Raw genomic sequence first — 51,750 nt, 5'->3', positions numbered from 1 at the left:
TTTTTTTTAACCCCCCCGGGGGGGGGGCGGGGGCGCCCCCCCCCCCGCGGCCGGGGGGCGCCCCCCCCCCCCCCCGGGGGGGGCCCCCCCCCCCCGGGGGGGGGGGGCCCCCCCCCCGCCGAGCGGGACCGGGCGGGTGGCCCGCACGAGCGGGACCGGACGAGCGTGGCCGGGGCGGGCGGCCCGGCCGAACAGCCGGATTCATTACGATCCGGTCTCGGGACACCCTCAGCCTCTTGCTTTCTCCCTGTGGAATCGATTCCAATCCTCCGTGTAATCGATTCCACAAGGAGGTGGACCGACGATGGCGGCCATCAAGGACGTCGCGGCGCGGGCGGGTGTCTCCGCCGCCACGGTGTCCCGCGTACTCAACGACCATCCGTCGGTCAGCCCGGACTCCCGCGCCCGGGTGCTCGCCGCCGTCGCCGCGCTGGGGTACCGGCCCAACGCGGTGGCCCGCTCGCTGCGGACCGACGAGACCCGCACCCTCGGCCTGGTCATCAGCGATGTGCTCAACCCGTACTTCACCTCCCTGGCCCGGGCCGTCGAGGAGGAGGCGCGGGCCCTCGGCTACAGCGTGATCATCGGGAACGCCGACGAACGGCCCGAGCTCCAGGACCACCACATCCGTACGCTGCTGGACCGCCGGATCGACGGACTGCTCCTGTCCCCCACCGACCGTGGGGCGAAGCTGATACTCGACGCGGTGCGCGCCGACACGCCCGTCGTCTTCGTGGACCGGTGGATCCCGGGGGTTGACGTGCCGGTCGTCCGGGCGGACGGGCGCGCCGCCGTACGGGATCTGGTCGGCCACCTGCTGGCGCTCGGCCACCGCAGGCCGGCGATCATCGCGGGCCCGGCGGCCACCACCACCGGCAGCGAGCGTGTCGACGCGTTCCGCGCGGCGCTCGGTGAGCACGGGGTGACACTGCCGGACGCGTACATCGGCCAGGGCGACTTCCAGGCCGAGAGCGGACGCCGGGCCGCCGAGCGCTTCCTCGACCTGCCGGAGCCGCCGGACGCGGTGTTCGCCGCGGACAACCTGATGGCGCTCGGCGCGCTCGACGCGTTCCGCGCCCGGGGGCTGCGGGTCCCCGAGGACATCGCGCTCGCCGCCTTCGACGACATCCCCTGGTTCGTGCACACGGACCCGCCGATCACCGCCATCGCCCAGCCCACGGACGAGCTGGGGCGGGCCGCCGTCCGGGCGCTGGCGGAACGTATCGCCGGCCGCGAGCCGCCGTCCCTGACCCTGCCCGCCCGGCTGGTCGTACGCCGCTCGTGCGGCGCGGCCCTCCCTCCGGACCGTACGGCCCTCGCACCGGACCGCGCCGGCCTCCCTCCGGGGCCACCGGATCCCGTCCCGTCGGAACGAAACCCATCAGCACGATCACAGAGGAGCGACCCGTGAGCCACCCCGACGAGTTGCTGCGTGTCGAAGGGATACGCAAGACCTTCCCCGGCGTGGTGGCGCTCGACAGCGTCGACTTCGATCTGCGCCGCGGCGAGGTGCACGTCCTCCTCGGTGAGAACGGCGCCGGCAAGAGCACACTGATCAAGATGCTCTCCGGGGCGTACCGGCCCGACAGCGGACGGGTCCTCGTCGACGGGGAGGAGGTGCGGATCCACGGCGCGCAGGACGCGGAACGGCTCGGCATCGCCACCATCTACCAGGAGTTCAACCTCGTCCCCGATCTGACGGTGGCCGAGAACATCTTCCTGGGGCGCCAGCCGCGCCGCTTCGGCCTCGTCGACCGCAAGAGGATGGAGGCCGACGCCGCCGCCCTGCTGGAGCGCGTCGGTGTCACCACTCCGCCCCACACCAAGGTCCGTGAACTGGGCATCGCCCGGCTCCAGATGGTCGAGATCGCCAAGGCGCTCAGCCTCGACGCACGGGTGCTGGTGATGGACGAACCGACCGCCGTGCTGACCTCCGAGGAGGTGGAGAAGCTCTTCCGGATCGTGCGCACCCTGCGCGAGGAGGGGGTGGGCATCGTCTTCATCACCCACCACCTGGAGGAGATCGCGGCGCTCGGCGACCGGGTCACCGTGCTGCGGGACGGCCGCAGTGTCGGCCAGGTGCCCGCGTCGACCCCGGAGGACGAACTCGTCCGCCTGATGGTGGGCCGCTCCATCGAGCAGCAGTACCCGCGCCGCCGTGCGGAGGCCGGGACCGCCCTGCTCAGTGTGAGCGGGCTGACCCGGCGGGGCGTCTTCCACGACGTGGGGTTCGAGGTCCGGGCCGGCGAGGTCGTCGGCATCGCGGGGCTGGTGGGCGCGGGCCGCACCGAGGTCGTACGGGCGGTCTTCGGCGCCGATCACTACGACAGCGGCACGGTACGGGTCGGCGGAACTCCCCTGCCCCGGTACGACGTCGGCGCGGCGATGGCCGCCGGGATCGGCCTCGTACCAGAGGACCGCAAGGGCCAGGGCCTGTTGCTCGACGCCTCCGTGGCGGAGAACCTCGGCCTGGTCACCCTGCGCTCCGCGACCCGTGGCGGGCTGGTGGACCGCAAGGCCCAGCACACCGCCGCCGCCCGGATGGCCGGACAACTCAGCGTACGGATGGCGGGACTTGAACAGCGGGTGGGCACCCTGTCGGGTGGCAACCAGCAGAAGGTCGTCATCGGCAAGTGGCTGCTGGCCGATGTCCGGGTGCTGATCCTGGACGAGCCGACGCGCGGCATCGATGTCGGCGCGAAGGTCGAGATCTACCAGCTCATCAACGAACTCACGGCCGCGGGCCACGCCGTACTGATGATCTCCAGCGACCTGCCGGAGGTGCTCGGCATGAGCGACCGGGTGCTGGTCATGGCGCAGGGCCGGATCGCCGGTGAACTCACCGCCGACGAGGCCACCCAGGACGCGGTGATGGCGCTCGCCGTGAGCACCGGGCCGCCCGCGGCCGGCGTCGCGACCACCATCACAGACACAGCCGCTGACACCACTGCTACCGCTACCCGCACAACCAACACCACAGTCGACGAAGAAGGAGTGGAGGGCTCCCGTGGCCACTGACACGCTCAAGAGCGAGAAGAGCACAACAGGCGGCGGTGGCGCCCCGGGGCTCCGCCGTCTCCTCCTCGACAACGGCGCCCTGAGCGCCCTGGTGGTCCTGGTGGTGGCGATGTCGCTGCTGTCAGGTGACTTCCTGACCACCCAGAACCTGCTGAACGTCGGTGTGCAGGCGGCCGTCACCGCGATCCTGGCGTTCGGTGTCACCTTCGTCATCGTCACGGCGGGCATCGACCTGTCGGTCGGCTCGGTGGCCGCGCTCTCCGCGACCGTCCTGGCCTGGTCGGCGACGTCCGAGGGGGTGCCGGTGTGGCTGGCCGTCATCCTCGCCGTCGCCACCGGCATCGCGTGCGGGTTCGTCAACGGCGCGCTCGTCTCGTACGGCAAACTCCCGCCGTTCATCGCCACGTTGGCGATGCTCTCGGTGGGCCGCGGCCTCTCCCTGGTGATCTCGCAGGGCAGCCCGATCCCCTTCCCCTCCTCGGTCTCGCGGCTGGGTGACACCCTCGGCGGCCGGCTGCCCGTGCCGGTCCTCGTCATGATCGTGATGGGTCTGATCACCGCCGTGGTCCTGGGCCGCACGTACCTCGGCCGCTCGATGTACGCGATCGGCGGCAACGAGGAGGCGGCGCGCCTCTCCGGGCTGCGTGTCAAGCGCCAGAAGGTCGCCGTCTACGCCCTGTCCGGGCTGTTCGCCGCCGTCGCGGGCATCGTCCTCGCCTCCCGGCTCTCCTCGGCGCAGCCGCAGGCCGCGCAGGGGTACGAGCTCGACGCGATCGCCGCCGTCGTCATCGGCGGGGCCAGCCTGTCGGGCGGGGTCGGCAAGGCGTCCGGCACCCTGATCGGCGCGCTGATCCTCGCGGTGCTGCGCAACGGTCTCAACCTGCTGTCCGTGTCGGCGTTCTGGCAGCAGGTCGTCATCGGTGTCGTCATCGCGCTCGCGGTACTGCTCGACACGGTGCGCCGGCGCGCCGGATCCACTCCCGTGACGGGCGGCGCGGGCGGCGCGGCCGGTGCGGGCGGGCCCGGGGGGAAGAAAGCGCAGGCCGCGAAGTACACGATCGCCGCGGTCCTGGTGGCCGCCGTCATCGGCGGTGTCTCCTTCTGGAACAACGGCTCCTCCGGCGGCGCGACCAAGCTGGGTATGTCCGTCTCCACCCTCAACAACCCGTTCTTCGTACAGTTGAAGGCGGGCGCCCAGGCCGAGGCGGAGGCGAAAGGCGTCGACCTGACCGTCACCGACGCGCAGAACGATGCCTCCCAACAGGCCAACCAGATACAGAACTTCACCAGCGAGGGCATGTCCTCGGTGATCGTGAACCCGGTCGACTCGGACGCGGCGGGCCCCTCGGTGCGCGCCGCCAACCAGGCGGACATCCCGGTGATCGCCGCCGACCGCGGTGTCAACGCGGCGGACGTCGCGACCCTCGTCGCCTCCGACAACGTCGCGGGCGGCGAGCAGGCGGCGCGGACCCTGGCCGACAAGCTCGGCGGGAAGGGCCGCATCGTGATCCTCCAGGGCACGGCGGGCACCTCGGCGAGCCGGGAGCGCGGCGCGGGCTTCGCGGATGGCATCAAGGCGTACCCGGGCATCGAGGTCGTCGCGAAGCAGCCCGCGGACTTCGACCGCGCCAAGGGCCTCGATGTGATGACGAACCTGCTCCAGGCCAACGGTGACGTGAACGGTGTGTTCGCCGAGAACGACGAGATGGCGCTCGGCGCGATCAAGGCGCTGGGGGCGAAGGCCGGCACGTCGATCCCGGTGGTCGGCTTCGACGGCACGCCCGACGGGCTGAAGGCGGTCGAGGCGGGCACCTTGTACGCGTCGGTGGCCCAGCAGCCCGCCGAGTTGGGCAGACTGGCCGTGCGCAACGCGATCGAGGCCGCCGCGGGCAAGAAGATCGACGCGACGGTGAAGGTGCCGGTGAAGGTGGTCACGGCGGAGAACGTGGCCGACTTCTCCTGACGGCCGCGTGGTTCCCGTCCCCCTGAAGGCCCAGCACCCCGAGGAAACGGAGAGAGACAGCGATGTACGACTACGACCTGCTGGTCGTGGGGTCGGCCAACGCCGACCTGGTGATCGGCGTCGAGCGGCGCCCCGGCCCCGGCGAGACCGTTCTCGGCTCGGACCTGTCGGTCCATCCGGGCGGCAAGGGCGCCAACCAGGCCGTTGCCGCCGCCCGCCTCGGCGCCCGTACGGCGCTGCTGGCGCGGGTCGGTGACGACGCGCACGGCCGGCTGCTGCTCGACTCGCAGCGCACGGCCGGTGTCGACACGACGGGGGTACGGGCGGGCGGGGCGCCCACCGGGGTCGCGCTGATCACCGTCGACCCGTCCGGGGACAACAGCATCGTGGTGTCCCCGGGTGCCAATGCCCGGCTCTCCCCCGAGGACGTCCGTGCCGCGGCGGAGCTGCTGGCGGCGTCGCACGTGGTCTCCACCCAGTTGGAGATCCCGTTGGAAACGGTCGCCGAGGTGGTACGGGGACTGGCGCCGGACAGCCGATTCGTCCTGAACCCCTCGCCTCCGGTGGAGCTGCCCGCCGAGATCCTGGCGGCGTGCGATCCGCTGATCGTCAACGAGCACGAGGCGCGCGTCGTACTCGGCGCGACCGCGGACGACGCGGGGCACGAACCAGCCGACTGGGCACGGGCGTTGCTCGCGCTGGGGCCCCGCTCGGTGGTCATCACCCTGGGCGAGCGCGGCGCGCTGGTCGCGGACGCCCGGACGACGACGCTCGTACCGTCCGTACGGGTGCGCGCCGTGGACACCACGGGCGCCGGTGACGCGTTCACCGCGGCGCTGGCCTGGCGGCTCGGCGCCGGCGAGGATCTGACGGCGGCCGCGGCGTACGCCGCGCGGGTGGGCGCCGTGGCGGTCACCCGGGCGGGCGCGCAGGCGTCGTTCCCGACGGCGGCCGAGGTGGATTCGCTGTCGGACGGAGAGCCGTCGGGGGCGTCGGATTCGTCGGTGTCATCGGCACAGGGGGCGCCCCGGTGAAGAAGTCAGGGATCCTGAACCGTCATCTCGCGGGCGCGACAGCCGAGTTGGGCCATGGGGACGGCGTTCTGATCTGCGATGCGGGAATGCCGGTCCCGGCCGGTCCCCGCGTGGTGGACCTGGCGTTCGTGGCCGGGGTGCCGTCCTTCGCCCAGGTGCTGGACGGGCTGCTGGGCGAGCTGGTCGTGGAGGGCGCGACCGCCGCCCACGAGGTACGGGAGGCGAACCCGGAAGCGGCGCGGCTGCTGGCGCGGCTCCCGGATCTCGGCTTCGTCCCGCACGAGGAGCTGAAGGCTCTGTCGGCGGGCGCGCGGCTGATCGTACGGACCGGTGAGGCGCGCCCGTACGCGAACGTTCTGCTGCGGTGCGGCGTCTTCTTCTGACCCGGCCCCGGCCTTGAGCGGGCCACCTCCCGGCGGCTCATCCCAGGCCGGTCACGATCCCCCGGAGCAGCAGCCCGCAGCCCAGGGCGAGAACGACGACGGCCGAGGCGAACGGGGCCGCCCGGTGGGCCAGGGCCAGGAAGCGGCCCCGGGGGCGGGCGGCCAGTCTGCGGGTGGTGGTCTCGCGCAGCCGTACCACCGCGAGCCCGGCCCCGGCGAGCGTGACGGCGAGTCCGGCCCCGTACGCGATCACCAGCAGGAACCCGAACCACGCCTGCCCGAGGGCCGCCGCGCCGACCAGCACCACGACGGCGGACGGGCTCGGGACCAGTCCGCCCGCGAAGCCGAGGAGGATGATCCCGCGGAGTCCGGGGGCGGGCGGGAGGTGGCTGCGGGCGTGGGCGAGCGCGTGGGCGTGGGCGTCGTCCTGACCGTGGCCGTGTCCGTGGTCGTGCGTGTGTCCGTGATCGTGTGCGTGTGCGTGGTCGTGTGCGTGGTCCGTGCGCTCCGCCGTGAGCGTGGCCACCCCGCCCCTGTCCGGTGTCCGGTCGTGTGTGTGGCCGGGCGCGTGCCCGTGGCGGTGTGCCGACGCGCGCGGCGGGTGGGGGTGGGAGTGCCCGTGGGGGTGTGGGTGGGAGTGGCCGTGCGGGTGTTCGTGCGCGTGCCCCCGCGGGCCGCGCCGGTGCCGCCACGCCCTGCGCAGCAGCAGCGTCCCCGCGATCGCGACCAGCGCCCCGCTCGCGAGGGAGAGCCAGAACACCACCGTGGGCGCGGCCGCCGAACCCGCCACGATCAGCGCGCCGAGGGCGAAGACACCGAGCGTGTGCGTCATGGTCACCGAGAACCCGAGGGCCAGCACATCGCGCAGGGAGCCGCGTCCGCCCGCCGTCGCCGCGGCGGCCATCATCGTCTTGCCGTGCCCCGGGGCCAGTGCGTGCATGGCGCCCAGCAGCAGGGACACACCGAGCGCGAACGCCGCGAAGCCGAGGGTCAGTTCGTGCCGGGCCACCAGCCCGGTGAGGGCCTGCGCCCAGCGGTCGGCCCCGCGCGGCAGCACGCCGGCCACCGGGGAACCGCTCCTGTCGTCCTCGCCCCCGGAGAGCGCGGGGCCGCCGGCGCGGGCCGTGAACACGGCCGACCTGTGATCGGGGGGTGAGGAGAGCAGATCGCCGGGGTACGAGGTCAGCCGCCGCGAGACGGAGTCACGCGGCAGGTCCCCCGCCTCCGTGAGTGTCGTCCGGTCGCCCCGCGCGGTGATCTCCCGCCAGCCGGCACCGGTCGCGACGCCCGCCGGGTGGTAGGTGATCCGCTGCGGCGTGTCGTCCGGCAGCGGCGCCGTCAGCGCGCAGGTCACACGGAGCGTCCGCAGTCCGGCCTGTCCCGGGTGCTCCCGTGCCCGCGCGGCGCCCGCCGTGACGGGGACGGCCGCGCCGCCGCCCTCCCCCACCGTCAGCCGGGCGCCGGAGGCGGCCGTGGCACACCGCTCCGCGGCCCACGCGGTGAGTTCGGCGGCGTCCAGCTCGTCGTTCCCGTCGGCGTCGACGCGCCCGCGTTGCTGCGCGGCCGGGATCTCCGCCAGGTCCTCCACATGGTCCACGCGCAGGGTGCCCGGGGCGACGACCAGCCCGTCGTACTGGCTGACGGTGAAGTTCCCGAGCGGGTGCGCCTGCGCGGCCTGGGCGGGCAGCAGCGCGAGCGCCGCCCCCGCCGCGAGGGTGGCGAGCGCGGTGGCGGTGGTACGCCGTACCGGCCGGCCGGTCGTACGCCGTACCGTCATGAGTCCTCCCGGGGTCCGGATCCGGTGAGCGCGGACAGCGCGGCGGTGGCCTCGCGCGCGCCGGTGGGCGAGAAGCCCGGGTTCAGGTCGAGCGCGGCGGTCAGGGAGCGGCGCGCGGCCTTGTCGTCGCCGAGAGCCCGCTCGATCATGCCGCGGTGGTGGAGGAACGAGGCGTTGCGGTAGCCGGGCGACGCGGCGGTCGCCTTCTTCGCGTACGTGAGCGCCTCGCGGTCCTTGCCGTCCGCGTGGAGCGCCCAGGCGAGCGCGTCCGCGGTGTGGACGCTCTCGCGGCGGGACCACTCGGCGCGCGCCGCTTCGAGGGCCTGTCCGGCGTCGCCGTGGTCGGCCTCGACGAGCGCGGACTCCAGGTCGGTGGCGACCCCGTTGGCGCGGGCCAACGTGGTCCAGACACCGATGAGTTCGTACTGTTCCTCGGCCTGTTCGCGCTGCCCGGACGCCTCGTACAGCTCGCCGAGCGCGGCGAGCTGACCGGGCAGGGGGTAGCGGCGTACGACCTCTTCGAGATCGTTCAGCGCCTCCTCGGTCCTGCCCTGCGCGGCGTGGGTCCGTCCGCGCCCCTCCAGCGCGGGCACGTACCGCGGGTCGGCGCGCAGCGCGGTCGCGTAGTGGTCGAGCGCGTCGGCGTACTGCCCCTGGCTCCAGGCGAGTTGGCCGAGCGTGGTGGCGACGTACGCGACATCGGCGGTGCTGGAGGCGGATTTCAGCGCCCGCAGCAGCACCTCGCGGGCGCCCTTGACGTCGCCGCGCAGCTCCCGTACGTACGCGTACCGGGTGAAGACGGGGAGGCCGGGGCGACGGCCGTCGGCGAGTTCGACGGCCTTCGACGCCTCGTCGTAGCGGCCGAGTTCGACCAGCGCGTCGACCCGGGTGGAGAGCGCGCGTTCGCTGTACGGGTTGACGCTCAACGCCCGGTCCGCCTGGTTCAGCGCGGCGGGGAAGTCGTGCCGGGCGGCGGCCAGCGCCGAACGCCCGGCGAGGGCGGCGTCGTTCTCGTCGGCGGGGCGCAGCGCGAGGGAGCGCCCGAACGCCTTCTCCGCCTGCGGGTAGCGCGTGGGATCGCCGCTGGTCCTGGCCTGCTCGACATAGGCCGCGCCGAGGGTCGCCCAGCCGGTGGCGTCCTTGGGCTGCTCCTTGAGGTGTTTCTGAAGGGATTCGATGCCCTGGGCGAGGTCCCCCGAGGTGAGCCGCTCGACGGGGGCGCTCGCCGTGAGCGCGGGCGCGCTCCGTACGCTCGGGTCCTCCTCGCCGACCGCGCCGAACGCCACCGAGGTCGCGGTGAGCACGAGAGCGGCGGCCGTGACGGTGAGGACGTGGCGCCGGCGTCCCGTGTCCGCGGCCGTCCGCTCCCCCTCGCCCTCGTGCGCACGCCGTCGCGCGAACTGCGGCTTCCGTACGAGCATCGCTCTCGCCTTCCTCGGATTCTCTCGGTGGGTGGGTGGGTGGGGTGGTGGGTGGGTCGCGGGTGGTGGTGGGCCCGGCGGCGCCCGTGGGGGACGGATGACGCCGCCGGGCCGTTCAGGGGGCCGGTCGAGGCCCCGCTCCGCGTACCGGAGCCGGTGTCAGCCGACCCAGGACGGGCGTGAGCGGCGGGCGCGTATCCAGGTCGCGCCGAGGCCGATCAGCAGGGCGACGACGGCGCCCGCTCCTGCGGAGACGAGCATCACCGTGGTGGTGGACCACGACGCGGTGAGCGAGGACATGCCGCCCGTCAGTCCGGTCGCGGCGCCCTTGGTCGCCACGTCGGAGGCGTCGACGTCGGAACCGGCAGTGGGCAGCCCCACGTACGGGAAGTTCTTGCCGAACTCCTTGTCGTTGGCGTCGACCGCGTCACCCAAGTCGTTCTTGGACCCGACGAGTTCGCCCTCGACGACCTGGAGCGCGATGTCCAGTACGTCGTCCGTCAGCCGGCGCCCGTTCGGGAAGCCCGCGTTGTCACCGTCCAGCACGCCCAGCCGCTTCGGCTTCGCGACCGGCTCGACGGAGGTGTTGAGGCGCAGCATCTCCGACGGTGTGACCTTCGGCGGCTGGTTGAGGTCCTTCACACCGGTCAGGAAGACCGAGACGAGGTCGTCGCGCGGCTCGGCCGGTGCCTTGATGTCGTAGATCGCCTCGATGAGCTTCGGCAGCTCCGGCTCCGTGACGTTCTTCAGGAAGTCGGCGTCGTTCTCCGGCGAGGAGGCGTTGAACTTGTCCTTGTCCTTGACCGGGTTGACGACCTCGTTGACCAGCGGCATGCCGAGCCGCGACACCCGGGTCCACTCCCCCGAGGCGTTCTGGCGCTCGGTGGTGGAGTAGATGCCGACGATCGGCTGCTCCTCCGACTCCCGGAGGTAGGAGTTCGGGACCTGGAGGGCGATCGAGTTGACGTTGTAGCCCCTGAGGGTGTCGTTGCCGACCTCCGACAGATCGCCGCCGTACAGCAGGTCGAAGACCCGCAGATCGGCGAAGAACGGATCGTCGGCCTGACCGGCGAAGGCCTTGATCCCGCCGGCGACCTTCGTCACCGCCTGGTCGCGGAGCTTCTGGTAGTCGGGCATCGACGCCTTGCCGACGTTCGACGGCGCGACCGGCAGGTTCTCCGCGACCTTGTGGTGGGAGACGACCTTCTTGTGCTCCAGCCGCAGCAGTTCGATGTCATAGGTCTGGGTGAAGTTGAGCTCCGGGGAGTCCAGGCTCTCCACGACACCGGTGTTGTAGAGGAAGGTGTTCTCGTTCTTGCGGTGGTCCTTGAACGTGAACCGGTAGAGGAGGTCGTCCTGGGCGTCCCCGTTGTTGTCGATGTGGATCTCGTAGCGGGCGTCGGTGGCGAACGTGAAGAAGTTCGGTCCGCCGGCCGGCTCCTGGAACGGAAGTACGTTCGCGACGAGGGTCGTTGTGTCCGGGTGGTCCGGGCTGACGAACGCGTAGAGGTCCGTGTTGTCGAACTGGGGCTGCCCCGAGATCAGAGGCGCTTCGCGGTGGCTGGAGGCGTGTGCGGTCTGTGGCACCAGCGCGGCCACGCCGGTGGCGGTGACCCCGCCTGCGGCCAGCGCGCCACAGGCGAGCAGCGCGACGCTCCCGCGCCCTCGCCACATACGCCCGCTTCTGGTGATTGCGGTCATCGAGTCCGTCCTTCGTCCGTCATCAGGGCCGTTCCGGCTTGCTGTACGTGCATTACGTGCGCGATCCCGGTCTTGTTCGGTCTCGTTCACGGCACGTCGGGGTGGCGGAGGCCCGCCGGGAGCAAGAACCCGTGGCAGGGCTGGGTCGTAGCCGGATCTGGCCTCTTCAAAATAAATTTCGACCGGACCAATCCATCAGGGGCCGTGCAACGAAGAAGAGAAGACAGGGATTGTTTCCGCACGTCAGAGCGGTCGCGGCGAGCATTCCCGGGCCTCGGGCCCCGCACTGTTCGCCGCGTCGCCGGTCTCTGCGGACGCCGTCGGCGTGGTGAAGGACCGGGCTCTCACGGTCCACGTGGCGGCGACGGCGGTAGGACTCACCCGTACGCGGTGGCGGTGGGAGGGGAAGTGACAGGATGAACACCGACCGAGCCACGTGGCCACGGCACGTGCACGGAACGCAACGGCACGGCACGGCACATGGCAGACGCGAAAGGTGTCCAGACACATGGCAGTTGTCCACCGCACCACGATGACCCCCACCAAGCGGGAGCTGCTCGGCTCGTGGCTTCCCACCCGGCCCTGGTACCGCGGTGGGGGGCGCGCGCCGGAGCTGAGCCTGACCGGTGGGTTCCGGCTCGACGACCCGCAGGGGGAGGTGGGGATCGAGTTCATCGCGGTCACCGACGCGTCGGGCGACCGGCCGGTCACGTACCACGTGCCGCTCAGCTACCGGGGCGCGCCGCCGGCCGGTGCCGACGAGGCGCTCGTCGGCACCAGCGAGCACGGGGTGCTGGGGCGGCGCTGGATCTACGACGGGGTCCATGACCCGGTGCTCGTCGCGCAGCTCGTCGCCCTGCTCACCGGCGACGCCGAGCCGCAGGCCCAGAGCCTCAGCGACACTCCCGACCCGTCCGTCGTCAGCCACTTCGCGGAGGCCGGCCGTACGGGCGCGTTCGCGTCCCTGACGGCGAGCGACGGGCCGGACGGCACCGATCTCCTCGTACGGACGGCCCTCGCGGGTGCGGCGGGCGGGGCTTCCGGCGAGCCGGGCCGGCCGCTGGCCCTCCGCGTCAACCGGATGCTCCAGGCCGACCAGGACGCCGGGGGTCCCGAAACTCTCGGGCATGTCACCGCGGGATGGAGCCTCCCGGACGGGACGACGGTGCGGGGCCGGTACGTCGTCGTGAGCGGCGCCGCGGCCGAGTAGGCGCGCATCCGCTTCCGGTCCGCGGACGGGGACAGGGACGAGGACGGGGCCGGGACGGAGAAGCCGGCCGACGAGCGGGTCGGCCGGCTTCGGAACTATGCGAGCGCGGGCTCCGACTCCTGCTCCTCCGGAGCGGCGGCCGAGGCGTCCGCCTTCTGCTCCGCCTTGCTCTTCGCCCCGCTCTTCGCCGAGTTGCCGGCGGGGGCGCTCTCCGCGGTCTCCCCGGCGTCTTCGGAATCCTCGTCCACGCCGCCTTCGGCGATGTCGAGGAAGTGACGGATCGCCGCGACCGACAGTTCGAGTTCGTCGGAGGCTTCCAGTTCGCTCCCGAAGACCTCGACCGCTTCCGCCACGGCCTCGGCCAGCTCCGCCTCGGCCTTGCGCAGTTTGGCCTCGGCCTTGTCGACGGTGTCGACCACCGCTAGCTGGCGGCGCTGCTTCTCCTGGAGCTTCTGCTTACGGGACGGGCTCTTCTCGGCGGTTTGCGAAGTCATGACCAAGATCATAAGCCGAGCGTCGGCAAACCCCGAAATTCCCAACTGGTCACCGTCGAAGGGCCGTTCCACAGGCCGGAAATACGGCTCCGACGCGCCGCGGCCGGCCCCTCCGATGCGGAGTGCCGGCCGTGGCGAACGGGTCCCGTCAGCCGGTTCCCGCGGGGGCCTCGTGCCGGGTTTCCTCGGGCGCGGCCTCGCCCGGTGCGCGGGTGGCGGCGGAGACCGCCATCATCACCAGAGTGTTGAGGAGCAGGGCCACGATGCCGACGTTGAGGTCCTTGACCGCCTGTGGCAGGGCGGGCAGCAGGTCGCCGATGGTGACACCGGAGAGGGTGACGACGGCGACCGTGGTCACCCCGACGACGATGCCGGCGGCGGCGCCCTGCTTGGTGACCAGCCGCCGGGTGGCCAGGCTGGCCAGCAGGGCGGGGAAGAGCTGGGTCACCAGGGCGTACCCCATGAGCAGCAGCGAGACCAGCGAACTGCCGCCGTTGAAGGTGAAGTACAGAGCGATCAGCGCGAGCGCGGGCACCAGGAGCTGGGCGAGGCGGCCCACGTGGGCGTCGCTGGTGGCGGGGCGGGCGAGCCGGTAGACGTTCTTGGCCAGGCAGGTGGCCGAGGTCATGAGCAGCAGGGAGCCGGGGACCAGCGCGGTGAGCACTCCCGCTCCGCCGACGATCCCGACGACCCACGGCGGGAAGGTGGCGGTGGTGATGCGCAGCAGGGCGAGGTCGGTGTCCGCGCCCTGGAGTCCGGGGACCACCAGGATCGCGGTGAAGCCGACGAAGAAGACGAAGAGCAGGATGAGTTGGTAGAGGGGCATGAAGATCGCGTTACGCCGGAAGACCCGCTCGTTCTGGGCGGTGTAGGAGGCGCTGAAGGTGTGCGGCCACATGTAGAAGCCCACCGCCGAGAGCAGCACGGTCGAGGCGAACCATGAGGTGCTCATCCCGCTGGAGGGCAGGGTGAGAAGCTCCGGCCTGGCCTTGTCGACGGCCTGGAACATTTCCCCGATGCCACCGAAGTAGTGCACCGGCAGGTAGATGCCGAGCACCAGCACGACCGCCAGGATCGCGACGTCCTTGAACACGGCGGTCCAGGCGGAGCCGTGAATGCCGGAGATCGTCACGTAGACCGTCAGGGCGACGGTGCCGATGATGATGGCCCAGTGCGACGAGATGTGTCCGTACGAGGCTACGGAGACGATGATCCCGAGGCCCTTCAACTGCAGGACGAGGTACGGCACCATCGCGACGACACCGACCAGGGCCACCAGCGCGCCGAGCAGCGGGCTCTCGAACTTGGCGACGAAGAAGTCGGATTGCGAGATCAGCCGGTGCTGTTTCGCGTAACGCCAGACCGCCGGCAGCAGCCAGTACGACAGGACGTAGGCGAGCGAGGCGTAACAGAGGATGTAGTAGGCCGGTGCGCCCTTGCCGTACGCCCAGCCCGAGGCGCCGAGGAAGGTGAAGGTCGTGTAGATCTCACCCGCCAGCAGCAGGAAGACGAACATCGTTCCGAAGCCGCGGCCTCCTACCGACCACTCTTCGAGATTCATGTCCTTGCCCCGGCGGGCGCGCAGCCCGAGCAGCAGGGCTGCCGCGAGGAAGACGAGGATGACGGCGATGGCGGTCACGATGTGTGGTCCTTCCGGTTGGCCGGGTCCAGCCGGTAGATGACGGCCATGGTCGCCGAGATCAGAACGACCCACATGACCAGCCAGAAAAGAATGAACGGCATGCCGAGGACGTAGGGCGTCACCCGGTTCGCGAAAAAGATCCCGCCGAGGATCCCGATGAACGGGATCACACCAAGCAGATGGGTGGGTTTCACGTCAAGAACCTCCTGGGGCGGGCGGGGCTCCTGCGGGGCAACACATCCCGGGCCGGTCGCCGTTGGCGACTCGGCCCGCCGGTCTGGGGATGGGCGGCTCTCCGCGTCTCTTTAGATTTCACCGTGCGGAAATAAGTTTCCAACTGGAGAGATGTATAGGCCCGTCGAATGACCTTGTCAACGGTTCTCACACAACGGATAAATCAAACTTTTTGTTGAAATGCGCCGAACATCCTGTCGGCCGCCACGGAAGACCCGCGGTCAGGGGCGGCGCGCGGCGGCCGGCGGGGAGGGCCCCACGCCCCCACCCGAGAAGCGAGCACCGCGAGGGGGGTTGTTATTCCACAATGCAGAAAATACTATCCGCATCGCAGAACTAGTTCGGCATCCCGCCGGATCCCCGACTGTGCGAGGTCCACTCATGTCCACACCAAGTCCCGGATACGCCATCACGCTGCGCGCGGAGGCACCCGCGGCGCCCGACTCGACCTGGCGGCTGGCCGGCGCGGTGAACGGCGCCGGGGGCGCGCTCACCGCCCTGGACGTCGTCGAGAGAGGTACCGACCGCATCCTGGTGGACCTCACCTGCGACGCCGTGGACGAGAAGCACACCGAGGTCATCGGCGACGCCGTCGAGGCGCTGGACGGCGTGACCGTCCACGAGAGGGGCGACCGTACGTTCCTCATGCACCTGGGCGGCAAGCTCGAAATCACCCCCCGGATCGAACTGCGTGATCGCGACGACCTCTCCCGCGCCTACACACCGGGGGTCGCCCGCGTCTGCCGGGCCATCGCCGCCACCCCCGACGAGGCGCGCCGCCTGACCGTCAAGCGCAACACGGTGGCGGTGGTGACCGACGGATCCGCCGTGCTCGGCCTGGGCAACCTCGGCGCCGCCGCCGCGCTGCCCGTCATGGAGGGCAAGGCCGCCCTGTTCAAGCGCTTCGCCGGGGTGGACGCCTGGCCGGTGTGTCTCGACACCCAGGACACCGACGAGATCGTCCGGACCGTCGAACTCCTCGCCCCGGTGTACGGCGGCGTCAACCTGGAGGACATCTCGGCGCCGCGCTGCTTCGAGATCGAGCGGCGGCTGCGCGAGAAGCTCGACATACCGGTCTTCCACGACGACCAGCACGGCACCGCGATCGTCGTCCTCGCGGCGCTCGCCAACGCGCTGCGCGTCGTGGGCAAGAAACTCGCCGACGTGCGGATCGTGGTCTGCGGGGTGGGCGCCGCCGGGTCCGCCATCATCCGGCTGCTGGCCACCGAGGGCGCCGGGTCCATCGTGGCCTGCGACCGCGCCGGCATCGTGCACCGGGGACGCCCCGGCCTCGACGAGGCCCGCCGCGCGATCGCGGACGCCACCGACGCCGGGGACCGCTCCGGCACCCTGGGGCAGGCCCTGCGGGGCGCGGACGTCTTCATCGGTGTGTCGGGGCCGGGCGTCCTCACCGCCGACGATGTCGCCGGCATGGCCGACGGCGCGGTCGTCTTCGCGCTCGCCAACCCCGATCCGGAGATCGACCCGGCCGAAGCGGCACGCCATGCCGCCGTCGTCGCGACCGGCCGCAGCGACTTCCCCAACCAGATCAACAACGTCCTGGCCTTCCCCGGCTTCTTCCGCGGGCTGCTCGACGCGGGCGCCCACGAGATCACCGACGGCATGCTCATCGCGGCCGCGCGGGCGATCGCCGACCGGGTGGTGGCCGAGGAACTGCACGCCGACTTCATCGTCCCCAGCGTCTTCGACCCGACGGTCGCCCCCGCCGTGGCCGAGGCCGTACGGGCCGGAGCGGGCACCGTCGTCTGACGGCACACCGCACCACACCACTCCGGCCCGCACCCGCACCCGCACCCGCACCCGCACCCGCACCCGCTGACACTCTCCCGGAGGAGATCCCATGGCACGCATGTTCCTCAACGGCCAGGCGATGGAGGGCGGTCCCTTCCACCACCACCTGGGCGGCGCCCCTCTGGTGGCGAAGACCCATACCGCCCCCGGCCACCGCTTCTTCTCGATCCGTGACACCTGCCCCGGGCTGCTCCCCGACCCGGGCGTCGACACCACCGTGGAGGGCGAGGTCTACGACGTCCCCGACGAGGTGCTGCGCGACGAACTGCTGCCCAGCGAACCGGCGGAGCTGGAGTTCAGCATCATCAAGCTCCAGGACGGTTCCTCGTGCTTCTCGATGGTGCTGCGCCGTGGGGAGCTGGAGAAGGGCATCCACACGGAGATCACCGAGTTCGGTGGCTGGCGCGCCTACCTGAAGACCCTCGGTCGCGACGCCTGAGCCGATGTCCCCGGGTGGCGCGGGGTCCGCACCGCACCACCACGACACCGCACCACCACGTTCACCACGGCACAACCCAACACAACGACATCACGACACCACGACAGAAGGAGGACGCACGGTGAGTGCCACCCCTCGGAAGATCGCTTTCATCGGACTGGGCATCATGGGCGGCCCGATGGCCGCCAACCTCGTGAAGGCCGGTCACACCGTGACCGGTCACAACCGCAGCAGCTCCCCCGTCGACCGGCTGATCGCCGCCGGTGGCCAGGGCGCCGGCAGCATCGCCGAGGCGGTGCGTGACGCCGAGGTCGTGATCACCATGGTCCCGGCCGACGCCCAGGTCAAGGACGTCGTCCTCGGCGAGGACGGCGTCCTGCGGCACGCCGCGCCGGGCACCCTCCTGATCGACATGAGCAGCATCACCCCGGGAACCGCCCTGGAGGTGGACGCCGCCGCGCGCGAGCGGGGCGTCCGTACGCTCGACGCCCCGGTCTCCGGCGGAGAGGCCGGCGCGATCGAGGCCGTCCTGTCCATCATGGTCGGCGGCGAGGCCGACGACTTCGCCGACGCCCGGCCGGTGTTCGACGCGCTGGGCACCACCGTCGTGCACGTCGGCCCGCACGGCGCCGGCCAGACCGTCAAGGCCGCCAACCAGCTCATCGTCGCCGTCCACCTGCAGGCCCTGGCCGAGGCCGTGGTCTTCCTGGAGAACGCCGGGGTGGATCTGGCCGCGGCGCTCGACGTCCTGGGCGGCGGGCTGGCCGGCTCCACCGTCCTCGACCGCAAGCGTGCGGCGATGGTGAGCGGCGACTTCAAGCCCGGCTTCCGCATCGACCTGCACCACAAGGACATGGGCATCGTCACCGACGCCGCCCGTGCGGTGGGCGCCCCGCTGCCCGTCGGCGCCCTCGTCGCCCAGCTCGTCGCCTCCGCACGCGCCTGCGGCGACGGCGGACTGGACCACTCGGCGCTGCTGCGGGGCGTCCAGCGCCTCGCCGGCCGCACCCACCACTGACCCACGACCCGAAGGAGAACCTCATGGCTCGCATGACTGCGGCCCAGGCCGCGGTGGAGATCCTGAAGCGTGAGGGCATCACCCACGTCTTCGGTCTGCCCGGCGCGGCGATCAACCCGTTCTACGCCGCGATGCGCGGCGACGGCTGCCTGACCCATATCCTCGCCCGGCACGTCGAGGGCGCCTCGCACATGGCCGAGGGCTACACCCGGGCCAAACCGGGCAACATCGGCGTCTGCGTGGGCACCAGTGGCCCCGCGGGCACCGACATGGTCACCGGTCTCTACTCGGCCATCGCCGACTCGGTCCCGATCCTGTGCATCACCGGCCAGGCGCCGGTGGCCAAGCTGCACAAGGAGGACTTCCAGGCGGTCGACATCACCTCGGTCGCGGGGCCGCTGACCAAGATGGCGATGACCGTGCTCGAACCCGCGCAGGTGCCCGGCGCCCTCCAGCAGGCGTTCCACCTGATGCGTTCGGGCCGCCCCGGCCCGGTGCTGATCGATCTGCCGATCGACGTCCAGATGGCCGAGATCGAGTTCGACCCGGACACGTACACACCGCTCCCGGTCTACAAGCCGGCCGCGACACGGACGCAGATCGACAAGGCGATCGAGTTGCTGCAGGCGGCCGACCGGCCGCTGCTCGTCGCCGGCGGCGGTGTCATCAACGCCGACGCGAGCGACCTGCTGGTGGAGTTCGCCGAGCTGACCGGCGTTCCGGTCGTGCCCACCCTGATGGGCTGGGGCGCCATCCCGGACGACCACCCCCTCATGGCCGGCATGGTCGGCCTCCAGACGTCCCAGCGGTACGGCAACGCCACGATGCTCGCCTCGGACTTCGTGCTCGGCATCGGGAACCGCTGGGCCAACCGGCACACCGGCGGCCTCGACACGTACACACGGGGACGCACCTTCGTCCACGTGGACATCGAACCGACCCAGATCGGCCGGGTGTTCGCCCCGGACCGCGGCATCGTCTCCGACGCCAAGGCCGCCCTCGAACTGTTCGTGCAGGCCGCGAGGGAACTCAAGGACGCCGGGGCTCTCAAGGACCGCTCCGCCTGGTCGGACAGTTGCCGGGAGCGCAAGCGGACGATGCTGCGCAAGACCCACTTCGACCAGGTGCCGGTCAAACCACAGCGTGTCTACGAGGAGATGAACAAGGCGTTCGGCCGCGACACACGGTACGTCAGCACGATCGGTCTCTCGCAGATCCAGGCGGCGCAGATGCTGCACGTCTACCGGCCGCGGCACTGGATCAACGCAGGACAGGCCGGCCCGCTGGGCTGGACCCTCCCCGCCGCGCTGGGGGTCGCGACGGCCGAGCCGGAGGCCACCGTCGTCGCGCTCTCCGGTGACTACGACTTCCAGTTCCTCATCGAAGAGCTGGCCGTCGGCGCGCAGTTCAAGATCCCGTACCTCCACGTCGTCGTCAACAACGCCTACCTCGGGCTGATCCGGCAGGCGCAGCGCGGCTTCGACATGGACTTCTGCGTCCAGCTGTCGTTCGACAACATCAACGCGCCGGAGCTGGGCGGTTACGGGGTCGACCACGTCAAGGTCGCCGAAGGGCTGGGGTGCAAGGCCATCCGTGTCTTCGAGCCGGACGGCATCCAGCCTGCCCTGGAGGAGGCCAAGAAGCTCATGGCCGAGCACCGTGTCCCGGTGATCGTGGAGATCATCCTCGAACGGGTCACCAATGTCGCCATGGGCACCGAACTCGACAACGTCACCGAGTTCGAGGAGCTGGCCACCGACACGGAGCACGCGCCCACCGCGACCCTCGCCCACCGCGCCTGAGCGGTCGAAAAGCTGAACGGCTGAACGGCTGAATGGTTGAACGGCTTCGGGCCGGTGCCCGAAGCCGTTCCGGAACAGAACAGAGGAGACGCATGACCGACTTCACCCTGCTGCCCGACCTCGCCGCCCGCTCACTCGGCGCCGGCGTCGTGGCGGCCAACGACGAGTTCTTCGCGGAGAAGGAGAACCTGCTGCGCCCGGCGCCGCCGGTCTTCCAGCCCCACACCTTCGGTCACAAGGGCCAGATCATGGACGGCTGGGAGACCAGGCGCCGCCGCCCGGAGTTCGAGGAGGGCGACCACGACTGGGCGGTCGTCCGCCTCGGCGCCCCCGGCCTGATCCGCGGCATCGTCGTGGACACGGCCCACTTCACGGGGAACTACCCCGAGCACTGCTCGCTGGACGCGTGCGCGATGGAGGGATATCCGACCGCCGACGAACTCGGCGGCGCGGAGTGGGTGCCCATCGTCCCCCGGAGCGCCCTGCGCGGTGACAGCGAGCACCGCTTCGACGTCGATGCCGAGCAGCGCTTCACCCATGTACGGCTGAACATCCACCCCGACGGCGGGGTGGCACGGCTGCGGATCCACGGCCAGGTGATCCCGGACCCGCGCTTCCTCACCGGGACCGCCTGGGACCTCGCCTCGACGGAGAACGGCGGCGCCGTCGTCGACGCCAGCGACCGTTTCTACTCCCCGCCCAACAATGTCCTCGCCCCCGGGCTGCCCCGGGTGATGGGGGACGGCTGGGAGACACGCCGGCGCCGCGGCGCGGGCAACGACTGGATGGTGGTCGAGCTGGCCGCGCGGGGCCGTATCGCCCAAGCGGGCATCGACACCTCGTACTTCATCGGCAACGCACCCGGCTCGGCCCGTCTCCAGGGCATCGACGCCACCGCCGGGGACCTGTCCGATCCTGAGGCATGGTCCGACCTGCTGCCGCGTACCCGGCTGCAACGGGACACCCGGCACCGCTTCCGGCTGCGCGCCACCCGGCCCGTGACCCACGTCCGGATGGACGTCTACCCGGACGGCGGGCTGGCGCGCCTGCGGCTCATCGGCGAACCCACCGAGGACGGGCTCGCGGCACTGGGGCTGCGCTGGTTCGACCTGCTCCCCACCACGCAGGCGGTCCACGCCCTCGTCGCCGAATGCGGCGCCGACCGGGAGTGGGCGCGGGACTTCGCCCTCGCACGCCCCTTCACCGACCCGGCGGGGCTGACGAAGGCGCTGGAGGGGACCACCCCGGACCTCGCCGGGCGCGTACGGAACCTGCTGGCGGCGGGGCACTGATCACAGGAGGGCGCTGCCCTCAGGAGACGCCTGGTCCCCGGGGCATGCCCCGGGGACGTGGGTCCGAGCTCAGGAAGTGAGGACGGAGTCGTCCTCCACGCGCGCTCCCGGCAGCCGGAACCGGGCCGCGATCAGCGCGGCGTCCACGTCCCGCGTTCCCGTCGCCACGCACAGCGTGTAGGCGACGTTGTCCATACGCCGACGGGCCTCCGTGCCGCCCTCTTCCGCGTGCAGCATGCGGAGCACCTGGTACTGCTCGATGAGGTCGCGCAACACCGCGGGGTGGGCCATCAGCATGGGACGGGTTCCCTTCGTCATGGGCCGGAAGCAGGTGCGGCCGAGAGCCGCGTACCCCGCATCCCCGTCCGTACGCGGGGAGGGCGGCGGAGAATCTCCGCCGCCCTTTCCTTGCCTGCCGTCATGGATACGGCTACCACCGATACCAGCGTGACCTGCCCCCGCCGGCGGACGCACCGCGTGCGACAAATCCGAGCAGCCACAGAACCAGTACGGCCAGGGCGATCCACCAGAGAATCTTCACCGCGAACCCCGCACCGAAAAGAATCAGAGCGAGAAGCAGAACCAAAAGCAGCGGAACCATGTCAGTACCTCCTGAAATTCGGATGCCCCGAAATTCCGGCCCTACACGGACCGGGTTTCCCGGTTCGGGTGCCGGACGACTGCGCCGTACTCGCCGACCGCGCGGCACTCACCGATCGGTGTCCGTTTCCGGACCGTGCGGCTGCCTGCCCGCCAGGTCGGGTGGGACTGAGGTCAGACCGGAGGGATCCGGCCGCGCCAAGCACCGCTCTCGGCCCCGCGCTCCTCGATGAACTGCTTGAAGCGCCGCAGGTCACCCTTTGCCAGGCGGTCGATGATGCCGGCCATGTCAGCCGCCTTCTCCGCCATGCCCGCAGGATCGACGATCATCGCGAGATGGACTCGCGTGCGGGTGTCGTCCAGCTCCTCGAAGGTGACGACGCCCTCCTGCTTCACCTCGCCGGACACGGTGCGCCAGGCGACCCGCTCGTCCGGGAGCTGATCGACGATTTCCGTGTCGAACTCCCTGCGGGCACCCGCGACACTCATGACCCAGTGGTTGTGGCGGCCGTCGAGCTGAGTGACCTGCTCCACGCCCTCCATGAAATGCGGGAATTCCTCGAATTGCGTCCACTGATTGTACGCGGTACGGACCGGTACCTCGACGTCCACGGATTCCGTGATCGTGCTCATCAGGTGTCTCCTTTCGCGAGAAGGGTGCCTGCGTCGGCTTTCCGCTCCGCAAGGAATGAAACACCGGCCGCGCCGCGTCCCGCGTACAGCGATCGCGCCGAACTGCCAGGCGGCGGCGTACAGGAGCAGTACGGCGGCGAACGAGGCGCCCGCTCTCTTGGCGACGCCGGTGAACACGCCCTCGGCGAGGGTCCCCCATGGAGCCCGGGCCGTCCTGGAGGGATAGCTGGTCTCGCTCGCACCGTCGCCCAGGTCGACGGTGGTCGGCCGGCTGTAGTCCGCTTCGGTCACCTGGCGGTGGGCGTGGAAGTCCTCACGCGCGTTGACGGCGCCGCCCAGCAGAGGCGCCGCGATCAGCAGGGCCACCACGCTCCACCGCATGACGGGACCGAGCCGGGCGACGGTGTCGGTGCCGCCGTAGGTGCGTGGACGGCTCCGGCGCCGCCACAGATGCCGTCCGACGGCCGCCAGGCCGAAGGCGGTGCTCGCGTACTGCAGCAGCCGGGCGACCGTCAGACCTCCCGACGCCGAGGCGCGCAGCGGCCTTACGTGGGTGACCAGGAAGCCGTCGCCGTGAGTGAAGGAGTCCCACGCCAGGTGGGAGGCGATACCGATCAGAGCGGAGACCAGCAGCCACATGGTCCAACGGGCCTTGGCTCGCGCGCCGGTGGCCCGCTCCGGTTCCGGAAGGCGGAGGCCGGACGGGAGCAGCGCCGTGAGCGGCGCGCGCAGCAGCCCGTAGGCGGCGACCAGAGCGATGGCACAGGGCAGGGCGACCAGCGGGCCCGCAAGGGGTGCGTGGGTCTGCGTGGCATTGAGGAACGGCCCGTACCAGTCCTCGGAGTTGGTCGCGGACACGCCGAGCACGGCCAGGAAGTACGGGACGTCGGGTGCCATGGCGCCCGCGACCAGAGCCGCCGGGACGAAGGGCCGGCGCAGCAGCGGCAGGACCGCCGCGGGGTGGGACAGGGTGAAAGGCAACTCGACGGTCTTCTCTGCTCGGACGAGACCGGGCGGGGGCCACCGCGCGCCCCACCGCGGCGGCGCTTCCCCTGAGGCACCCGACATCAGGCACGGATAGAACACAGAAGAGAGTATTCACTTCAACGGACTATCGCAACACGTGCGGGGCAGGGCACGGTCCAGCGCGAGGGAGCCGCCGGTCGAAGCACCAGGAGAGCCGGGGTCAGCGTCGCCGACGTACCGCCTGGAAGGACGCCGTGAGCGCGGCGGCGAGCGGCAGCAGGAGGAGTACGCCGAGGACGGGGCGGAGATCGGCCCACGCGTCCGTGTAGGCGTGGGCGACCAGCGGAGGTGACGCCACGGCCATCGCCCCGAGTTCACGCAGACCCGGTGAACGCGCGCGCAGCGCCAGGGCGGCTCCCGTGAAGGCGAGGACCAGCACCGGCCAGGCACCGTAATCCGTGGTCACGCCGAAGGCCCCCGTATAGGCCCCCGCGTTCACGGCGGCGACGGGGAACCACGCCAGGGCGGCCATGGCCCCGGCCGCCACCGACAGCCGCCGGTCATCCCGTCGATCCGGAGGACAGGAGAGGACGACGGCGACGGTCAGCAGCGCCGCCGCCACCGGAGCGGCAGCCCCCTCGCCGGGCACGGGCGCGGCGAGGGCCCCGTGCACGGCCGTCCCCAACAGCCCGCACACGGCCACACCCACACCCCGCGCCCACCGGCCGGTCAAGGCGATGACCGTACCCACGCACACCAGCAGGGAGAGCAGTACGTACAGGGTCCACGCCCCCTCCATGGCGGACAGCTGGATCCGCACCGGGGCCGGCGAGAGAACGAGCCCGGCGTACCAGCGCGTCAGCCGCAGTCCGCAGTCCACCGAGGCAGCCGCCAGGGCGAACGGAGCGGCCAGCGCGAAGAACCGCCCCGCGGACGACGCCGAGTCCATTCCCAGTCGGACCCGCACCGCGTGCGCGGCCAGGTCGGCGTCCGCCCGCAGCCGGGCCGTGAGCGGCAGGTCCGCCGTCAGCTCCCGGTGCACATCGACGATTTCCCGCCCGTGGGCGGCCCGGTAGGCAGCCGGGTACAGACGGACGAGGCGGTCGCTCACGCCGACGCCGCCGCACCGTCGGCCAGCCGCCGCCTGACCTCCCGTGCGGTGGCGGCCAGCCGCTCCGCCTCGACCTCCAGCCGCTCCCGTCCGGCGGGAGCGAGCGCGAAGATACGACGCGCCCGGCCGCCCACCACCTCCTCACGCTCCACCTGGATCAGCCCTTCCGCCAGCAGCCTGTCCAGCGCCCCGTAAAGCGCCCCGGTACGCGGCGTCACCCGGCCGTCGGTGATGGCCTTGACCTCCTGGGCCGCGGCGTATCCGTGCCGAGGGGCGTTCGCCAGGGCCGTCAGCAGCAGCAGTGCCAGCTCCTGCATTCCTCGTTCACTCATACCTCCAGAGTATTCCGCCCGACGGACCATCGGCCCTGGCGGCCCCGGATCCGTGCGGGTCGGCGCCCCCGATCGAGGCCGTGGCCATCCCGACGGAATGGACCGACCGCACCGGAGACCGGCCAATGGCCCGCCGAACTCTGCCCGGCCTGTGGGCGGGCAGGGACCGGGGGACGGGGGGGACGGCTCGACAACAGCTCCCGGCCGTCCCGCAGAGGGTGCGGTGGTTACGTCCCGTCGCTGATGAGGATGGCGGCCGCGGGGCAGACGGCGGCGGCTTCGCGGACCGTGGTGTGCTCCGCCGGGTCGGGCTCGGGGGCGAGGAGGATGACGATGCCGTCGTCGTCGCGCTGGTCGAACACCTCCGGGGCGACCAGTACACACTGTCCGGCGCCGCAGCACTTGTCCTCGTCGACGGTGACCTTCATGAGGGCTCCCTTCTTCCTGAACGGTTGTCGTGGGACCGATGTGGTGTCGTGGGCCGGCGGCGCAGGGGGCCGCCCGGGTGGGATGTCGAGGGACCGCGGGCGGATCACCAGCGGACGGGCACCTGACGCAGGCCGCCCACCAGGAGCCCTTCCACCCGCTCCAGGTCTTCGGCGGGCACCGCCAGTTCGAGGGTGGGGAGCTTGCGCAGCAACGCCTCCAGAACCACCTGGAGTTCGGTTCGGGCCAGCGCCTGCCCGAGGCAGGAGTGGGGGCCGGCGCCGAAGATCAGGTGAGGGTTGGGGGTGCGGGCGAGGTTCATCTCCTCGGCGTCGTCGAAGACGTCCGCGTCGCGGTTGGCCGCGGGCATGCTGCAGATCACGGTGGTGCCGCGGGGGACGGTCTCGTCGCCGATCTCGATGTCCTCGCTGATGTAACGCCTCAGACCGAAGCCGAGGTTGGTGTCGAAGCGGAGCGCTTCCTCGACGGCGGTGCGTACGAGCGTGGGGTCGCCCAGGAGTTGTTCCCAGCGGCCGCGGTCGGCCAGGAGCATGGCCACCATTTTGCCGATCATGTTGGCGGTGGTCTCGTGGCCGGCGACCAGCAGGCCCATGCCGGTGGCCAGGAGTTCGGAGTCGGAGAGCCCGCGGCCTTCACCCTCGCTCTCCTTGATCATCATGCTGAGCAGGTCGTCGGCCGGGCTCTCCCGCTTGGCGGCGATGTGCTCGGACATGTACTGGACGAACTCGGTCTGCGCGGTCTCGATCTCCTCCTTGGAGAAACGGGTGAGGCTGAGCATCGCGTCGGACCAGTGGGAGAAGCGGTCCCGGTCGGTCGCGGGCACACCGAGCATGTCGCAGATGACGTACACGGGCAGGAGGAAGCCCACGTCCTCCTTGAGGTCGGCGGGGTGGCCGCGCTCGACCATGTCGTCGATGAGCTGGTCGGCCGTGGCGGTCATTTTGGGCCGCAGCGCTGTCATGCGCTTGGCGGTGAACCACTTGCTGACCTGGCGCCGCCACTGCTGGTGGGGTTCCCCCTTGGTGGGCAGGGAGAGCGCGTTGTCGTTGGTGACCGCGGATCCGCCCGCTCCGCCGGGTGCGAGGCGGGCCGCGTTGTCGGCGGCGGTGGGGCGGACGAAGCGGGGGTCGGACAGCAGGGTTTTTATGTCCTTGTGCCGGGTGAGGAGTGTCGCGTGGTCGCCGCTGGGCAGCTCGACGCCGGCGACCGGGCACCGCGTGCGCAGGCGGTCCCAGTCGGCCGGCGCCTCCAGCGGTGCTTCGACGGGCAGGGGGTAACGCACGGTCTCTTCGCTCCGGCTCCGACTCCGGCTCTGGCTCCGGCTCTGGCTCCGGCTCATGTGGGATCTCCCTCGTCAACGGTGGTGTGCTCGCCGCTCGACGGCCGATTCCGTCGTCCGACGCGGTCCTGGGGGTCTCCTTTCCGCTCGCGACCCGGCCCGGCGGCCGGGTTGGCTCCGGTGCCGCACACCGGTTCGGCCGGGGCATTTCGGGTGTTCCACTCACGGGGCGGCACGGAAGCCGTCCAGGGCGGGAACGGGGTAGCCACCGACGCCGTAGCTCATCCGGGCCGGGACGACGCCGGTCAGGGAAGCCACGACGCCCGCCGCGGCCAGGGCGGCGACAACCGCGCCGGAGCGCGCCGCGAGCGTGGAAGCATTCATAAAAGTGCACGGTACACAGGAAATGCATAGTGCACAATGAGTGCAACATGCACTCGCAATGCATGGTGCACTTCGTGGCGTATTGTGGGCGTGTCCCCTACGGAAATCGAAGGCGGTTGACATGGATGCCGAACAGGCCGGGGAGCGTCTCGAACGGGAGCTGCTGATCCTCACGCGGCACCGCGAGATGACGGCCCCCCGCCGTCTGCACGGCGGCGACGCCCTCGATCGCAGCGCCTACGTGCTCCTGAACCGGCTCGAAGTACAGGGCCCCATGTCCGTCGCCGACTTCGTCGACGCCTTCGGCCTGGCCGCCTCCACCTTCACCCGGCAGACCGCCGCCCTGCTCAAGGACGGACTGGTCGAACGCATGCTGGACCCGGCGGGAGGAGTGGCCCGTAAATTCCGCGTCACACAGAAGGGCAGGGATCGCGTAGCCGCCGACCGGGACAGGGTCGTCACAGGACTGGCCGACGTGGTCGCGGACTGGCCCGCCGAACGTCTCAGCCGCTTCCTCGACGACCTCCAGCAGTTCAACACGGACATCGAACGCCTCACAGGCAGACCCTGGCCCCGCCACCCCTCCCGGGAAGCCGGGTCCCCCTCCCGCTGAGCCGCTGTCGCTTGCCGAGAGGCGTCGGCTCACTCCGTGGGGGTCAGCCCGCCCCCGGCCTTGAGGAAGGCCCTGCCGAAACCGGTCGAGCCGCGGCCAGAAAGGTGTACGACCGGGCCCAGCAGGGCTGACCGAGTGAGCCGCTGACGTGTCCGCACGGCAAGGAGGACGGTCGGCGGCCGGTCCCGCCGGGGTCAGCCCGACTTCGGCGGCTTCTGCGCGTCAAAGGCGAAGAGAGTGTTCTCGGCCGCGGCCACGATCACCGCCCGCCCCGCGACGGTCACGCGCGGGCTTGCGCCCTGCTCTCCCGTCAAACCATCAGCCCGCGGATCTGTCGTCCACAGGAATGTGCCGTCGTGCGGCGACAGCGCGACCACCCGGCCGGTGGCCGAGCTGAAATACAGTGCGCCGGCTCCCGCCACGGGACCCGACGCACCCTCCACGCCCGTCTGCCGGGACCACTTCTCGCGGCCCGTCGCGGGGTCGATGGCCGTGACGAGACCGGTCTGCCTGCTCACGTAGAGGGTGCCGTCCGCCATGCCGGGCGTCCCCGAGTATGTCCTGGACAGCCGCGCGTACGTGACCTTCCGCGAGGCCGGGTGGACCCGCGCCACCCCGTCGTAGCCGGCCGGCGCCGTTCCCTCCATGCGCACCCGCAGGAGTACGAGCCTGCCGTTGGCGACGCCCATCGGCACGGCGGGGCCGTCGACCGCGACGGGCCTGCCCAGTGTCCCCGAGGCGCGGTCGACCGAGTACAGGGTGGGGTGGCGCACCTCCGAGGCATCCACCTCCGCATCCGTCGCGCACATCGCGAGGAGCCGCGGGCCCACCGGGACGGGAGCGCACTGTGTGCCCGCGGGGAACGGCGTCTTCCAGGTGACCGTACCGCTGTGCGCGTCCCGGGCCTCGAAGCGCGAGTTGGAAGCGTCGACGGTCACCACGGCGGAGCCGACCACAACGGCGTCCTGAGTGCGACCCGTGACAGCCATCGACCGGGCGCCGGACGGCACGGACCACAGCTCACGGCCATTGTCCGCGTCGACGGCCACCACCTCACTGGGAGGGTCCTGCGGGGCGTCCTGGGCAGCGAAGCGGTAACCGAGCACCGTGTCGTCGGTGGCGCCCACCAGGTGCGTGCCCTGGACGGGGACGCCCGAACTCTTCACCGTCCACACCGGCGAGCCGTCCGAGGACTTGATACGGGTCGCGACAACACCACCGCCCCCGCAGAACAGCGCTTCGCCGCGCGCGACGCAACGCAGTTCGTCGGGGATGTCCTCGCCCCCCGCCTGCACAGTCTTGCGCCACGGCCCGAAGCCGTCCTGGAGCGCGGCTCCCGGCGCCGCGACACGGTTGTCCTTGTGACCGCCGCCGTCCGCCCCGAAGCCGTCCGCCTTCAGCGCGGCGGCTCCCCCGCCGATCGCGGCCACCGCGACCGCGGTGGCGAGCACGGGCCGCCATCGGCGACGCAGACGGCGGCCGAGGGGAGCGCCGGTACTCCCTGTATCGGGACCGGCCGAGGCGGTGGTCGGGACAATCGGCACCGGGGTGGCCCGCGCCGCGAAGTGCTGCTGGGTGTCCATGTCGCGGGTGCGGCCCGCGCCGGCCACGTTCGCGTCGGTCCCGCCGAGGTCGGCCGGCAGGTCCCGCAGCAGCACGAGGAGTTCGTCCGCCGAGGGGCGCCCCTCGGCCTCCTTGGCCAGGCACGACTCGACGACCGCGCGCAACGCCACCGGCACGGCACCCAGCGAAGGCTCGTCGTGCACCACCTGATACGCCGTCATGTAGGGGCTGTCCGCGTCGAAGGGCCCGTGGCCCGTCGCCGCGTACACCAGCAGCGTCCCCAGCGAGAAGACATCGGAGCGTGGCCCCACACCACGCGGCGCCTGCAACTGCTCCGGCGACATGAAGGGCGGCGTACCGATGACCCGCCCTGTCATCGTCAGCGTCTGCTGGTCCACGGCGCGCGAAATGCCGAAGTCGATGACGCGCGGCCCCTCGGGCGAGAGCACGACGTTCGAGGGCTTCAGGTCACGGTGGACGACCCCCACCCGGTGGATGTCACGCAGCGCCTCCGCCAGCCCGATGGCGAGCATCTTCAGCTCCGCTCCGTTCAGCGGACCTTTCGTCGCGATGCGCTGGGCGAGCGTCTGTCCCTCGATGTAGGTCGTCGCCATCCACGGCTGCTCGGCCTCAGGGGCGGCGTCGACCACGGCGGCGGTGAACGCGCCACTCACCCGCCTCGCCGCCGCCACCTCCTGCCGGAAACGGATGCGGAACTCGTCGTCCCCCGCGAACTGCTGGTGGATGAGTTTGATCGCGACAGGTCGCCCCGAGCTCATGCGGGCCAGAAAGACCGTACCCATGCCCCCCGAGCCGAGCCGCGCCTCAAGCGGATAACCGCCGATCTCGGTTGGATCACCTCCGCGCAGCGACACTCTTCCCGACCTCTCGTCCCCCGGGCACCTCTGTCACCACGGGCCTGCGTACCTGTCCTGCACCCAAACTAGCCGCAGGGCGGTACGGCAGAGCAAAGAGGGTGACCCACGCGCGCTGCTCACCCGGTGCGGGCGGGCTTCCCCTCGACAGTCCCACCGAGGCGACCGGCCAGCCAAGAAAGCGCAGCCGTACGTGGCCACACGTAGGCCGAGCGGTTGCTGCGCGAGACCGACCCCGCGGGCGTCAGCCCGCGCCGCAGCGGCTTCACGCGCCGGGATCCCCAGGCCACCCCGGCCCCTGACCTGGCCAATCAGGACCTCACGGCCCCCGCTCCGAACCGGCTGTGGGCCACCGACCTGACCAGGATCCGGTAGGTGTTCAGAGCGCACGCCGCGCGTGGTGCTCAGCCGTCGGCCGGAAGGTCACCGGTGAAGGCGGCGGCCATGCGCAGCCAAGGCGCGGCCTCTTCGTGGCGCGCCTGGCGTTCCAGGGTGCGCCCCAGCATGAGGTGGGCGTAGTGCTCGACCGGGTCCCGGTCGATGACGGCCCGCAGCTGCTCCTCGGCCTTCCGCAGTTGCGCGGAGTGGTAGTACGCGCGGGCCAGCAGCAGCCGGGGGCCGGTCTGTTCCGGGGCTTCGCCGACGACGGCGGCGAGCAGTCCGGCCGCCGAGCTGTACTCCTTGGCCTCGAAGAGCGCCTGCGCGCGCTCCCAGCGCTCAGTGGTGGTCTCCTCGTGGGGGACGCCGACACCGTTGTCGAAGAGGTGCCGGGCGGTTACCCAGCGGTCGGCCGCGACATCACCGTTCGGCTGGTAGTCGTTGAAGTTGTCGATCATGACGCGTCCTCTCCGGGCGCCGTGTGCGGCAGCCGTCCGGCGTTCTCGAAGCCGAGCCGGCCGTTGTTGAAGTCCTCGATCGCCTGTAGTACCCCGGCCTCGGTGTTCATCACGAACGGACCACGGTGCGCGATCGGTTCGCGGATCGGCAGGCCGCCGAGGACGAGTACGCCGAAGTCCGGGGTGCGAGTGCCGGCAGTGGTGGTCGCCTCGACGGTCAGGGTCTCACCCAAGCCTTGGAGCGCGGCGGTGACCGAGCACACGGCGCGCTCCTCGGTCGTCCGCGGGTCGGGTTCGGGTATGCGGGGCAATCGCGGTGTGCTCTCCACGGTCACAGCGGGCACGTTGTCCTCCACGGTGGTGATGGGGCCGGTTCGGATGCCGCACAGACCCTGGCGGGACTGCCGCAACCGCAAGGTGGTTAACAATTCAACCAACCATCCCATTCCGGCGCCTGGACGGAAACGGGTCACGGTGCGACAAGGTTGGGGCGCGTGTCGACGGGGAGTCTCGGGTCGCGGGCGTCGCGGAGTGCATCCGCACGGCGGAACCGAGCCTCCTCCCCCGTGACCAGCCCGAACCGTCGGCCCGCGATCCGCTTCGGTCCGTACCCCCGCCCATCGGGGCACGGACCGTTTCCGCTCCGGAGGGTCACCGGTTCCAGGACGCTACGCCTGGGCGGCCCCCCGGGCCTCGGCCGCCCGGCCGAGGCGATCGGCCACGAGCGAGGCGTGGGTGGGAGTCTCCGGGACGTCGGCCGGCCTGTTCTTGGCGAACTCCTTGCGCAGGACGGGCACGACCTCCTCGCCCAGCAGGTCGAGCTGTTCCAGCACCGTCTTCAGCGGCACGCCCACCCCGTCCACGTTGAACAGCTGGCGCTGGTAGTCGCCGAAGGACTCCCGGAAGGCCAGCGTCTTCTCGATGACCTCCTGGGGGCTGCCCACGGCCAGCGGGGTCTGCTCCATGTACTGCTCAAGCGAGGGGCCGCCGCCCATCTGCGGCGAGCGGTCGAAGAACGGGCGGAACTCGCGTACGGCGTCCTGGGAGTTACGGCGCATGAAGACATGGCCGCCGAGTCCGACGATGGCCTGCTCGGCCGTGCCGTGACCGTAGTGCGCGTACCGCTCGCGGTAGATGCCGATGAGCTTCTTGAAGTGCTCCTTGGGCCAGAAGATGTTGTTGGCGAAGAAGCCGTCGCCGTAGTAGGCGGCCTGTTCGGCGATCTCGGGGCTGCGGATGGAGCCGTGCCAGACGAAGGGCGGGACGCCGTCCAGGGGGCGCGGGGTGGAGGTGAAGCCCTGGAGGGGGGTGCGGAAGCGGCCCTGCCAGTCGACGACGTCCTCACGCCACAGCTTGTGCAGCAGCGCGTAGTTCTCCACGGCGAGTGGAATGCCCTGGCGGATGTCCCTGCCGAACCAGGGGTAGACCGGCCCGGTGTTGCCGCGGCCCATCATCAGGTCCACGCGCCCGTCGGCGAGGTGCTGGAGCATCGCGTAGTCCTCGGCGATCTTCACCGGGTCGTTGGTGGTGATCAGCGTGGTCGACGTCGAGAGGATCAGCCGTTCCGTGCGGGCCGCGATCCAGGCCAGCATGGTGGTCGGCGACGACGGCACGAACGGCGGGTTGTGGTGCTCGCCGGTCGCGAAGACGTCCAGACCCACCTCTTCCGCCTTGACCGCGATGGCGGTCATCGCCTTGATCCGCTCGCCCTCGGTCGGCGTACGGCCCGTGGTCGGGTCGGTGGTCACGTCTCCGACGGTGAAGATCCCGAACTGCATCGCGCTTCCCCTCTCCCTTGCGGCTGATGTGTCAACTCAAGCGTTCAAGCACACCCCGGAGTGACCATTCCCCGGCACCCACCAGGGCACGGAGAGCCATGACGGAGTTCCACGCGATCACGAGATGAAGTTGACTCGTCAACCATACATCGAGTTGGTTGAACCGTAAACTTCACCTTGCGGCCGGGCCGGCTCGGCACCCCGCGACCCGGCACGGGCCCGCCCCCCGCCGCCACCCACCGGCACCGCACCCTCCGATACTTCATTGACCCATCAACATTTACACCCCACCGCCTCGGTTGACACGTCAATCAACGGTCGCGCGCTGCCCTGAGCCGGACCGGAAGGACCCCCTCGCATGCACATCACCGCCGCCACCCTCAGCGCGCTCCTCGTCCTCGCCGGCCTGGCCGCCGACCTGCCCTGAACGCCGCGACACCGCACCACGGCACCGATCGGGGTACAGCCACCCGCGCGAGGGGCTCGGCCGTGGCCCGGACAGCCGCCGGCGGCGGACCGTCCGGGGCATGACGGGTCGAGCCGTGCCGTTACCGCGTCAACGCGGGTAGATGAGCTGTCAACCATCTCGTTACACTGCATCCATGAACGAGACGCCGCGCTGGCTCACCCCTGATGAGAAAGCCGCCTGGGACAGTTTCATCCGCATGCAGGAGAAGCTCATCGGCCGGCTGTCCCGCCTGGTCCAGGCCGAATCCGGCATGTCTCCCGCTGACTACATCGTGCTGGCCAAGCTCACCGAAGAGGGCGCCGGACGGATGCGCTTCCTGGACCTGGCCAAGCTGGTGGAGTGGGAGAAGAGCAGGATGTCCCACCAGGTCACCCGGATGGTGAAGCGCGGACTCGTGGCCAGGGAAGAGTGCGCCGACGACGGACGCGGAGCGTTCATCGTCGCCAGCCCGGCCGGCTACAAGGCGATCGAGGACGCCGCTCCCCTACACGTCGAGAACGTGCGTCGCCTCTTTGTCGACGCCCTCTCCCCCAAAGACCTCAAGACTCTCGCCGAGATCTCGAACCGCGTCCTGGAACACATGGAAAAACAGCCGGACTGACCGGCGAACGGGCGGAGGGCGGGGCGCCGGGCCGCACCACTGGCTTCCAGCGGTTCCCATGACCGACCGGATGAAGCCGGCACCGGCCGCACCGATTCCCTGAACACACGGCTCCACTGCGGTGGTGACCTCAACTCGATCTCGGCCGCCGGCAGTAAGGGCGGTCGCCGGTACTACGCCGACGATCTCCCACGTCGATACGCACCATGACGACCTGGAGTTCCAGGTGCAGGCCGGCACGATGCCATCCGACCGCCTTCTCGACTCGGGGCCACGGACGGATGGCTGATACGGCGACTGTGCCGTGGCCACCACCCGGCTCCGCTACGGCACGATCCGCCGGACAGAACCTCAGGAGGGGAAAGCGTGACCGAGACCAGCAACACCCGATCCGACGCCGGTAAAGCGCAAGGGGCGCCACGGAGCCGACTACAGCGGCTGATGCGCTACGTCCCCCTGATCGCCCCCGTCCTGCTGTGGACCGCGCCGTACTGGGTTCTCCTGCACACCGGCCAGCACTGGCCGCTCCCGGTCACAGTGATCGGCACCATACTGTTCGCCCTCGGCCTGACCGGTATGCCGCTCGCGATGGTGCGCGGCCACGGTCGGCGCCAGCAGGACCAGGCGGCGATCATCGGTGACACGCTGCTGGGCGGCATCTGGGTCCTGTTCACCTGGTCCGTTCTGCTCGGCGTCCTGCTGCGGCTCGTCCTGACCGTGGCCGGCGTCGGTGACGGTCAGGACCGGGCGCGCATCGTCACCTGGGCCGTCCTCGGCGTAGCCGCCGTGCTGCTCGCCTGGGGGTACGCCGAGGCCCGACGCGTGCCACGCGTACGCCGTCTCGACGTGCAGCTCTCGCGTCTGGGAGCCGGGTTGGACGGCACCCGAGTCGTCCTGATCACCGACACCCACTACGGTCCGCTCGACCGCGCCCGCTGGTCGGCACGGGTCTGCGAGACGGTGAACACTCTGGAAGCCGACCTGGTCTGCCACACCGGCGACATCGCGGACGGCACGGCCGAACGCCGTCGCGACCAGGCCGCCCCACTGGGCACCGTGCAGGCGACCCGGGCCCGTGTCTACGTCACCGGCAACCACGAGTACTACAGCGAGGCCCAGGGCTGGGTCGACCTGATGGACGAGCTGGGCTGGGAGCCGCTGCGCAACCGTCATCTGCTGCTCGAACGCGGCGGTGACACCCTCGTGGTCGCCGGTGTCGATGACGTCACCGCCGAATCCTCCGGACTGGCCGGCCACCGCGCCCACCTAGCCGGAGCCCTCGACGGCGCCGACTCCGACCTCCCCGTCCTCCTCCTCGCCCACCAGCCCCAGTTCATCGACCGAGCGGCAGCCCACGGCATCGACCTCCAGCTGTCCGGCCACACCCACGGCGGCCAGATCTGGCCCTTCCACTACTTGGTCCGCCTCGACCAACCGGCCCTCGCCGGCCTCAGCCACCACGGCACTCGCACCCTCCTCTACACCAGCCGCGGCACCGGCTTCTGGGGCCCGCCCTTCCGCGTCTTCGCCCCCAGCGAGATCACCCTGCTCATACTCCGCTCGCCGCAACAGTCCAGCTCCTGCTAGGAGTTGCGTCGGGGCGGCGAGCCCGGCAGATGCGTCAGCCGGGCTTGGCGGGTGCCGCGGCCCAGTCTCGGGTGCCGGCGACATGGTAGGAGTCGATGCCGGTCTCGATGATGGTGTCGTTGGGTGAGCCGGTCGACGATGGCCGCAGGCGCCCGACCCGCGGTGGAGTCGGGGCCGAGATCGAAGGCTCGGCCGTCAGCGCGACGCCGTCGTCCCTCCGCTCACCCGAAGGTGAAGGTGCGTACGAACAGCTCGGGTTGGACTCCGGCGGGCCAGGTGCCGACGAAGTACAGGTCATGGACCCCGCCGGGGTCGTTCACGGCCGCGGTGAACGTCTTGTAGACCCGGTTGGAGAGGGAAGTGGAACCGGTGTGCGGCAGGTTCTCGAACTTCGCCACCACAGGGCCGTCGGGCGAGTCGGCGTGCACGGTGAAGTCCGCCCCTGCCATCCGGGTGGCGAACTCCATCGAGAGCTGGTCGATGCCGGCGGCGTTGATTCGCGGGAACATGAACCAGTTGCCCGAGTCGGGGACGAAGAGCTGACCGGTGTAGAGACCGACGCCCTGCCCGCGCGGATAGGTGCTGGCGCTGTATTGGGTGGGATGCAGCACGATGTCGTTCGCACCGGTCAGGGCCGGGGCGCCGCCCGGTCCGCCTCCGTCGGTGTAGTCGGCCCGGACGATGTGGAACACGTAGGCGCCAGGCCCGTGTTCGGCGTCCCGGCCGGGGTTGAGGACTCCTTCGCAGTTCGCGTCGGGGGTGGCCTCGGCCATGGGGTGGCCGTGCTGGTTGTGCCCGAGCTGGTAGGTGACCTTCACCTCGGTGCAGTCGACGGTGCCGTCCTCAGGGTCGTTGACCTCGACCTTGAAGGGAATGTCCTCGCCGAATTCCGAGAAGCCCCCGTCCGCCGGCGTTTCGATGGTGACGACGGGACGTGTGTTGCCCGCCACGACGGACAGATGCGCGGTCGAGGATTTGCCACCGCTGTCCGTGACGGTCAACCGGGGCTGGTAGGAGCCGGCGGTGTGGTAGGTGTACGACGCCTTCGCCGTGGTCGCGTCCGTAGCGCCGTCACCGTCGAAGTCCCACGCGTACGTCAGCGCGTCGCCGTCCGCGTCGGTGGACCCGCTCGCGTCGAAGTCCACGGTGAGAGGGAGCGGCCCGGAATCCGCGTTCGCGTCCGGCACCGCCTCGGGCACCCGGTTGCCCTCGGTGTAGTCGATCCGGTAGAGCCCGGAGTCGTCGTTGCTCGATCCCCAGCCGTTGCCGTACTCCAGGACGTACAGGGAGCCGTCGGGCCCGAACTCCATGTCCATCGGCTTGCTGAAGTCCACGTCCGGCAGGAATGGCCGCATGTCCTGAGGCTTCGTCAGCCTTTTGTCGAAGGCCGTGCTCTGCACCCAGTCGGTCGTCCAGTCGTACAGGAAGCGCCGGCCGTCGAACCACTGCGGGAACTTGGTCTCGGAGGGGTTCTTCCGGTCGTAGTGGTAGACCGGTCCGGCCATCGCGCCGCCGCCGTAGAGCTGCGGGAAGTACTCCTGCTTGTCGTACGTGTAGTAGACCGTCGCCGGCTTGATCGGGGGCAGATGGACCAGGCCGGTGTTGTTGGGTGAGTCGTTGACGGGCTTCTCGCAGCTGAACCAGGGGCCGGGCTCGTCGTCGACGTAGTTCCAGTCGTTGTACGGCTGGTTGTCCATCGTGCAGTAGGGCCAGCCGTAGTTGCCCGCTCCCTTCATCAGGAAGAGGCGGACATGTCCGGCCGGACCGCGCTCAGGGTCCGGCTGAACCGCGTCCGGACCGTAGTCCGCCATCCAGAGCGCGCCTGTCTTCTCGTCGTAGTCCCCCAGCGTGAAGGGGTTGCGGAAGCCCATGGCGTAGATCTCGGGGCGGGTCTTGTCATGGCGGTCGGCCTTCTCGGGGAAGAGGTTTCCCTTGGGGATGCTGTAGCCGCCCTTCTTCTTCGGGAGGATCCGGAGGATCTTGCCGTTGAGGTCGTTGGTGTTGGCGGAGGTCCGCTGGGCATCGCCGTTTGCCTGCCCCGGCCTCTCGTCCGTGCCGGGGAAGCCGCGTGAGGCACAGCAGTTGGTGTTGTCCCCGGTCGCGATGAACAGCACGCCGCGCTCAGTCATCAGCAGATCGCCCGCGCTGTGGCCGCCGCCCACCCCTTGCGGGTGCTGGATGTCGATGACCGTCGTGACGGAGTTCAGGTCGAGGACGTTCCGCGGGCTCAGCGTGAAGCGTGCCACCCGGGACACAAAGGAGGTGTCCCAGTCGGGGCGGGAGAAGTGCAGGTAGACATGGCCGGACTTGGCGAAGTCGGGGGCCAGCGCCAGTCCGACGAGGCCCAGTTCGCCCACGACGCGCACCGGGACGGTGCCGGCTGTCACCGAGGACTTCGTCTTCGGGTCCCAGACCTTGACCCGGCCGTCGCGTTCGATGTAGACGACCCGGCCGTCCGGAGCGACGCTGATCCGCATCGGCTGGGTCAGCCCGGTGCCTTCGAGGAGAACCTTCTGGAACCGCTCGTCGCTGGGCAGTTGACCCGTGGACGGCGGACCGCTCTGCCCCTCGTGCGGTCCCTCATGTGCCGCGGCCACGGGCGTCACCAGCGCGAGCGGAAGGACCAGAGCCAGTAGAAGCATCTTCATCCGATGCGCGGGGTGCCAGTGTCTTCCCTGTTGGCGGGCCATAGGGATCTCCTGTCTCTGCTTCATTCACGGACCGTCGACAGACGCTGGGGGCAGCGGTCCGACCGGAGGTGGCCGCTTCCCGTGGGAGGCACGGGCCTCCAGAGCAACATCAGTGCCGATCGACGGGTGCTGTGGGGCGGAGCGGAGTGGAATCTAGCCGCTTCTCTCTCCCACAGGAAGAAGAGAGACGTAGATTGCAGAACTTCGTCTCCCTGCTGGACAAAGGCGAAGTGGCCTGCTTCCTCCATGCCTTGGACCGTCGCAGGGGGCCCGCCTCGGTCGGCGAAAACCGTTGACGGCAGGCCCACGGCATCATGCCGGGACCAGCTTCCCGCGGCGAAGGCCTTCTCCTCGCAGCCGGCCGCGATGCTTCGGGAAGCGTGGTCAACCATCCGTACACAGGTCGGCGTGATGGGTAGCCCTCCGGTGTGGTGTGGCGCCGCACGGGAGCGCGGGCGCGGCCACCTCCGGGGCGGCGTCGGCCCGGTCGGGTGCGGATACGGCGCCGGGATCGGCAGGGCGCGCACGACCGTACGGCCCGCCGTCCGTCCACCGGCGCGTCCGCGACCACCCGCCCGTGGAAGTCACGCACCCGCCCTGTCGGCCGCCCGCACACCGGACACGGCACCGGATCGTCCCGGGGCGGCGCCGACACCCGGATGGCCTCGCCCTCGTCCGTCACGCCCTCCACGACGAGGGCCGGCAGTCCCGAAAACACCACACCCACAGGCGCGGTGACATCGCGCGCACCGTGCCGACGACCGCCGTCACCCTTCGGTACCACCCATTACGGGGCAGAGCCCCGCGGGGCGCCCTTCGGGGACCAGGACGAGTCCGGGCTTGGTGCGGAACTGGCCGCCGCCCAGGGTGAACGAGTCCACCAGGCCCTGCGCGATCTCGGCGCCGCGCGCCTCGGCCGCGTGCGGGCTGATCCTGCTGGCCATCGTGGGACTGACGGCCGCCGCCCTGACCTCGCCCGCACTCGCGGTCGTCGTCATGCTGATCATCGCGACGGTCGGCTTCAAGATTGCGGCCTCCTCGTTCTCCATCATCCCGCAGCGGTATCTGGTGGGGTCGATGGCCGCCCCGGGCATCGCGCTCATCAACTCCATCGGAAACCTGGGCGGATTCGCCGCCCCCACCCTGCTCGGCCAGGTACAGGAACGGACCGGCAGCGTCAGCGGCGGCCTGCTGATCGTGGCCGGCATGTGCGTGGTGGCCCTGGCCGGGTGCGCGGCCATGAAGTACCGAAGCGGAACAACGGAGATCCCCGAACAGGACCACGAACCCGTCCGGACTGCGGGGCCACAGCCCACCCGCTCCGGCGAGTGACCGAACTCAAGGTCCGCTCTCGCCGTCCCCGGACCGGGATTCGAGACACACAGTCAGAACGCCAGGTGGAAATGCGGGAGAGCGTAGTGCCGTGCCGTACGGGGGCACCGCGGCGCCGGATACGTAAGGAGCGCCCCGCGCGCCCGTCCGGGGCCGGCATGGCTCCGGACGCACAGTTCCCTTCTGGATTCCGCGCGGCCGGAGCCATGTCCGTCCCGGACGAGCGTGCGGTGAACCGCCGGCCTTCCGAGGTGGAGCGCGCATGCGATGCCGAGATCGCCGGCGTCGACGCCGTGGCCCACGAGGCCGACCACACGTACGACGCGTCCGGGAATGTGACCACCATCGCGGGCACCCCGACCGGTGGGCAGGCCGATGTCCAGTGCCTCACCTACGGACCGGCAGCGACACCTGAAGACCGGGGTACGCACAGGGCGGCGGTCCGACGGACGAACGTCGGCAGTCCCACGAGGGAGTTCGGCATGCGTAATGCCTTCCGGTCGGGCCGCTGTCACGGCCGATCCTTGCTCGCCGTCCAGGCCGCGGTGTATTCCGTCAGCATCAGCTCAAGGTGCCCCACCATGAAGCGGTAGTAGGAGTGCATGTCGCGCAGCCGCCCACGCTGTTCCTCAGACATGTCGGCGCCGCGCTCCTGTGCGTGCGCCGCGAGTTCGCGCAGTTCGGTGGTCGCGGCCACGATGTGACGCAGGCAGCCGACCCAGGCGTCGTCGCGCCACCGGTAGACGAAGTGCCGCGCCCCCGCCTCCTTGTAGCGCTCCACGGTGCCGTTGGCGATGAGCAGCCGGGTCATCTCCGAGGCCGATCCCTTGCTGGCGTCCAGGGCTTCCTGAAGCTGGGTGAGGGTGAGCGGCCTGTCGCTCAGCATCAGCACCCCTGCGGCGCGGCCGGCCATTCGCGGCCAGCCCATGGCTCTGCCGACGTGGGTGCCGAACTCGTCGACGAGCACATCGGGTGAGTCGTCTGTGCCGTGCTCGGCCGCCTGGGACACGGAACTCCTGGTAGTCAGTAGAAAATGAACGTTCAGTCTTGACTGAACTCACTATGGGGTCGATATTACAAGCTCTCCGGCCCGATACCTAGGCCACGTCAGATCGCCCTACGCGGGAGAAGAAGCATGACGAGCACGAGCTGGGATGTCATTGTGGTGGGGGCGGGATCCGCGGGCGCCGCACTCGCGGTGCGCTCGGCGGAGAAGGGCAAGCGAGTACTCCTCGTGGAGGCCGGCCCCGACTACCGTTCGGCGCAGATGCACGAGGCGTGGCGCTCACCCAATCCAGCGGTCGCGCTGATGGACCCCACCGCGGCCGAGGGACTGCTGTGGGCGGGCCTGAATTCCTCGCGCACCGACTCGCAGACGGAAGCGCCGTACTGGCGCGGCAGGGGTGTCGGCGGCAGCTCGTCGGTCAACGGGCAGATCGCCATCCGGCCCCCCATGGCGGACTTCGAGGACTGGAGTGGGATCGGGTGCACGGGCTGGTCTCCGGCGGATGTCCTGCCGTACTTCGCGAAACTGGAGGACGACGAGCAGTTCGGTGACGAGCCGTATCACGGCCGCAACGGACCGACACCGATCCACCGGACGCCGCAGGACGAGTGGGGTGGGGTCGACACCGCCCTGTCCCGATCTGCCCTCGCGGCGGGGTACGGCTGGGCTGAGGATGTCAACGCTCCCTCCGCACACGGGGTATCGCCCTACCCGATCAACTCCCGCGGCGGGCGCCGGGTATCGGTCAACGACGCGTACCTGGAACAGGCCCGGGAGTTGAGCACGCTGTCGGTACGGGGTGACGCCCTGGTGGAGAAGGTGGTGTTCGCCGGGAACCGGGCGGTGGGGGTCCGGCTGCTCGTCGACGGACAGGTGACGACCGAGCACGCCGGCACGGTCGTGCTCAGTGCCGGCGTCATCCACTCCCCCGCCATCCTCATGCGCTCGGGCATCGGGCCTGCGTCGCACTTGCGCGCGCTCGGCATCGACGTGCGCCACGACCTGCCGGTGGGCCACGGGATGCAGGACCACCCGATGGCGCTGGTGTCGATCCCGTTGCGGGGGTCGGCGGCAGTCAAGACGCCGCACGATCGGCACACCAATGTCTGTGTCCGGTGGACGAGCGGCGACGACGCCCCCGACAACGACCTGATGTTCGTCTCGCTCAACCAGAACGTGCTGGCGATGGCCACCGCCGCGACGACCACCGCTTCCGGGGCGTTCGGAGTCTGGCTGAACCAGAACCACTCCCGGGGTGTGCTGACGTTGGCGTCCACCGACCCCTTTGACCAGCCGCTGGTGCGGCAGCGGATGCTGTCCGACGAGCGGGACCTCTGTCGCATGCGCCACGGTATACGGGCGCTCGTCGACCTGGCGCGCCGACCCGAGACGGCAGCGATCACGGAAGGATCGCTCAAGGAGGAGAACGCTGCACTGTTCTCCGTCCTGGACAGCGACAGCGGCCTCGACGACTACCTGCTGACGACGGTCGTGGACGCGCAGCACGGCACCAGCACCTGCCGCATGGGCCCGGCCGACGACCCCGGCACCGTCGTGGGCAGCGAGTGCCGCGTCCTCGGCGTCGAGGGCCTGCACGTGGTCGACGCCTCGGTCTTCCCGTCCGTGCCCCGAGCCAACACCAACCTGGCCACGATCATGGCGGGTGAACTCATGGCCGACCGCATCGCCTGACGCGGCGCCTCTTGCCCGACCGAGGCCGGCGCGCCGTGTCCCTGCCGCTGCCCCCGGGCCACCGGGCCCCCAGGCCCCCAGGCCCCCAGGCCCCCAGGACACAACTTCCGCATCCGGCGTGTGCGTCCGTCACCTGAAGGAGATTTCCGATGAAGACCTTGCAGAACCTGACCGGCGGCGTTTGGGGAGACTCCTTCGAGGACACGCTGCTCGACGTCGTCAACCCGGCGACCGAGGATGTCATCGCCCGCCTGCCCGGTGGCTGTCGGGCCGATGTGGACCGGGCCGTGGCAGCGGCGGTGGAGGCGCAGCCCGCGTGGGCGGCGCTGCCCGTGGCCGAACGCGTCGCGCACATCTCGGCGTGGGCCGACGCCGTCGCCGAGCACGCGGACGAACTCGCCGACCTGGAGTGCCGGGAGATGGGCAAGCCGGTCGGTGTCGGCCGTACGTTCATCGACGGGGCGGCCGCCGGCCTCAAAGCATCCGCCTCCCAGGCGCTGTCGTACGACTTCGAGGAGACCATCAGCCATCCCGACGGCAGCGCCACGAAACTCCTGCGTCATCCGCTGGGGGCCACCGCGGTGATCACGCCGTGGAACTTCCCCGTCGCGATGGTGCTCGGTGCGCTCGGCCCGTTGCTGGCCGCCGGCAACACCGTGGTCGTGAAACCCTCCGAACGATCACCGTTGTCGACCGTACGACTCTTCGAACTGCTCAACCTCCCGCCCGGCGTGGTCAACCTCGTCCTCGGCGACGCGCGTGCCGGAGCGCCGCTGGCCGAGCACGCGGACATTCAGCTCGTGCACTTCACCGGATCCGTCGCGGCCGGCCGGAAGGTCGGTGCGGGAACGGGCAAGCTGCTGCACCGCGCCGTCCTCGAACTCGGCGGCAAGGACCCCGTCATCGTCGACGCCGGCGTCGACCCCGGCGCGACCGCGACAGCAGTGGCGTTCGGCGCCTTCATCAACACCGGGCAGATCTGCACGTCCATGGAACGCATATACGTGCACCAGGAGATCGCCGAGGAGTTCATCGAGGCCCTGGCGGAGGCGGCGGGGACGTACACCGTCGGCGACGGACACGACGAGGGCGTCATGATGGGGCCCCTGGTCGACGAACGGCAACGCGACACGGTCCGCCGGCATGTCGCCGAGGCCGTCGAGCGCGGTGCGACGGTCCGCGTGGGAGGGGTCGAACCGGACGGTAAGGGCTTCTTCTACCCGGCCACGGTGTTGACCGGCGTCGACGAGTCGATGTCGGTGATGACCGAGGAGACATTCGGACCGCTCGCCCCCGTCGTGGTCATCTCCTCCTTCGAGGAAGGGCTCGAACGTGCCGCCCGGTCACGCTTCGGCCTCGCAGCCACCGTCTACACCCGCGACCCCGACCATGTGGCCGCGGCCACCCGGATGCCCGCGGGCGTCGTCTGGATCAACCAGTGGCAGGGCGGCGGCCCCGAACGACTCTACGAACCGGCCGGCGACAGCGGCATGGGCGCCACCGGTGCGAGCGCGGCCTACGACGCAGCGACCCGCCCGGCCTCCGTCCACATCGCCGCCCAGCCCGCGTCGTGAGGTCCGCGCCGATGAATCCCAGGACCGTCATCCGGAAGCAGGTCCGGACCGCTGAGCGCGAGCTGGTGAACCTGTCCCATCGCATCCACGCCCATCCGGAACTGGCCTTCGAAGAGGTCTGCGCCAGCACCTGGATCGCCGAGCACCTGAGCGCGGCCGGCTTCGACGTCGAGCACGGCTGCTACGGCCTGCCCACCGCGGTCCGCGCCACCGTGGGCTCCGGGCCGCTGCACGTCGCCATCTGCGCGGAGTACGACGCGCTGCCGGAGATCGGCCACGCCTGCGGACACAACATCATCGCCGCCGCCGCGGTGGGCGCGGGAGTCGGCCTTGCCGGACTCGCCGACGACCTCGGGCTGACGGTCACCGTGCTCGGGACACCGGCCGAGGAAGGCGGCGGTGGCAAGGTCCTGATGCTCGAACGCGGAGCCTTCGACGGAATGGACGCTGCCATGATGGTGCACCCTGCGGCTGCCGAGATGGACGCCATGCCCGGCACCGCGGTCTCCCAGTTCGACATCCTCTACCGCGGCACGCCCGCGCACGCGGGCGCTTACCCCGAGCGCGGAGTCAACGCCGCCGACGCCATGACCGTCGCCCAAGTGGCCATCGGACTGCTGCGCCAGCAGACCACGAGCACAGACCGCATCCAAGGCATCGTCACCGAAGCCGGCAGCGCGGCGAACGTCATCCCGGAGTCCAGCCGAGGCCGATGGATAGTCCGCTCGGACAGCCTGGAAGCGCTCGCACCCCTCAAAACCCGTGTGGCGCGCTGCTTCGAAGCCGGAGCGCTGGCCACCGGGTGCGAACTGACCGCGAGCCCCGTCGGCCCCGACTACGCCGACCTGCGCCCCGACCCCACGATGCTGGCTCTGTACCGGGCGAACGCCGAAGCCCTCGGCCGCACCTTCCTCGACCTGCCCGACGGCGCTGCCGTCGGAGCCGCCACCGACATGGGCAACGTCTCCCACGCCGTACCCACCATCCATCCCATGCTCGGACTGGACTGCGCGCCCGCGGTCAACCACCAGCGCGAGTTCACCGCCGCGTGCGTCACGCCGGCCGCGGACCGCGCCGTCCTCGACGGCGCCGTCGCGATGGCCTGGACCGCCGCCGACCTCGCCACAACCGCCGCCCGTGCGTCGTAACCACCCTGCGCCCCGGCCTGCCGCGCTTCCGTGGCAGGACGACACCTTGGCGGGCCCCTCAAGGTATCGGCATTCACGCAGGTCAAAGCATTGGTGACGCTGGTTGCCAGGCTTTGCGGCATTGTTGGCCGGTGCGAAGACTTCGCCGGGGCCCTGGTGCGCGGGGCGGCGGCCGGGCAGGCTAGTTTGCTCGGATGAGTCTCCTTGATGATGTGGCCGCGCGCGACGGCTGGCGGTGCTGGGTGTGTGACGAGGCGGTCGACCCCGACGAGTCGGTGAACGACCCGCGGGGGCCCAGCGTCGACAGCCGGACCGCCGACCGGAAGGCCAAGGTCACCGAGCGGCTCGCGCACCGCGGATGCAACACCCGCAAGGGCGCGGTCAAGGTGGTCATCGCCTGGCCGGACCGCCTGTACGTGGTCGAACCCGCGCCGCTGATCAGCGTTGCCGGGAGACTGGAGCGCAAGGGAGGCCGCGAGATGGTGGGCCGTTGTCCGACCAGGCGGGACGCCCAAGAGGCGGCCGATTGGCTGGTGGACCGGTTCTCCCGACTGGTACCAGGGCTGCCGGTGACCGCCGGCATCGAGCCGGGCGGCGGCCAGTTCCTCGTCATCCTGTCCACCGGCCGCCGCTGACCAGCGATCACCGGCGCACACTCGCCTAGAGCTGAACAGTCGGCCCACACCGACCTGTCCTGGCACGAGCTGACCCACATCGCCGGCCAGTGCCCAACGACGGGTCGATGTCGCCGGTTGCCGCAGCCATGACGGGGGCCGAACCGGAAACACAGCGCGTGCTCCGCGGCCTGGAGCACGTCCCGCTTCCACCTCCACTCCTTCACGCCGAGGCCCACGCCCTCTACGACAAGGGCGTCGGCGTCGACCGTATCGCCGGCCAACTTCCCGTCGGGGCGTTTGTGCGGCCAGCCGCGGTCAGTCCGGTTTCCTCAGCTTCCCGCGCAGCGGCTGACGCAGCCCTCACCGCGCTGCCTCACCCTGACCAGAGCCGAAAGAGCGTCGGTCAGCGCTGGGAGCCCTCCGGGACGTTCTGGAACGTCCGGCCGCGTCAACGAGCACGAGCAGGAAACAGCCGAAAGCCCATCCCCACAGGTCAGCGGCGCGAATCCGCCCAGCGTCCCAGGTCACAGAAGCCGCCCGGCACCTTCCGCGACATCTGCCCCCGAAGCCAGGAGCGCCGCGTTCAGCGTCACTTGCCCTCGAACACCGGCACTCGGGCATCGGCTGGCACACGCCCACTGACAGCGGACGGCGCAAGATCCTTGTAGGCGGACAAGTCGGGTCCTGATCTGCGGACAGTTGATCTCCCTTTCCGTGGACCCATTCGTGTCGATTCCGAACAGGTGATCCCTCCGGGGGTTGGCTCGGTGCTGCCTGGCAGCGAACCAACTCATCCTCCGGAGGGATCGTGAAGAAGTCTGACAGGGAGATCATGGAAATCTTCGAGGCTCTCGACGCAACCGAGTGTGCGCCTTCGGCGGCTGCGCTGGTGGGGGTCGATCCGAAGACCGTGCGCCGGTACGCACGAATGAGGGACGCGGGTCGCCCCACGGGCGGTCCGGTGATCGCAACGAGTCCGGCAAATGACAAGGGTTCGGCTCTTCTGGAGGGACGCTGAGAATATGACGACTGTGGGATTCATCGGAAGCGGATACATCGGCAGTACCATCGCGTAGCTCGCCATGGGGCCAGGCACCAGTTCGTGCTCAGCAACTCGCGCGGTCCCGAAACGCTCGCGGACACGGCCGCGGAACTTTCAAATGCTGGCGGGAGCTCATGAGCCGGGCGCACGCCCCGATGGAGCTGTCCAGCGACCATGCGGCCGACTTCCGGGTGCACCAGCGCTTGATCGAACTCGGTGCGGTGTCGGTATGGCCGGGCGAATTCCAGCCGCTGGTCATCCGGAGGACGCCGAAGCTGATCAGGCAGTCCGACCCCGAGGTCTACCAGCTCACCCTCGTCCTGAAAGGCAGCGGGAGACTCGTCCTGGGCAGACAGGAAGCGACCTGCGACGCGTACGACTTCCACTCGAACGACTCCTCACGGCCGTCCGAGACATGGACCGGCCAGGAGCACACCAAAATCGTGGGAGTCCAGTTCCCCAAGGCACAGCTGCCCCTGCCGAGGGGCCGGGCCGACCAGACGATCGGACGGAGGATGTCGGCGAAGGAAGGCGTCGGCGCACTGCTGGCCCAGTTCCTCACCCAGCTGACCAGCAACACCGACCAGTACACCCCCGACGACGCACCCCGTCTGGGGACGGTCCTGACCGACCTGGTCGCCGCGCTGTTCGCCCACACCCTCGACACCGACACGTCCCTGACGCCGGAGACCCGCCGGCGAAACCTGACCCTGCTCATTCAGGCATTCATCCAGCAGCACCTGCACGACCCCGACCTGACCCCACGCTCGATAGCCGCCGCACACCACATCTCCCTCAGCTACCTGCACCGCCTCTTCCAGGACGAAGACGCCACCGTCGCCTCCTGGATCCGGCGGCAGCGCCTGGAACGCGCCCGCCACAACCTCACCGACCCCGCGCTCCGAACCGCCCCCATCCACTCCATCGCCGCCCGCTGGGGATTCACCCACCCCGCCGACTTCAGCCGCGCCTTCCGCACCGCCTACGGACTCCCGCCCAGCGACTACCGCCACCAAGCCACCCACTCCACGGCACAGACACAACACCGAGTCGGGTAGCCGACTCAGTCTCCGCTGGGCCGCCACGTCTGTGCTTGTCGAATGGCGACATGGGAGGCCCAGCCCCACAGGAGCACACTGATCACGAGTACGACGCCGGTTGTCGACAGGAGCAGCCATCCGGTGATGTAGGACTCGCCGCTGACGGTGACCGGCGCAGCGAGTACGGCTCCGACCGCGCTGCCTGCCGTTCCGGCGAGGGCCAGCGGGCCGAGAACCGACCATGCTGCGCTGGTGCGGAAGACACGCAGCCCACCGGTGAGTACGGACAGTGGTGCGAGTGCGCGGCCTTGACGCAGGAACTCTGCCATTGTGCTGATGCCTGCGGTGGTGGCGAGTACCGCGATGCCGGCCATTCCGAGGAGGACACTCCAGCGGCCCTGGTCTCGGTTGGGGACGCCCGCGGTGAGCTGGTCCTCGCCGGGGGCGCTGATGGTTGCGCCGCGCGGGAACGTCTCGTACGACAACCGCTTGAGGGCAGGCACGGACAGCGGCCCCCCGTCCGGCCGCAGAACGGCGACGGTCGCGCTGTTGCTGGAGGAAGCGGCGCGTTCCGTCAGCGTCCGGGCATCGGCCCGGCGTATCAGCAGCGTCGGATCCATGTGGGGGGTCCACCGGATCAGCTCACGTAGCCGCGGGTCCTCCGGGAACCTGTCGATGCGTGTCTCGCGTGCTGGGCAGGGCAGATGCAGGGCGGTCAAGGCAACGCAGTCGCCGTACAGAGTCAGGTATGTGTTCTGTTTGCCGTCTGGAGGGGTCAGCAGGACAGCCTCCTTCGCCGGTGCACCGGCGAAGAATTCGGCCATGGCGGATGCGGGCACTCTGCCGTGGGTGCCGACGGTGACGACACTGCGGCCGATGCGGTCGAGGGTTTGTCGTGCTGCGGTGGTCTGTGCCCCGAACAGTCCTTGCCATGCGATGGCTTGCATGAGCACGATGAGGGCGATCGAGACGCCGGTGACGAGGCGGGCCGTCGCGCCAGGATGTGTGCTGGTACGCCGGCCCGCTATCAGCGTTCCGGGCAAGTCGTGCGCTCGCCCCCGGCGGGTGAGCAGGTTTCCGGCCTTGGCGATGATGGTCGCGATGGCGGCCGGAAGGGTCAGGATCGTGCCGGCGATGCCCGCCCAACTGGTGAGCGTGCGCGATACGGAGTCCGGTGTGAAGAGGTCCGGGCCGCGTACCGCCAGGATGATCGCGATGGGGCACAGCACGGCCAGCCGGGGCAGCCAGGTGTGGGTGGACGTGCCGCGTGGCCGGTTCGCGGACGCGCGCCGGCGGGGCGCGAGGTCCGCGACCACCGCGGTCGTCAGGGTGATCAGGAACGCGGTGAGGGGTGCGAGTACGGCAGCCCAGCCGTAGTGGCGAAGGTGGGAGGAGGAGAGGATGTAGTCGGTGTAGGGAATGCGAATGTCGTGCAGTACGGCTGAGGCCATCGCTGCGGCCCCGACAATCCCGCCGAGGACTGCCGGAAGCACGGCCTCACCGGTGGCCACCAGGGCGCGGTCCAGCCGTCGTCCGCCGAGTGCGGCGATGAGCACGGTCCTGCCGTCACGGGCATGTGCACCGGTGCGCACTGCCACGACCAGCAGAGCGACGGCCGGCAGGACGAGCATGCCGATGACCGCGGCCTGGAACATCGACTCGGGCTTGTCGTCCAGCCGGCCCGATCCAGGCTCCAGAGCAGCCGACACGTGCCCGGCCGTCGGGCCGAATCCGGTGACGACATCGGTGGGCCGCTGAGCGCTCAGGCCGTCGCGCGGGCGGACATAGGCGAGCCATTCGGATGGCTCGTCGAGTCCTTGTTCGCCGATCGTGCCGGCCAGTTGGCCGTAACGGTGATCGATATCCTCTCCGGCACCCGCCTTCCGCAGTGCCGGCGACAAGGCCGCTTGGCCCGGGCCCGGCCAGCGGTCCAGTCCTGGAGGCAGCGGCGCGTCCCCTTTGTTAGGAGCCAAGTACACGACGCTGAAGCGGCGTTCACCGTCGAGCGAGTCGGACCCTACGAGCCATGCCGTCGCGTTGGCCGCCTGTTCCAGGGCCCTGTCGGGGGCCACGGGGGTCCTGGCCGTTCGGCGCTCCTCCTTGCCCACGTACACGGCGTGGACGGCGACGAGGCTGCCCAGGCTGAGTGCGAGGACCAGCGTCGCGAGAAGTAGAGCGGCGAAGCGTACGCCACCTGCCTCGGCGCGCCGGCCCGCCACGCGCCCGATGACGAGGAGCCGACGCGCGAGCTTCAGGATGTCCCCGACGGGCGTCATGCGGACACACCGGAGGCCATCGGCTTCAGGGCGCCCGCCTCAAGACGCAGCGCGCGGTCCGCTCGTGCGGCGATGCCTGGATCGTGGGTCACCACGAGCAGCCCGCACGCATGGCCTCGGGGCAGGCCGAAGAGCAGCTCGGCCGTTCTGTCACGAGCTTCCGTGTCCAGCGCTCCGGTGGGTTCGTCGGCGAGCAGCAGAGCAGGTTCGTTGATCAGGGCACGGGCCACCGCGGTACGCTGCCGCTCTCCGCCGGACAGTTCGTCGCTCGTCGTCGCCCCCGGTACGCCGAGGTCGTCGAGGAGCCTTTGCGCCCTGTCTCTCACGCCGTGGGGGTTGGTGCGGGCCAGAAGTGCCGCGAGCACCACGTTGTCCAACGGACTCAGTTCCGGCAGGAGTTCGCCGAACTGGAAGACCATGCCGACTGCCCGGGCGCGTAGTGCGGCCAGGCGTGCGGGCCGAAGCCCGACGATGTCGGTGCCGGTCACCTTCACCGAGCCCGCTGTCGGTTTGATCAGGCCCAGTACGCAGGACAGCAGCGTGCTCTTGCCTGATCCGCTCGGGCCTGTCACGGCGACGGATTCACCGGCCCGCACCGTCAGGGAGAGGTCGGTGAACAGTTTCCGCACGCCGAGCGAGTGGGTCAGTCCCTCGATCTCCAGGACGGGTCGAGTGGTATCCGTGTCGTGTGCCGTGCCCACTTGCTGTCCTCACTGTGCTGGCGGTCGGGGATGACGAGCTGCGGTGGAGCGGTCCGGACCGCTCCACCGCAGAGAGTTCTAGCGCCCGTCGCCCGGGCGGTCGTCGACCCCGCACCGGTCCGGGTTGAGCTGGACGTTCAGGCACGCGGTGACCTTGCGCACGTAGTTCGTTTCGTTCATGCCGCTCTTCTTCGTGGAACCGTTGCCGCTGGAGTTGTCGAGCCGCAGGCCCGTGTTGTTCTTGCGGTCATACAGCGTGTAGACCGCATGGCTGTCCCCAGCGGTGTCGGCGACTGCCACCTGGCCGTTGGTGCCATGACTGTAGGCATAAACGGCGTCCTGGTATCGCGAGTCCAGACTCTCCCCCGCACCCGCGCCGAACGCCTGGCCGACACCCATCATTGCCGTTATGGCCGTGGCTGCGACCATGGCCTTGACGACCGTCGTCCCGAAGGGCATAGCCCTCATTTTCTTCTCCGTTCTGTCACCAGGAGTGCCCCGGTGGATGAAAACAGGAAACTCGATTCCTGTTTCTGAGCACAGTTGTTTACACCTTCCGCAGGTCAATGACACACCTGAATTCCCGGCCGGCGCCTCAGAAAGGGTCTGAATTACCACCGAAGGGCACTGCCGCTGTGGGCCCGAATATCGTCGAGGCACCTGAACTGCATACTCGGCCGCACCTTTCGCTCCCTTTCCGTTCGTGCCCACTCTCACCGCTTGCTCTCAGTCCGTCCATAACCGAGAGTGCACAACGGATTGCGCCTGAGTCCACGGGTCCGGACAAGTCCTGGTAGGGCTTGGTCATGCTGGTGTGGGGTCTGGCATGTCGCGGTGACAGGTGGGGCAGGCGCCGGTCCAGATCACGAGGAGTAGCTGCAGCTCGCGGACGACTCGGTAGAGGCTCAGGCCGACGCCGTCTCTCTTGGGGATCGGCTCAGTCGCTGAAGGGTGCAGAAGGCGTGTGCGACCGAGACGAGGGTGACGTGGTGGTGCCGGCCTGGCCAGGTCCGGCCTTCGAAGTGGGCCAGGCCCAGGGCCTGTTTCATCTCGCGGTAGTCGTTCTCGATGCGCCGGCGGAGCTTGGCGGTGCGCACGAGGACGGGCAACGAGGTGGTCTCGGGCAAATTGGAGAGCCAGAACTGCACGGGCTCGTCCTGATCGGCGGGCCATTCGGCCAGCAGCCAGCGGACCGGATCTTCACCCTCTGTGCCGTCTCGGACTAGGCAGTGTCCTGGCGATCAGTTGAGTCGTTGATAGGACTGTGAGACATAGGGGTGATCTGACAGATGCTCAGTGGGAGCGGTTGGAGCCGCTT

Annotated in this window: 46 protein-coding genes and 3 pseudogenes; 22 read left to right on the top strand and 27 right to left on the bottom strand. The window is 70.4% G+C overall.

Going from position 1 to position 51,750, the window contains the following annotated elements; genetic code table 11:
• Positions 1 to 304: 304 nt before the first annotated feature.
• The 5 genes from ACFXPL_RS18020 to rbsD all read left to right on the top strand — a co-directional run bounded on the left by ACFXPL_RS18020 (position 305) and on the right by rbsD (position 6,398).
• Entirely contained in the window at positions 305 to 1,411 is a 1,107-nt protein-coding gene (locus ACFXPL_RS18020; protein WP_384919780.1) for a LacI family DNA-binding transcriptional regulator, read from the top strand.
• Complete coding sequence (locus ACFXPL_RS18015) at positions 1,408 to 3,018, top strand: sugar ABC transporter ATP-binding protein (protein ID WP_384919777.1); 1,611 nt, start codon at positions 1,408 to 1,410, stop codon at positions 3,016 to 3,018. The genes ACFXPL_RS18020 and ACFXPL_RS18015 overlap by 4 nt, the downstream gene beginning before the upstream one ends.
• A complete protein-coding gene (locus ACFXPL_RS18010; RefSeq protein WP_384919774.1) occupies positions 3,008 to 4,981 on the top strand; it encodes a substrate-binding domain-containing protein in 1,974 nt (657 codons plus the stop codon). Before ACFXPL_RS18015 ends, ACFXPL_RS18010 begins: the two co-directional genes overlap by 11 nt.
• Positions 4,982 to 5,043: 62 nt before the next feature.
• Complete coding sequence (rbsK, locus tag ACFXPL_RS18005) at positions 5,044 to 6,015, top strand: ribokinase (RefSeq protein WP_384919771.1); 972 nt, start codon at positions 5,044 to 5,046, stop codon at positions 6,013 to 6,015.
• Positions 6,012 to 6,398: a D-ribose pyranase gene (gene rbsD / locus ACFXPL_RS18000; protein WP_384919768.1), complete on the top strand. Its 387-nt coding sequence runs from the start codon at positions 6,012 to 6,014 to the stop codon at positions 6,396 to 6,398. The genes rbsK and rbsD overlap by 4 nt, the downstream gene beginning before the upstream one ends.
• Before the next feature lie 37 nt (positions 6,399 to 6,435).
• Here the strand turns inward: rbsD and ACFXPL_RS17995 are convergent, their stop codons facing one another.
• The 3 genes from ACFXPL_RS17995 to ACFXPL_RS17985 form a co-directional block, all read right to left on the bottom strand.
• Positions 6,436 to 8,175, bottom strand: coding sequence for a nickel transporter (locus tag ACFXPL_RS17995; protein ID WP_384919765.1), 1,740 nt, complete (start codon positions 8,173 to 8,175; stop codon positions 6,436 to 6,438).
• Positions 8,172 to 9,596, bottom strand: coding sequence for a tetratricopeptide repeat protein (locus ACFXPL_RS17990; protein WP_384919762.1), 1,425 nt, complete (start codon positions 9,594 to 9,596; stop codon positions 8,172 to 8,174). Before ACFXPL_RS17990 ends, ACFXPL_RS17995 begins: the two co-directional genes overlap by 4 nt.
• A 159-nt stretch (positions 9,597 to 9,755) precedes the next feature.
• Entirely contained in the window at positions 9,756 to 11,297 is a 1,542-nt protein-coding gene (locus ACFXPL_RS17985) for a DUF4331 domain-containing protein (protein WP_384919759.1), read from the bottom strand.
• A gap of 508 nt (positions 11,298 to 11,805) precedes the next feature.
• Between ACFXPL_RS17985 and ACFXPL_RS17980 the strand changes: the two genes are divergently transcribed.
• Positions 11,806 to 12,507: a 1,4-alpha-glucan branching protein gene (locus ACFXPL_RS17980; RefSeq protein WP_384919757.1), complete on the top strand. Its 702-nt coding sequence runs from the start codon at positions 11,806 to 11,808 to the stop codon at positions 12,505 to 12,507.
• 95 nt (positions 12,508 to 12,602) lie between these two features.
• On the opposite strand, the gene ACFXPL_RS17975 is transcribed toward ACFXPL_RS17980, so the two are convergent.
• The 3 genes from ACFXPL_RS17975 to ACFXPL_RS17965 form a co-directional block, all read right to left on the bottom strand.
• Positions 12,603 to 13,001, bottom strand: a complete 399-nt coding sequence (locus tag ACFXPL_RS17975; protein WP_384919754.1) for a hypothetical protein — start codon at positions 12,999 to 13,001, stop codon at positions 12,603 to 12,605.
• Between the two features lie 148 nt (positions 13,002 to 13,149).
• Complete coding sequence (locus tag ACFXPL_RS17970) at positions 13,150 to 14,640, bottom strand: sodium:solute symporter (RefSeq protein WP_384919751.1); 1,491 nt, start codon at positions 14,638 to 14,640, stop codon at positions 13,150 to 13,152.
• Entirely contained in the window at positions 14,637 to 14,837 is a 201-nt protein-coding gene (locus tag ACFXPL_RS17965) for a DUF3311 domain-containing protein (RefSeq protein WP_329825586.1), read from the bottom strand. Before ACFXPL_RS17965 ends, ACFXPL_RS17970 begins: the two co-directional genes overlap by 4 nt.
• Before the next feature lie 421 nt (positions 14,838 to 15,258).
• On the opposite strand from ACFXPL_RS17965, the gene ACFXPL_RS17960 reads away from it, so the two are divergent.
• From ACFXPL_RS17960 to alc, 5 genes are all read left to right on the top strand, one after another.
• Positions 15,259 to 16,647 (top strand): NAD-dependent malic enzyme, encoded by a 1,389-nt coding sequence (locus tag ACFXPL_RS17960; RefSeq protein ID WP_384919746.1) that lies wholly within the window; start codon positions 15,259 to 15,261, stop codon positions 16,645 to 16,647.
• Between the two features lie 91 nt (positions 16,648 to 16,738).
• A complete protein-coding gene (locus ACFXPL_RS17955) occupies positions 16,739 to 17,128 on the top strand; it encodes a gamma-glutamylcyclotransferase (RefSeq protein WP_384919743.1) in 390 nt (129 codons plus the stop codon).
• 121 nt (positions 17,129 to 17,249) lie between these two features.
• Complete coding sequence (locus ACFXPL_RS17950) at positions 17,250 to 18,146, top strand: 2-hydroxy-3-oxopropionate reductase (protein WP_384919740.1); 897 nt, start codon at positions 17,250 to 17,252, stop codon at positions 18,144 to 18,146.
• Between the two features lie 23 nt (positions 18,147 to 18,169).
• Positions 18,170 to 19,948: a glyoxylate carboligase gene (gcl, locus tag ACFXPL_RS17945; protein WP_384919737.1), complete on the top strand. Its 1,779-nt coding sequence runs from the start codon at positions 18,170 to 18,172 to the stop codon at positions 19,946 to 19,948.
• 92 nt (positions 19,949 to 20,040) lie between these two features.
• Positions 20,041 to 21,240 (top strand): allantoicase, encoded by a 1,200-nt coding sequence (gene alc / locus ACFXPL_RS17940; RefSeq protein WP_384919734.1) that lies wholly within the window; start codon positions 20,041 to 20,043, stop codon positions 21,238 to 21,240.
• A gap of 69 nt (positions 21,241 to 21,309) precedes the next feature.
• On the opposite strand, the gene ACFXPL_RS17935 is transcribed toward alc, so the two are convergent.
• From ACFXPL_RS17935 to ACFXPL_RS17895, 9 genes and pseudogenes are all read right to left on the bottom strand, one after another.
• Complete coding sequence (locus ACFXPL_RS17935) at positions 21,310 to 21,537, bottom strand: DUF5133 domain-containing protein (RefSeq protein ID WP_384919850.1); 228 nt, start codon at positions 21,535 to 21,537, stop codon at positions 21,310 to 21,312.
• Between the two features lie 133 nt (positions 21,538 to 21,670).
• Positions 21,671 to 21,841: a hydrophobic protein gene (locus ACFXPL_RS17930; RefSeq protein ID WP_384919731.1), complete on the bottom strand. Its 171-nt coding sequence runs from the start codon at positions 21,839 to 21,841 to the stop codon at positions 21,671 to 21,673.
• 173 nt (positions 21,842 to 22,014) lie between these two features.
• Positions 22,015 to 22,473, bottom strand: coding sequence for an SRPBCC family protein (locus ACFXPL_RS17925; RefSeq protein WP_384919847.1), 459 nt, complete (start codon positions 22,471 to 22,473; stop codon positions 22,015 to 22,017).
• 363 nt (positions 22,474 to 22,836) lie between these two features.
• Positions 22,837 to 23,541 (bottom strand): annotated as a pseudogene (locus ACFXPL_RS17920) (DUF4184 family protein); the annotation flags it as partial.
• 118 nt (positions 23,542 to 23,659) lie between these two features.
• Positions 23,660 to 24,550 (bottom strand): hypothetical protein, encoded by an 891-nt coding sequence (locus ACFXPL_RS17915; protein WP_384919728.1) that lies wholly within the window; start codon positions 24,548 to 24,550, stop codon positions 23,660 to 23,662.
• The gene (locus tag ACFXPL_RS17910; protein ID WP_384919725.1) at positions 24,547 to 24,882 is read right to left on the bottom strand and encodes a PadR family transcriptional regulator; all 336 of its coding nucleotides are present in this window, start codon (positions 24,880 to 24,882) and stop codon (positions 24,547 to 24,549) included. The genes ACFXPL_RS17915 and ACFXPL_RS17910 overlap by 4 nt, the downstream gene beginning before the upstream one ends.
• Positions 24,883 to 25,109: 227 nt before the next feature.
• Positions 25,110 to 25,310 (bottom strand): ferredoxin, encoded by a 201-nt coding sequence (locus tag ACFXPL_RS17905; protein WP_384919722.1) that lies wholly within the window; start codon positions 25,308 to 25,310, stop codon positions 25,110 to 25,112.
• 104 nt (positions 25,311 to 25,414) lie between these two features.
• Positions 25,415 to 26,668, bottom strand: coding sequence for a cytochrome P450 (locus ACFXPL_RS17900; RefSeq protein WP_384919719.1), 1,254 nt, complete (start codon positions 26,666 to 26,668; stop codon positions 25,415 to 25,417).
• A gap of 162 nt (positions 26,669 to 26,830) precedes the next feature.
• Positions 26,831 to 26,992 carry a hypothetical protein gene (locus ACFXPL_RS17895; RefSeq protein WP_384919716.1) on the bottom strand — a complete coding sequence of 54 codons (162 nt, stop codon included), beginning with the start codon at positions 26,990 to 26,992 and terminating at the stop codon, positions 26,831 to 26,833.
• A 121-nt stretch (positions 26,993 to 27,113) separates the two neighbouring features.
• Here ACFXPL_RS17895 and ACFXPL_RS17890 point away from each other — a divergent pair, with 121 nt between their 5' ends.
• Positions 27,114 to 27,605, top strand: coding sequence for a MarR family winged helix-turn-helix transcriptional regulator (locus ACFXPL_RS17890; protein ID WP_384919713.1), 492 nt, complete (start codon positions 27,114 to 27,116; stop codon positions 27,603 to 27,605).
• 194 nt (positions 27,606 to 27,799) lie between these two features.
• Here the strand turns inward: ACFXPL_RS17890 and ACFXPL_RS17885 are convergent, their stop codons facing one another.
• Positions 27,800 to 30,043, bottom strand: coding sequence for a PQQ-binding-like beta-propeller repeat protein (locus tag ACFXPL_RS17885; RefSeq protein ID WP_384919710.1), 2,244 nt, complete (start codon positions 30,041 to 30,043; stop codon positions 27,800 to 27,802).
• Between the two features lie 216 nt (positions 30,044 to 30,259).
• Here ACFXPL_RS17885 and ACFXPL_RS17880 point away from each other — a divergent pair, with 216 nt between their 5' ends.
• On the top strand, positions 30,260 to 30,418 hold the full coding sequence (locus ACFXPL_RS17880) for a hypothetical protein (RefSeq protein ID WP_384919707.1): 159 nt from the start codon (positions 30,260 to 30,262) through the stop codon (positions 30,416 to 30,418).
• A 29-nt stretch (positions 30,419 to 30,447) separates the two neighbouring features.
• Here the strand turns inward: ACFXPL_RS17880 and ACFXPL_RS17875 are convergent, their stop codons facing one another.
• The 3 genes from ACFXPL_RS17875 to ACFXPL_RS17865 all read right to left on the bottom strand — a co-directional run bounded on the left by ACFXPL_RS17875 (position 30,448) and on the right by ACFXPL_RS17865 (position 32,657).
• Positions 30,448 to 30,879, bottom strand: coding sequence for a tetratricopeptide repeat protein (locus ACFXPL_RS17875; protein ID WP_384919704.1), 432 nt, complete (start codon positions 30,877 to 30,879; stop codon positions 30,448 to 30,450).
• Positions 30,876 to 31,223 carry a pirin-like C-terminal cupin domain-containing protein gene (locus ACFXPL_RS17870; RefSeq protein ID WP_384919701.1) on the bottom strand — a complete coding sequence of 116 codons (348 nt, stop codon included), beginning with the start codon at positions 31,221 to 31,223 and terminating at the stop codon, positions 30,876 to 30,878. Before ACFXPL_RS17870 ends, ACFXPL_RS17875 begins: the two co-directional genes overlap by 4 nt.
• Positions 31,224 to 31,547: 324 nt before the next feature.
• On the bottom strand, positions 31,548 to 32,657 hold the full coding sequence (locus ACFXPL_RS17865; RefSeq protein WP_384919698.1) for an LLM class flavin-dependent oxidoreductase: 1,110 nt from the start codon (positions 32,655 to 32,657) through the stop codon (positions 31,548 to 31,550).
• 602 nt (positions 32,658 to 33,259) lie between these two features.
• Between ACFXPL_RS17865 and ACFXPL_RS17860 the strand changes: the two genes are divergently transcribed.
• Positions 33,260 to 33,727 (top strand): MarR family winged helix-turn-helix transcriptional regulator, encoded by a 468-nt coding sequence (locus ACFXPL_RS17860; protein ID WP_384919695.1) that lies wholly within the window; start codon positions 33,260 to 33,262, stop codon positions 33,725 to 33,727.
• A gap of 366 nt (positions 33,728 to 34,093) precedes the next feature.
• Positions 34,094 to 35,314: a metallophosphoesterase gene (locus tag ACFXPL_RS17855; protein ID WP_384919692.1), complete on the top strand. Its 1,221-nt coding sequence runs from the start codon at positions 34,094 to 34,096 to the stop codon at positions 35,312 to 35,314.
• A 221-nt stretch (positions 35,315 to 35,535) separates the two neighbouring features.
• Here ACFXPL_RS17855 and ACFXPL_RS17850 read toward each other — a convergent pair whose 3' ends face one another.
• From ACFXPL_RS17850 to ACFXPL_RS17840, 3 genes and pseudogenes are all read right to left on the bottom strand, one after another.
• Positions 35,536 to 37,956 carry a PQQ-dependent sugar dehydrogenase gene (locus ACFXPL_RS17850; RefSeq protein WP_384919689.1) on the bottom strand — a complete coding sequence of 807 codons (2,421 nt, stop codon included), beginning with the start codon at positions 37,954 to 37,956 and terminating at the stop codon, positions 35,536 to 35,538.
• Between the two features lie 580 nt (positions 37,957 to 38,536).
• Positions 38,537 to 38,722: pseudogene (locus ACFXPL_RS17845) on the bottom strand (ISL3 family transposase); the annotation flags it as partial.
• Between the two features lie 49 nt (positions 38,723 to 38,771).
• The gene (locus tag ACFXPL_RS17840) at positions 38,772 to 38,948 is read right to left on the bottom strand and encodes a hypothetical protein (RefSeq protein WP_384919686.1); all 177 of its coding nucleotides are present in this window, start codon (positions 38,946 to 38,948) and stop codon (positions 38,772 to 38,774) included.
• Position 38,949: 1 nt separating this feature from the next.
• Between ACFXPL_RS17840 and ACFXPL_RS17835 the strand changes: the two genes are divergently transcribed.
• Positions 38,950 to 39,336, top strand: coding sequence for a hypothetical protein (locus ACFXPL_RS17835; protein ID WP_384919683.1), 387 nt, complete (start codon positions 38,950 to 38,952; stop codon positions 39,334 to 39,336).
• A gap of 511 nt (positions 39,337 to 39,847) precedes the next feature.
• Here ACFXPL_RS17835 and ACFXPL_RS17830 read toward each other — a convergent pair.
• Entirely contained in the window at positions 39,848 to 40,345 is a 498-nt protein-coding gene (locus ACFXPL_RS17830) for a GbsR/MarR family transcriptional regulator (RefSeq protein ID WP_384919681.1), read from the bottom strand.
• A gap of 126 nt (positions 40,346 to 40,471) precedes the next feature.
• Between ACFXPL_RS17830 and ACFXPL_RS17825 the strand changes: the two genes are divergently transcribed.
• From ACFXPL_RS17825 to ACFXPL_RS17800, 6 genes are all read left to right on the top strand, one after another.
• Positions 40,472 to 42,034, top strand: a complete 1,563-nt coding sequence (locus ACFXPL_RS17825) for a GMC family oxidoreductase (protein WP_384919678.1) — start codon at positions 40,472 to 40,474, stop codon at positions 42,032 to 42,034.
• 149 nt (positions 42,035 to 42,183) lie between these two features.
• Complete coding sequence (locus ACFXPL_RS17820) at positions 42,184 to 43,608, top strand: aldehyde dehydrogenase family protein (RefSeq protein ID WP_384919675.1); 1,425 nt, start codon at positions 42,184 to 42,186, stop codon at positions 43,606 to 43,608.
• An 11-nt stretch (positions 43,609 to 43,619) separates the two neighbouring features.
• Positions 43,620 to 44,756 carry a M20 family metallopeptidase gene (locus ACFXPL_RS17815; protein ID WP_384919673.1) on the top strand — a complete coding sequence of 379 codons (1,137 nt, stop codon included), beginning with the start codon at positions 43,620 to 43,622 and terminating at the stop codon, positions 44,754 to 44,756.
• Between the two features lie 194 nt (positions 44,757 to 44,950).
• Positions 44,951 to 45,391 (top strand): hypothetical protein, encoded by a 441-nt coding sequence (locus tag ACFXPL_RS17810; RefSeq protein ID WP_384919670.1) that lies wholly within the window; start codon positions 44,951 to 44,953, stop codon positions 45,389 to 45,391.
• 790 nt (positions 45,392 to 46,181) lie between these two features.
• Positions 46,182 to 46,391: a hypothetical protein gene (locus ACFXPL_RS17805; protein WP_384919668.1), complete on the top strand. Its 210-nt coding sequence runs from the start codon at positions 46,182 to 46,184 to the stop codon at positions 46,389 to 46,391.
• 158 nt (positions 46,392 to 46,549) lie between these two features.
• Positions 46,550 to 47,473, top strand: a complete 924-nt coding sequence (locus ACFXPL_RS17800; RefSeq protein WP_384919665.1) for a helix-turn-helix domain-containing protein — start codon at positions 46,550 to 46,552, stop codon at positions 47,471 to 47,473.
• A 5-nt stretch (positions 47,474 to 47,478) separates the two neighbouring features.
• On the opposite strand, the gene ACFXPL_RS17795 is transcribed toward ACFXPL_RS17800, so the two are convergent.
• From ACFXPL_RS17795 to ACFXPL_RS17780, 4 genes and pseudogenes are all read right to left on the bottom strand, one after another.
• The gene (locus ACFXPL_RS17795) at positions 47,479 to 49,731 is read right to left on the bottom strand and encodes an ABC transporter permease (RefSeq protein WP_384919662.1); all 2,253 of its coding nucleotides are present in this window, start codon (positions 49,729 to 49,731) and stop codon (positions 47,479 to 47,481) included.
• Complete coding sequence (locus tag ACFXPL_RS17790; protein WP_384919660.1) at positions 49,728 to 50,432, bottom strand: ABC transporter ATP-binding protein; 705 nt, start codon at positions 50,430 to 50,432, stop codon at positions 49,728 to 49,730. Before ACFXPL_RS17790 ends, ACFXPL_RS17795 begins: the two co-directional genes overlap by 4 nt.
• Positions 50,433 to 50,510: 78 nt before the next feature.
• A complete protein-coding gene (locus ACFXPL_RS17785; protein WP_384919657.1) occupies positions 50,511 to 50,891 on the bottom strand; it encodes a hypothetical protein in 381 nt (126 codons plus the stop codon).
• A gap of 446 nt (positions 50,892 to 51,337) precedes the next feature.
• Positions 51,338 to 51,622: pseudogene (locus tag ACFXPL_RS17780) on the bottom strand (IS701 family transposase); the annotation flags it as partial.
• Positions 51,623 to 51,750 lie beyond the last annotated feature (128 nt).

The organism is Streptomyces sp. NPDC059092 (genome assembly GCF_042756365.1).
Classification (GTDB): Bacteria; Actinomycetota; Actinomycetes; order Streptomycetales; family Streptomycetaceae; genus Streptomyces.
This window is presented reverse-complemented; position numbering and strand designations above follow the sequence as displayed.

Coding starts and splice junctions, on each gene's coding strand:
- ACFXPL_RS17785 (WP_384919657.1), bottom strand. CDS start 50,891: ATGCCCTTCGGGACGACGGTCGTCAAGGCCATGGTCGCAGCCACGGCC.
- ACFXPL_RS17860 (WP_384919695.1), top strand. CDS start 33,260: ATGAACGAGACGCCGCGCTGGCTCACCCCTGATGAGAAAGCCGCCTGG.
- ACFXPL_RS17910 (WP_384919725.1), bottom strand. CDS start 24,882: ATGAGTGAACGAGGAATGCAGGAGCTGGCACTGCTGCTGCTGACGGCC.
- ACFXPL_RS17815 (WP_384919673.1), top strand. CDS start 43,620: ATGAATCCCAGGACCGTCATCCGGAAGCAGGTCCGGACCGCTGAGCGC.
- ACFXPL_RS17890 (WP_384919713.1), top strand. CDS start 27,114: ATGGATGCCGAACAGGCCGGGGAGCGTCTCGAACGGGAGCTGCTGATC.
- ACFXPL_RS17925 (WP_384919847.1), bottom strand. CDS start 22,473: ATGAGCACGATCACGGAATCCGTGGACGTCGAGGTACCGGTCCGTACC.
- ACFXPL_RS17985 (WP_384919759.1), bottom strand. CDS start 11,297: ATGACCGCAATCACCAGAAGCGGGCGTATGTGGCGAGGGCGCGGGAGC.
- ACFXPL_RS17840 (WP_384919686.1), bottom strand. CDS start 38,948: ATGGCCAGCAGGATCAGCCCGCACGCGGCCGAGGCGCGCGGCGCCGAG.
- ACFXPL_RS17865 (WP_384919698.1), bottom strand. CDS start 32,657: ATGCAGTTCGGGATCTTCACCGTCGGAGACGTGACCACCGACCCGACC.
- ACFXPL_RS17825 (WP_384919678.1), top strand. CDS start 40,472: ATGACGAGCACGAGCTGGGATGTCATTGTGGTGGGGGCGGGATCCGCG.
- ACFXPL_RS17800 (WP_384919665.1), top strand. CDS start 46,550: ATGAGCCGGGCGCACGCCCCGATGGAGCTGTCCAGCGACCATGCGGCC.
- ACFXPL_RS17810 (WP_384919670.1), top strand. CDS start 44,951: ATGAGTCTCCTTGATGATGTGGCCGCGCGCGACGGCTGGCGGTGCTGG.
- ACFXPL_RS17960 (WP_384919746.1), top strand. CDS start 15,259: ATGTCCACACCAAGTCCCGGATACGCCATCACGCTGCGCGCGGAGGCA.
- ACFXPL_RS17980 (WP_384919757.1), top strand. CDS start 11,806: ATGGCAGTTGTCCACCGCACCACGATGACCCCCACCAAGCGGGAGCTG.
- ACFXPL_RS17930 (WP_384919731.1), bottom strand. CDS start 21,841: ATGGTTCCGCTGCTTTTGGTTCTGCTTCTCGCTCTGATTCTTTTCGGT.
- ACFXPL_RS17955 (WP_384919743.1), top strand. CDS start 16,739: ATGGCACGCATGTTCCTCAACGGCCAGGCGATGGAGGGCGGTCCCTTC.
- alc (WP_384919734.1), top strand. CDS start 20,041: ATGACCGACTTCACCCTGCTGCCCGACCTCGCCGCCCGCTCACTCGGC.
- ACFXPL_RS17975 (WP_384919754.1), bottom strand. CDS start 13,001: ATGACTTCGCAAACCGCCGAGAAGAGCCCGTCCCGTAAGCAGAAGCTC.
- ACFXPL_RS17875 (WP_384919704.1), bottom strand. CDS start 30,879: ATGATCGACAACTTCAACGACTACCAGCCGAACGGTGATGTCGCGGCC.
- ACFXPL_RS17935 (WP_384919850.1), bottom strand. CDS start 21,537: ATGCTGATGGCCCACCCCGCGGTGTTGCGCGACCTCATCGAGCAGTAC.
- ACFXPL_RS17795 (WP_384919662.1), bottom strand. CDS start 49,731: ATGACGCCCGTCGGGGACATCCTGAAGCTCGCGCGTCGGCTCCTCGTC.
- ACFXPL_RS17900 (WP_384919719.1), bottom strand. CDS start 26,668: ATGAGCCGGAGCCAGAGCCGGAGCCAGAGCCGGAGTCGGAGCCGGAGC.
- ACFXPL_RS17895 (WP_384919716.1), bottom strand. CDS start 26,992: ATGAATGCTTCCACGCTCGCGGCGCGCTCCGGCGCGGTTGTCGCCGCC.
- rbsK (WP_384919771.1), top strand. CDS start 5,044: ATGTACGACTACGACCTGCTGGTCGTGGGGTCGGCCAACGCCGACCTG.
- ACFXPL_RS17905 (WP_384919722.1), bottom strand. CDS start 25,310: ATGAAGGTCACCGTCGACGAGGACAAGTGCTGCGGCGCCGGACAGTGT.
- ACFXPL_RS17990 (WP_384919762.1), bottom strand. CDS start 9,596: ATGCTCGTACGGAAGCCGCAGTTCGCGCGACGGCGTGCGCACGAGGGC.
- ACFXPL_RS17820 (WP_384919675.1), top strand. CDS start 42,184: ATGAAGACCTTGCAGAACCTGACCGGCGGCGTTTGGGGAGACTCCTTC.
- ACFXPL_RS17850 (WP_384919689.1), bottom strand. CDS start 37,956: ATGCTTCTACTGGCTCTGGTCCTTCCGCTCGCGCTGGTGACGCCCGTG.
- ACFXPL_RS18020 (WP_384919780.1), top strand. CDS start 305: ATGGCGGCCATCAAGGACGTCGCGGCGCGGGCGGGTGTCTCCGCCGCC.
- ACFXPL_RS17995 (WP_384919765.1), bottom strand. CDS start 8,175: ATGACGGTACGGCGTACGACCGGCCGGCCGGTACGGCGTACCACCGCC.
- gcl (WP_384919737.1), top strand. CDS start 18,170: ATGGCTCGCATGACTGCGGCCCAGGCCGCGGTGGAGATCCTGAAGCGT.